The following is a 54766-nucleotide window of genomic DNA, read 5'->3' on the forward strand; positions in this document are numbered from 1 at the left end:
GGGATTGAGTCACATCCGAGCGAGCACGATCACCCACACCACGAGTTTCTAACCACGAGTTGCTAAGAGTGACTGTCACTGTGATGGCATGAAAGGCTTGTCCTGCATTCCTGAAACCCTGTAATCCATCAGGCGCAGCAGGGCACCGATGCGACGCAGATCAGCCAGGCGCTGACAGTCCTTGGGGGCATTCAGTTGCGCGAGCTGGTGCTGCTCGAATTGATCAATCCAACCGGCAACCGTGTCAGAAGCGACCGGGCAAGGTCGCTGTTGCTCGCCTTGCTGCCAATGGTTACCGTCGGTCGCAAAGAGCGACTGGTAACGGGTGCTGCGCGAGATCAGATGGAGTTGGGCATCGAGTCGAATCGAACCCATGCCGAGCGGTTTGCCCATGCCCAACTGATGGCGGTATTCCTTACCCTGATGGCCCCGGGGATGCAGCGCCCAGCAGAGCGCTCCCAGTTCGATGTCGGAGAGGTTGTCGAAACGCACCCGAAACACAAACGATTTGGTCGGCGCGATGGGCCGCATCCGGGTGTGTTGCTTAGAGTCTAATTTGAGCTTGCTAGGGTGCTCGGCAAGCTGCGCGGTCGTGCGCGGCCCCTGATGCCAGTAGCGCTTGGTGCCGCGTAACACCGTACGCTGGCCGCACTCCCGTTCGTTCATATCCCGACTGGGCGAATCGTAATGACTGAGATTGACCTTTTCGAGCGCCTCGCGGCTGGCTCGGATCGCATCTTCAGGGGTGCGTACATGTTTTGATGCATCTGCCCCCTGCACCAGATAATGTTGAAAGGTCGTCGGCTTGGGTGTGCCAAGAATGCGCGGCGTCAGTGGTTCCAAAAACAGATCATCCGTATTTTCATCCGGTGCCAACTGGGCATCCGACACTGACAGCCGCCCTGCATAAGCCCAAGCCTTGTCGCCCTGTCGAGGACGTTCAAGGTTAGCCTCCTCAAAATCGGTGTTGGAGCGGATATAGCCGAAGAGGGCATCGGCGAGGTCAATATCGAGGGGCTGACGCAAAGGGGCCGGGATTAAATCTTTGGGTGTTCGCTTGTAAGGCAGACGAAACATCATGGTCGGGCCAAAAAACGCCAGCTTCCCCTTGGCATCAACTAGATAAAACAGAGGATCGCCGTCGCCTGCAAGCAGTTCTTTATCTTTGCCCAAGGGGCGCGATGCGCGCTCATCAGAACCCCTCGTCAGGTCACGATCATCGGTGTAGTGCTCCCACATGTCATGTGGAATCGGGATAGCCTTAGCATTTTGGTCAGGGGCAAAAATAGCATATTGCGCCTTCTTACCACTGAGTACGCCTGATTCGATCAGCCAGGCGGAGAGTTTGCCATCTTTGTTATCAGATCGATCTTGCGGGTCGCGATGCTCAATGGATGCTGGGGTTTCAGTCATCGTGAGTACCAGACCGCCGTTACCGCGCGGATGATCCTCGCGTCGAGCAGGCTTTACCCAGATCGGGTGAACCTTGTGATTACCCCGGCTTGCGGATCGCAGTTGCCCAAGTTGTTCGAAAGGAACCCGAATGATCGACTCATCAAACGTTGCCGCGTCGCGGCGCGCTGGCCGAATAGCCCAATCGCCCTGATAGCGGCACAGGTAGCCGCCCTGGAGATGGGACGAGGGATAATCGAAATGCAGCGTCGCGGCTAGCTTCTTGTTTGGACCCAAGGTCTGGTCCCGATAGGCGCCGCCAAGCGAACTGGTGTCGCCTACCGCCCGATAGATCATCCCACGCTCGGTCACCTGGGTGAGCTTGCCGTAGCCAATGACCTCGATCAGCGAGCGCAGCATTCCGCGCAGACTGCTGCCGGGGATGACAGGCTCAGTGATCTCGCCGCGATGGAAAAAGTTGGGGGTATTCTTGGTGCGCTTGGTGTAATCCGGGTTGTTCTCATCCGGCTTGGCAAACTGTTGTGAGCGCAGCGGCGCACGAATGAACAGCGGTGTTTCTGTAGTCAGACGCACCTCGAACCAGCCACTATGCGGATAGCCTTCAGGGGAAAAGCGATCGTGATCCGGCAGCTCCCCGGCCTCATCGACCGCGCGCACCACGCGCTCGGGCAGGGGGACGAAGTTATATGGCGCGCGTGATACGCGGTCATCTTCGGTGGGATTTCCTTGTTGCGGCAGGTGTTTGACAAAGGCCGATGCACTCATGAGCGCTCTCCTCCAGCTGAAAGCTCACACAGACGACTGGTATCAATGCGGGCGAAGCCGCTGCTGTTCAGGTAATGACGCACACGCAAACGTGGCGGGTCAATCTCGCCGCTCAACGCCAGCGGTGGGGTATGAAGCAGGCCCTGTTGGCCTTGCTCCAGCAGGCTGAAACCTTGCACGAGGGGATGGGCATAATCACCCCACAGCAGTTGAGATTCATCGAAACCTTCCTGCCAGATCGGGGTTTCGCCTTCCTTGGTGTCCCGCATCAAACGCGCTTTGAGGCTGTTCGTGTCATCGCGCCACACCAATACTTCCGCATGCGGTGCGAACAGCCGCGCCTGTTGCAGCGTCAGGGCACGGAGTGGTGGACTGCAGGACCGAGCACGCTCGTGTCCTTCAGCGGCCTCATGGGAGGTAATCAGGCGACCCTCGTCGAACCGGCCCCAGAGCACCCCATCGTCCAGATGCGCTAGCAACCAATGCAGTTGGTAGGTTTCAGCCTGAGCTTCGAGATAGGCACGCAGCGAATCATCTTCAGAGGGTGGATCATCCACGATCAGCTGCGCTAGAGCGGGACAGTGATGCAGTGTGCGCTGGCTCATACTGACGCTCCTTCAACGCTGTTCTCGGTCTGTTGCGGTCTATCCTGTGGACCTTCCCTGAGCCATTGGTGCAGATGCTGACTGACATAGGCCTCCAGCGCCTCGCGCTCGCCTTCGATGGCAAGCTCCCCAGAGGCTGGCTCGGCGACCAGCCGCCAATGCTGATCCGTCTCTGGTGACGTGAGGCCGAGCTGTGCTTCGCGCCCCGTCAGTCGCCCGCGTCCGCTGCCGATCTCGGCACCCAGCGGCAGATCGCCCAGCCACAGATCTTTCAGCAATAGCAGTAGCAGGCCGATCTGGTGCGGCTGTGGTTGTCGCAGTTCAAGATGCAACGCTAACTGGCCACCGCTCATCGGCTGCGCATTAAAGAGCGCGCCCGGCAACACCCCGCCGGTCCAGCGATCCAGGCGAATGCGACATTGCACCCAGTCATCACTGCCGCCCTCGATCACGGCTTCCGCGACACGCAAGGGCGAGGCGTAGGCCGCCTTGCCGGCACCGATGTCTTTGGGGCCGAAGACCTCCTCCACCAGCGCGTTGGCTGCTTGGTCATCCGCGGCCAACGTCTGCGCGATGGCGCGGGCGCGGGCGCGCAGCGCACCTGCCAATCCGGTGCCTGGCGCCACCGGTACCTCACCGCGTCCCGGACGCAAACTATGCGCCTGCTGCTTGTCCGGCCCGATCGCCGCATCGGTCCCAGCCATGAGCAGCGAGCCATCAAGATCAAACATTGCCGTCAAGCGGAAGCGCCGCCGCTGATCGGCTAGCGGCTCGGCCACATCCAATAGTGAGTGAATGTCTGCACCAACTGCCACGCCCGCCACGCCAGAAGCCAGCTCAGCATCGCCCTGCTCGATCCAGGCGATCAGATCCTCGCACCGAGCGAAATCGAAAGCACGCACCCGCCACTCGGTCACCCGACATGCGCCATAGCCACGCCGCTTGCGCGCGCCGAGAAAAATCTCGCCGGCTTCCAGCCCGTGCAGCGCGGTGGCGAGCGACTGGAGCAGTCGGGCCTCATCGTCCTCGGCGCCCACCACCAATTCCAGGCGCAGCGGAAAACGGGTTCCAGCCGTCCAGAGTTCGCGATTGAACAAGCGGTCTTGGGCACTGGTGCGGGACTGGGGATCAAGGCCCACTTCCTGGCGCATCTCCAACTGATGCTCTTTGCCCAAGGCCTCGTCGATGATGAGCGCGCTCTGTCTTCCGTCTTTGTCCGCGCGCTGTCCACCGAACAGATGCGACCCGGTTTCCTGCTGATCGGCGGATGCACCATAGCCACACTCGCAATCATGCAGATAGGCGCGCAGCGCACCCGCCAGGGAGGCACCGGTCAGCAGCGGCGTGCGGCCATCGAGCGGATCGACGAGCAGCGGCATATCCACCTGACTATCGCCATCACCCGCACCTAAACAAGCCGGGGTCTCCAGAAGTAAATCGGCTTCAATCACCACACGCTTGCGAATCTGACGCGAAGCCTCACCAGACCAAAAAGGATGCTTCATGGGGCAGACTCCCTCCGCTGAGCTTTCGATGCCCTAGCCAACACGGCATCGACCAACTGCAACAAGACACGCCGTGCCCTGACGGCATTCCATTCGGGTTGCACAGTGCCGATGCCGGTCAGTTGGGTGCTGTTCAGCCCAAGCATCTGCAAGGCTTGATCCGGCTGATTTTCCAGGTCTGCGATCTGCCTTAGCCAGTCATCGAACGGCTGTTGCCCGATGCGTGTGCGTTGCAGATGCTTCTCGGCCGGCTTGGCCAGAGCAGACAGGTACTCGGTCAAAACAGCCAGGGTCGGTGTTTCTTGGAGTAGGGCGTTTTGCACCACGGCACGCAGACGGGCCAGTTGCGACACCGGCGGCGGCGGGGTCAAGGCCAATCGCGGCGTCGGGCCGAGTGCGGATCGCAAAATGGCGCCCTCGAGAACACGCTCACCGAGATGATTGGCCATACGCTGGGCCAAGCGTTGACCGGCAGCAGAGGTGATCGCAGGGACCAGTGCGGGAGCGCCGCGCGGCTCAAGCCGCGTCCAGTGTGCCCGCTCGCCTGACCAATTGCTCAGCAGCCGCCCGAACCCCTCGGCACGCCAGTCGCCCAGACCGTCCCACTCCAATTGGCGCAGGCCCTCCTCATCCGGGTGCTGATCACCGGTGAAGCTCAGCACCACCACCGATCCCATTGTCAACACCGGTTCCTGCGGCAGCGGCAGCCCCCAGGTGCGGTTAAAGCCAGTTCGCAGTCCAGTGCTCAAAAAGGCTTGCTCCACACGGGGCGGCGGATCGAGCCCCCAAAACCGCCCTAGGGTGGCGGCCAGGGTCTGGGCATCGGGGCGCGCCTGCCCTAGGGTATCGCGGACCAGAAGATCACTGATCAGGGTGAGATGCAGGCGATCCCCGTCACCGGCTAGTGCATCCTCCTGTGCTGGTTCGGCGGATGATGTTTCGCGCCAGTCGTCAAGCGCCTGGGTGCTCAGCAGATCAATCTCTACCGCGCCATAGGTGTTGGTCGCCCGGCCAAGACGATGCGAACCCTGGAGCAGGGCGGCCAGTGTTTTGCTGTCCCCGTCCTCACAGAGCACGGCCCCGATCAACTGCTGCTCCGGAGCCAGGCAGTCGTAATTGAAAATATCGCCGGCGTCCTCGGTGGCGCGGCCGGCGAGGCGATCACGCTGAGTATGCAGGTTGATTTCGCGCTCGGGCGTGAGCAGCATGACCTCGGTACCGTCTTCCTCGTCAGCGGCCAGCATGAAAGGTGCCCCGACTCGCTGCCATTGGGTCATGTCCTGTGGCGGCGGCGGCTCGAGCGCGAAGTCCTGAATGCGGTTGGCATCATCCTTGGGCCGGCGCCAAGACAAGGGGGTTGGCAGTGACCGCTTCCCATCCTGTTCAGGATAGGCATTGAGAAAGCGGGCGGCACCCGTGAAAAACAGCCGCCGAAAATCGGCGTCGGTGGCATCGCAGCGCCTAGCTTGGCCTTGGCTCTGCGCATAGCGCCCGATCAACGCCCCGCGCAGGGTGCTGCCGGGAAGATAGTCCAGACTACGCACCGTGTTGGGATCGCCCGTGCGACCCGCCACCAGCAGTGGTTGGCGCAACCGCACCCGATAGGTCACCACCTTCATGCTCCGGCCTCCAAGATGAATGGTTTCAGACCTTGCCAATACCGCTCGGTGACCTCGGTATCATTCTCGTACAAGGCGGATCGCAGGCGCCCGAGACCGCGATTGCGTTGCCCCCCTGCACGGCGCAGACAGGCGACGCAAGCCGCGAGTAGTCCGAGTTGTTCCGCCGTAGGCGCTCGGCCGAAGGTCAGCTCAGCATGCAGTTCCGTGGCACGTAAGAGCACCCGTTGAGAACGCAAACTGCCCGTTTCTGGAGCACCTTGGGGCGTCATCGCCGTCTGCCGGCGAATACCGCTCAGAGCGTCGAGCACGGCGTTCGGCGTCAGGCGTCCACTATCGACTTCGACGCGCACTGCTGCGCGTAAATCCGCCGGCAATTGGGCATCGCCGAGACTTAGCTGGCCTTGACCTTCAGCCGCCGCGCCCGACACACCAAACAGTGCGCGCGCGGCGGCTTGTAAGGACGTCAACGCCTGTTCATGGTGCCGCAAGGTCAGGGCGCTGAGCAGATTGGCGCACTCCTCGACCAGCAGCCCTTTGAGTGATCGACCGCGCAGATAGGGCAGCCCCCAGCGGTCATGCTGCAATTCCAAGTCCAGCAGCCCGGCTAGGCCCTCACCGGCGGCAAAGCTGGCATCGCTGCGCAGGGTTAGGCGCAATTCCCAGCGGTTTTCCATCACATATCCTCCTCTCGGCGAGCATCCTGCGGTTGCGTCAGCGACAGGAAACGATCGAAGATCTCCACCGCGTCGAAATAGCCGCAGAGATCCGCATCCCAGCCAGTGCGTGGCCAATGCTCGCGGCCATCTTCCACCGCGGGCAGCTCGCCGCCATCGAGAAACTGGTTGCGAAATAGCTCCACCGCATCTGAGCCACCGCGCAGGGCATCGCGCAATGCCTTGGTCTTATTGCGCCGACCCAGCCAGTCCGCCCCCTGAAACGCCTTGATCCCCGAGCGCACTGCCGTCCAAGAGCGACCGCGCAAGCCAGGCTCTGCCACCAGTGCCACTGGGCGCAGCAGCAGCGAGCGTTCGCGTCCCTGCAGGCGCAGCCCATACTCACGCTGACGCAGACGCTCCAGCCCATCGTCGGTTGCGGTGGCGCCGAAATGCCAGTCCAGCATCGCGCCCGCCACATGATGCTCGCGGCGCGCGTGCTTGGCGTTCTGACACAGCGCTTCGGACAGTGCATACGCGGAAGAAAAGGGCCGAGTGACCTTGCCGATCGCCACTCCAGCACAGGCGCTAGCCGCGCCCTGATCATCGGGAAGCCCCGCGCTGTGTCGGGCAAAGGCCTGTAGCAAGGCTACCGTTGCCTCAAGGCCGATACGGCCATCGGTGATAAACGCAAGATCATCACCGCCAAATACCAGAGGGCGCAGCGGCAGGTACCAGCGCCCGGTCCATGTCGGCGGCTGGCCGTGCCGATCGGATTTCATCTCAGGACTGAGTGTGATCTCCAGACCGCGCAGCCGCTCATCCGCGACACCGATCTTAGCCTGGCCATGCGTCAGTGTGACCGCCTGTTTGATGGTGGTGACCATCTCCCGCAGTGCCACCTGCGCTGCCTCGGTCACGCCTGCGGAAAGCGCGCGCAGGGCGCGGATACAGGCACGAGAATCCTCGGCGTGTTGCACCAGCACCCGCTGAAAGCGACCGCTCATGTCGTTGCCATCAGCATGCACTACCGCTAGATAGCTGTTGCGACCATGGCTAGCGCCGAGTTCCGAGAGGTCAGTCGGGAAAACGAATTGATCCGTCTCCGCAAGCCCGGTTACCTGGCGCAGCCGCGCTTCTACTGGCCCGTGGCGGGCGGCCGCCAGCTTGGCGAGGATCTCCGCCGAGGCCGGTCGCGCTTGGCCGAAGCTGCGATCCAGCCCCACCGCCGGCAGCCCGGTGGAACGACACAGCCGGGTCACGCCCATCCCGGCCAGAGGCAGCGAGACTGGGCGAGCCTCCTTGGCACGGGCCAAGGTGCCGAGCAACTGCTGATAGACTGCCGCGAAAGGTGCCCCGGTCCAATCGAAGGACTCGCGCGCCATCACCAGATTCAACCCCGGTGCATCGGTCAACACCCGCAGGGACAAGGCTCGCTCGAAGCGTTCCGCGAGTTCTGCCGAGCCGAACAAACCGAGAAAATTACCGCCGCCGCTATAAATCACCTCGGCAGCAAGAGCGCTGGAGCCTGGATCAAGACACCAGGATGGATCGATCTCGCGCTCGGCGGTGAGATTGCACTGCCCGGCGGTCAGTTCCCGCACCAAGTCAAGCGCCCACACTCGAGTCGCCTGTTCCACTAAAAACGAGGCCCCGATGTTCTCTCGCAGCCGGTTGCTGCCGAAGATATAAGTCTGGATGCCGCTCGTGTCGGCAATGAGCAATTCCATGGTGGCTGTTCCGCTGCTGATGGTGAGCTAATGGGGCAAATCTGCTCAGGATCACTGAATCCAATCGGCCAGATGCTCCCCAAGCGTCGCCAAATGCGCTTGGCCAAACACCCGGATTTTGTTCTTGAGGTCGAACTCGCTTTCCAACTCTCGCTGCACGGCGTCGGGGTTCTTCGTGCAGCAGACCAACGCCGTACGGGCCTCATCCCCGCCCATCTGGCGCGCACGGATCGAGGCCTCAAACAGCTTCTGCTTGATTGACCCCTTTGGCTGATCGCCCGTGGTACAGGAGAAACCGAACAGTCGGTACCCGCGAATGGCGATGACGTCAAACTCGATCTTTGCCGGCTTTATCAGGTTTAGATTCATCAAGACCTGATGCAGCTTTAAGGCCTCCTGATGGTTCAGCAAGGCCTGCAACACGGCGGACTCAAGCCACTGGCCTTCCAGCCACCTAGCCAAGTCCTTAGCCGAGGACAGACCAAGCGCCGCCGCACAGTCGCCGAGCGGTTGCTGCGTGATCGAATGCTTGGCCAGTTCATCGGTGAACGCCGCGCAAGCGGGGCTATCGGGCCAGGGCAGGATGACATCTTTGAGCTTACCGCCAAGAAAATCGCCTTTGGGGAGTTCCGCAGGCTGCCAAGCCGTCGTCTCGCCGGCCAAGCGCGCTGGCACATCTGAGCGCTTCGGCTTGCGTACTCGAGGCATTAACTCAGAGCCAACCCATCGATCCCAGGCCTCGGCACCTTCTCGGGCGTGATCGTGGCACAGCGCCATGGCCAGATCCGCCGCCTGCGGTTCAGAGACTGGCTGCTCACCGGGTTTGGTCGCCAGAGACCAGCCGTGAAGAGTCAGGAAATCTTCCATCTTCAGCACGTTATCGGCTAAAGGGACGAAACTGTCATCGTCGAACATCAGGCACAAGCCGTCAGGATCGAGATAGGACGCAGAGAATTCATTCACTGCGTCGTGCCTGTCGCTGGCGCGCCGCAGGCTGTCATAGGCATGCACCGTCATCGCCTTGGTGCCGCCGGTGTAGTGCAGATGGACGGTGCGCGGAGCCCCTGGCAACCAAAAGTCAGCCTGGGACCAGCGGGAATCGAGATGCCGGTTGAGGGTCGCACGAATCGCTGCGGGTCGGTATTCATCGCCCGGATGATCAAGCGCCACCAGCGCGATTTGGTCAGCTGACAGGGCGCAGTGCTCGCGCAGCCAGCACTCCAGGCGCTCAGCGACCAGACGGGACTCGCTCGAGTGGAGCAGGCTGACTCGGGTGAGTGGTCCGGCCAGCCGTCGAGCAGCCACGGCGTTGGGTACCGGGTTACTCCCGATCAGCAGAAGCAGATGGCCGGGGGGGCGGGGGTCAGTTGGGCTGAGCGTCATGCTGGTGGTTCCTTGGCCTTAGTTCGACTAGACCTGGCTTCGCCGCGTCTTCAGCGTGCGGCTGAGTGGCGCTGGCAGGATGTCTTCGATCATAGCCAAGTGAACACGAACTTTTCAAACCACTTTCTCGCGCTCCAGGCGAGGACAGGGACAAGAGCGGCTAGACAACGGCCGCTGTACAACAGCTTCTCAAGTATTAAGAACACAAACGTATCGGACTGTTTTTGTACTGAGATAGTGAGCGTTTCATCGCATCTGACTAGGCTCAATGCAGCTGACGCGATGTTTCTAACCCTCGGGTTGGAATCAACGAGTTTCATCGCCTCTGATTCGGCTCGATGCAGCTGACCGTGTGCTTTATCCTTCCTGGTTTGCTTATATTGTTTCATCGCCTCTGATTCGGCTCGATGCAGCTGACAGATGATGAATCTCCCCCTCAACCCCAGTGGACCGTTTCATCGCCTCTGATTCGGCTCGATGCAGCTGACCCATGTCGAATGTTTCGGTGATAATGCATCTTACGTTTCATCGCCTCTGATTCGGCTCGATGCAGCTGACCAGGTTGTCTGGAGGCAATGCCTGAAAGACCAAGTTTCATCGCCTCTGATTCGGCTCGATGCAGCTGACACTAATTACCCAGGAGGGTAACAAATGAACTGTGGTTTCATCGCCTCTGATTCGGCTCGATGCAGCTGACTTTATTGAACGTACTATGAATATTAACCCATATGTTTCATCGCCTCTGATTCGGCTCGATGCAGCTGACCCCTGGTATACTAGTAAAGGAACCAAGAGTAATAGTTTCATCGCCTCTGATTCGGCTCGATGCAGCTGACGCGTCCACATGATGCGCTCCCAAGTCGAAAAATCCGTTTCATCGCCTCTGATTCGGCTCGATGCAGCTGACATGCAGTCATGCGCGGGTTCAACACCGCGAATAAGTTTCATCGCCTCTGATTCGGCTCGATGCAGCTGACTTCAACACCGCGAATAAGCAGGAAGAAACAACCGTTTCATCGCCTCTGATTCGGCTCGATGCAGCTGACCTACGAGCTGCGTTTGCTATGCTAAAGATGGCCGTTTCATCGCCTCTGATTCGGCTCGATGCAGCTGACCTAGACCGAATAACTGAGAAATCAGTTTCCTTCCTGTTTCATCGCCTCTGATTCGGCTCGATGCAGCTGACCATTGTACCATTAGTCCGGCTTTTGGCAATGGTTTCATCGCCTCTGATTCGGCTCGATGCAGCTGACTAACATTTTTGGTCAGACCAAAGCGACATTTAAAAGTTTCATCGCCTCTGATTCGGCTCGATGCAGCTGACATCCAAGAAAAGATCAAAGAAAATAAACAAAGAAAGTTTCATCGCCTCTGATTCGGCTCGATGCAGCTGACTCGTGGAATCACGGCGGCGGAAAACACCAAAAAAAGTTTCATCGCCTCTGATTCGGCTCGATGCAGCTGACTCTATCCGTAATCCAGTTCGTAGATTCCGTGTTGGTTTCATCGCCTCTGATTCGGCTCGATGCAGCTGACTCTCCTCTAGAATTCGACTGAGGACAAACCCGAATGTTTCATCGCCTCTGATTCGGCTCGATGCAGCTGACACGGTGATGCAACGTAGCACTGGAGGCGCTGGAGTTTCATCGCCTCTGATTCGGCTCGATGCAGCTGACTTGGAGGCGTCATCAATGCCATTAATTTGGCGTGTTTCATCGCCTCTGATTCGGCTCGATGCAGCTGACTAGCAGCCAATACCTTGAAAATTGTATTGATCCGTTTCATCGCCTCTGATTCGGCTCGATGCAGCTGACCATGGGTATAGTCGATGTACGCGGGTTTTAAGGGTTTCATCGCCTCTGATTCGGCTCGATGCAGCTGACCTCATTTAAACTTTCCTGGGATTGGATTCGGCCAGTTTCATCGCCTCTGATTCGGCTCGATGCAGCTGACATGAGATCTTGGTAAGAGGCTGTATGGAAGGTTGGTTTCATCGCCTCTGATTCGGCTCGATGCAGCTGACAAGGCGATACTATGAGCCAAAGAGAGAAGATCTGGTTTCATCGCCTCTGATCCGGCTCGATGCAGCTGACGTATAGTTTTAATCAACTATGTCCTTCTGTTAAAGTTTCATCGCCTCTGATTCGGCTCGATGCAGCTGACGAGCGAGAAATGATGGATTTACCGCTCAATCCCGCGTTTCATCGCCTCTGATTCGGCTCGATGCAGCTGACGGCAACTTATCCTGTTACAATTGACAGACCTGGTTTCATCGCCTCTGATTCGGCTCGATGCAGCTGACTATTAAATTAGGACCAGCGATGAAAAAAACATAATGGTTTCATCGCCTCTGATTCGGCTCGATGCAGCTGACCTGTTTGGTTGCACAGTTCATCTTAACCCTCCAAAGTTTCATCGCCTCTGATTCGGCTCGATGCAGCTGACCATTATGGAGTGGAAGCTGTCTTCAAGGCAGGGGGTTTCATCGCCTCTGATTCGGCTCGATGCAGCTGACGAGTTCCTAAGATTAGGACTCCGAAAATAAAACGTTTCATCGCCTCTGATTCGGCTCGATGCAGCTGACCTCAATCTATGAACCCAAAAGGGTTTTACGGACATGTTTCATCGCCTCTGATTCGGCTCGATGCAGCTGACCAGGATGGTCGGTGAAGTAGACAGCTTCCGCTCCGTTTCATCGCCTCTGATTCGGCTCGATGCAGCTGACGAGAAGTGGCAGCGTGATGTAGAGCCTCAGCTAGTTTCATCGCCTCTGATTCGGCTCGATGCAGCTGACTCAAAGATTTCGAAAAAAATCAAGGAAAGAAAAGTTTCATCGCCTCTGATTCGGCTCGATGCAGCTGACTGTTCCAAAAAAGTTTAGAAACCAAGGTGTTGCTGTTTCATCGCCTCTGATTCGGCTCGATGCAGCTGACACGGAGAAAAATGGTTCAGCGAACACAAAGGAAGTTTCATCGCCTCTGATTCGGCTCGATGCAGCTGACCAGTAAAACTAACGGAAGGAGAATAATCAGATAGTTTCATCGCCTCTGATTCGGCTCGATGCAGCTGACTTAAGCGCCAGGTTTCTGACAAGGCTAAGAAAGGTTTCATCGCCTCTGATTCGGCTCGATGCAGCTGACCCAGACAAGACCGCGCTCGTAGAGAGCGTTAACACGTTTCATCGCCTCTGATTCGGCTCGATGCAGCTGACCTAGATGCTGCTAAAGAGATTGCAATGGCCAATCGTTTCATCGCCTCTGATTCGGCTCGATGCAGCTGACTTAGAAACTCACAGAACAAATGAGGTTCCTGTAAGGTTTCATCGCCTCTGATTCGGCTCGATGCAGCTGACGAGCTTCAAGGTTGGACACCTTGAAGGAGATTGTTTCATCGCCTCTGATTCGGCTCGATGCAGCTGACACGATGGTATTCCATTTTAAAATATAAATAAAGTTTCATCGCCTCTGATTCGGCTCGATGCAGCTGACTACTTGGAGTCATCAAAATAATGGAGCAATCTAGTTTCATCGCCTCTGATTCGGCTCGATGCAGCTGACGGGAGACGGATGTCTTTGAGTTTTCAAAGTACTCGTTTCATCGCCTCTGATTCGGCTCGATGCAGCTGACTGTTGAAACAAAGTTTATCTAAAAAGATTAATTGTTTCATCGCCTCTGATTCGGCTCGATGCAGCTGACGGGTTACGCCGTCACTCGCGGCATCAATGCCGCGTTTCATCGCCTCTGATTCGGCTCGATGCAGCTGACCAAATTTAAAGCCCAAGCTATTGTAGAAGAATAGTTTCATCGCCTCTGATTCGGCTCGATGCAGCTGACTGCGGCAACCGCTTGGATCGTTGGATACTTTGTAGTTTCATCGCCTCTGATTCGGCTCGATGCAGCTGACGTTCATTTCTGAACCTCCAGTTATGGGATATGTGTTTCATCGCCTCTGATTCGGCTCGATGCAGCTGACGCTAAAGTTGCCGCGCCTTATGCGGCGACAGCGGGTTTCATCGCCTCTGATTCGGCTCGATGCAGCTGACCATTGGGGAAGGTGTCACCGGAATGCGACTCGTGAGTTTCATCGCCTCTGATTCGGCTCGATGCAGCTGACCATCAGGCGGGTCTGGTGATTCTTGAACGTCTTAGTTTCATCGCCTCTGATTCGGCTCGATGCAGCTGACGGTTTGGCAAGACCAGGTGATTCGTCCATTAACAGTTTCATCGCCTCTGATTCGGCTCGATGCAGCTGACGAGGTCGCCCGTAAAAAGGCGGCTTGAACCCTTGTTTCATCGCCTCTGATTCGGCTCGATGCAGCTGACATGGATGGTCTATTTGCTTTGCTCAATGGGCAAACGTTTCATCGCCTCTGATTCGGCTCGATGCAGCTGACTTTTCAGACGGAACTGAATCGGAACCCCAGGAGGGTTTCATCGCCTCTGATTCGGCTCGATGCAGCTGACAGCTAAAAGTTACAGCACCATACGTGTCTGTAGGTTTCATCGCCTCTGATTCGGCTCGATGCAGCTGACTGAATTTAAACTATTCGACGCCATACATTCAGGTTTCATCGCCTCTGATTCGGCTCGATGCAGCTGACTCTTCAGAGAAACCCGTCCTTGTTCACGCCAATTGTTTCATCGCCTCTGATTCGGCTCGATGCAGCTGACCTACAACTTCAATTGTTTGTGCAGGACGAGTTCGTTTCATCGCCTCTGATTCGGCTCGATGCAGCTGACATGAATTATCCCAATCTCCAGCTTCAACTAGTGTTTCATCGCCTCTGATTCGGCTCGATGCAGCTGACCGTTACGAAGAGTTTGTAGAGATCAATGCCCAAAGTTTCATCGCCTCTGATTCGGCTCGATGCAGCTGACTTAGGAGTATAATATGCTAGGCGTATTATTCCGTTTCATCGCCTCTGATTCGGCTCGATGCAGCTGACCTCGGCTCATAACCGAGCGGCGAAAGCCCATCGTTTCATCGCCTCTGATTCGGCTCGATGCAGCTGACGATATCAATGAATTCTATGAGAATGACCCGAGTTTCATCGCCTCTGATTCGGCTCGATGCAGCTGACGATTTAGACTCGACGAAGAGTTCTATAAATAGAAGTTTCATCGCCTCTGATTCGGCTCGATGCAGCTGACCCCGATGCTCGCAGCAATGCGAGAACAGGGAATGGTTTCATCGCCTCTGATTCGGCTCGATGCAGCTGACCATTCAATGCAACTAAGGAAACTCAGCGTTCGGCGTTTCATCGCCTCTGATTCGGCTCGATGCAGCTGACCATGACTTCTGTAAGTATGGTAGAGAACCCCATAGTTTCATCGCCTCTGATTCGGCTCGATGCAGCTGACCGCGTGCTGGAAGCCGAGCGTGGGCTGGGTCTCGTTTCATCGCCTCTGATTCGGCTCGATGCAGCTGACCTGCTGAGATCGTTGAAGATTCAGCTCGTCTGGTTTCATCGCCTCTGATTCGGCTCGATGCAGCTGACTACCACTTGGGACGGTTCGCCATATCAAGGGCGAGTTTCATCGCCTCTGATTCGGCTCGATGCAGCTGACCTGGAAACGGTTTTGTTGAATAAAACTGCCCCTGTTTCATCGCCTCTGATTCGGCTCGATGCAGCTGACACTCTTTCAACAAACAAAAGGCAAATTTCTAAAAAGTTTCATCGCCTCTGATTCGGCTCGATGCAGCTGACCTTAATAATATACAAACCAGCTTTGATTAATAAGTTTCATCGCCTCTGATTCGGCTCGATGCAGCTGACGATCATTAACTGGGTTGCGAACATCGTTCGTGAGTTTCATCGCCTCTGATTCGGCTCGATGCAGCTGACAATACAAATATATCAATCTCCGAAGTTCCAAAAGTTTCATCGCCTCTGATTCGGCTCGATGCAGCTGACGGGGTACGCGGTGATGAAAGGTTTCAACACTGGTTTCATCGCCTCTGATTCGGCTCGATGCAGCTGACCCGGAAACGGGCAAGGAGATCATGACCCGAAAGGTTTCATCGCCTCTGATTCGGCTCGATGCAGCTGACCAATGGAAATCATTGGCGTGCCTTTCTTCCCAATTGTTTCATCGCCTCTGATTCGGCTCGATGCAGCTGACGCCCACAGATGCGGGTCTTTGGCTAAAAGTAGAAGTTTCATCGCCTCTGATTCGGCTCGATGCAGCTGACCCGATATGGGTGTTTTTCTTAACGCCACTGAAACGTTTCATCGCCTCTGATTCGGCTCGATGCAGCTGACATGTATCAGGGAAAATATGGCAATATCCTGCAGGGTTTCATCGCCTCTGATTCGGCTCGATGCAGCTGACAAGAACGCAGAAGGAGAGGTGACTAAAATTTCTAGTTTCATCGCCTCTGATTCGGCTCGATGCAGCTGACAACGATATTGGATTTTGTGATAGTTCGTCTGAGGTTTCATCGCCTCTGATTCGGCTCGATGCAGCTGACTCGTTTTGATCACAATTATAATCATAAATCATTGTTTCATCGCCTCTGATTCGGCTCGATGCAGCTGACACACTAGGGCTGTCAAGAAGTGATCAAGGAAAGGGTTTCATCGCCTCTGATTCGGCTCGATGCAGCTGACCATAAAGGCGAAGAAAATTATTTACTTAATATTAGTTTCATCGCCTCTGATTCGGCTCGATGCAGCTGACCAGACCGATAAGGAAATCATGACTCGCAAAGTGTTTCATCGCCTCTGATTCGGCTCGATGCAGCTGACGATTATTAGTCTTCGTTTACCCACCAAACTTGGAGTTTCATCGCCTCTGATTCGGCTCGATGCAGCTGACCTATAATAGTTGAACTCCACCCGGCGAAATATCTGGTTTCATCGCCTCTGATTCGGCTCGATGCAGCTGACTTTCAGACTCGGATTTGAGGTTCTTCGTAAAATGTTTCATCGCCTCTGATTCGGCTCGATGCAGCTGACCCTTTTGGAGAAGTCAATGAACACCACAAAAAAAGTTTCATCGCCTCTGATTCGGCTCGATGCAGCTGACGATCAACAAAGAGTATGAGGTATATTTTGCAGTTGTTTCATCGCCTCTGATTCGGCTCGATGCAGCTGACCGGCAAGGGTGGTGTTCAGCTATCTCTACGAAGTTTCATCGCCTCTGATTCGGCTCGATGCAGCTGACGCGCGAGTTGTCGATCCGATTACTGAAAAAGAAGTTTCATCGCCTCTGATTCGGCTCGATGCAGCTGACCAGGGATTCTTCCCTGTTCGATTTGATAACCCGTTTCATCGCCTCTGATTCGGCTCGATGCAGCTGACGAGAATTGAGATGGATAACATTCATTACAATGGTTTCATCGCCTCTGATTCGGCTCGATGCAGCTGACCCACCTGTGGATAACCGAGATAAACGCTTACATAACAGTTGTTTAATCGGCCATGGACGCATGCTTGCGTGACCTCTCTCGGTCAGGGGGTGATGGAAGTATGGCACAGAGTTCTAGGCGACGCTAGCCAACAGGCAGGTTTGCAGATTTATAAGACTATGATTCTTATGCTATTTCCTTACCGGCGGAACCTCTACTCTGTGAGAAGTAGTGAAAATCGCTCGTTTACGTGCGTTGTAACGGATTGATACCTTTGAATCGCGCGTTTCGGGCGGAGCACGAGCCTATATAGCTTGGGAGAACGACGATGGGGCAGATGATTGAGCGCATGGTAAGTCCGGAGGTACTCAATACAGCTTGGCGTGCAGTGCACAATGACCGTTCGCGCTGGACATCGGATCTCACGATGGAGGACATGGCGCGAGATTTGCCTCTGCACGTTGGGCGCATTGTCGATGAGTTGGTTACTGGACGGTACCGACCTCAGCCGGTTCGCTGCTTTGATGTACCTAAGGCTGATGGCAAAAAACGGCGGATTTGCGCCCCCATGGTTCGAGATAAATTTATTCAACGGGCGATTTTGACTGTGCTCGAACCCTTGGGGGAGGCTGTGTTCCATTCCCGTAGCTATGGTTATCGTCCTTTGTGTACTGTGGATATGGCCGTTGCGATGGCACGGGAGTTCGTGCGCATGGGTGACCGTTGGCTGGGGGATGCTGACATTGCGGAGTGTTTTGATACGATTGCACATGAACCAGTTTTGGAGTTTCTGACCGGACTCTGTTATGACGATGAATTAGTGCTCCTGGTTGCGCGTTTCCTGCAAAGCGTTCCACCTCCAATGCAGGGTGAACGAGGGGTCGGTTTGTCGCAGGGTTCGGTGTTGTCTCCCTTCTTATGTAACTTGTATCTGCACGACATGGATATGGATTTTGAGGAAGCAGGTATTCGGTTCGTGCGCTACGCTGATGATTTTATTGTGTTTGGACATGAACGCTCGGAGGCTCATTACGCGCTGGACGTGGCCGGGAGCAGTCTGCAACGCCTAGGTTTGAGGTTGCACCCCGAGAAAACGCAGTTGGTCGAATCATCACGGGCTGTGCGTTTTCTCGGGAAGGCGCTGCCAACTCCGACTGCAACCTTGCTGTGGTCATGAGTAGCGGTTATTGAAAATAAACTTTCCGGGGCGATAGGGGAAGTCAGATGTCACTGTTGGAAAGAGCATCCGGATTTGAGCGGTCAGGATTTGAGCGGGCGATGTTTGTTTTCAGTTATGACATCTCGTCGCCCAAAAATGCGCGCGCTGTGCGTCGTGTGCTGAAGCGGTGGCGACTCGATGGTCAACTCTCGGTTCATGAGGCGATTGTGACGCCCGGTCAGGCGGAAGCTTTGGGGGTAGAGTTGGCTGAGCAGGTTGATCCAGAGACCGACAGTTTGATTGTGTTTAGGCTATCACGGCGTGGCCATGGTCCAGTGATGGTCCTGTCGGCGCCAACCGCACCCAGTTTTGCGCGGCTCCCTGAGGGCGTGCCGCGCTTCCCGGCGGATGGCATTTATGTGCTGGCCTACGATGTTCGCCATCCTAAACGATTACGGCGGGTGCAGCAGGCAACCCGCAGTGTGGGAATCTTTGTTCAGCGATCGGTCTATGTGTATCAAGGATCGGGTGCGTCGCTGGCGGCACTAGTCAATCGGCTACGAGACTTGCTGAATATGCAAGAGGATGACTGTCGCGTTTATGTACTCTCAGGTGCCGATGATCTGTGGTTTTTCGCGGGATCTCCGCCACCACTGGCCGGCCTCGGTGTAAATGAGATGGGTAAGACCGAACTGGCGAGCGTGGAGGGTTGACGCTGATGGAAAAAGCAACGCTGATCGTTGACGAGGCCAAGGCACACCTGCGCTTGCAATCGGATGTGGTGATCTTGGAACAGCCAGATCAGCGGGTCCAGCGGATTGGTATCGGAGCGCTTAAACAGATCGTCCTATGCGAGGACGTCTGGTTGTCGAGTTGGTTTTTGAATAAGATGCTGGCAGCAGGTGTTAGCTTGGTGATTTTACCGAAGCGCGCACGGGATGGCGCCCGGCATCTGCTGCCGCAGCCGGAGGGTGCCTTGGCGCTGCGCATTGCGCAGTATGGGCGATTTCTCGATTCGGGGCAGCGCTTGGCAATTGCCCAAGCGATTGTCATCGCCAAGATCGAGGCGCAGGAGGAGTGTCTGCTCAATCATGGATTGGCAGTGCCGCTGGAGCGCTTCGTACACAGTGCGCGTCAGAGCCGCGATATCGCAACACTGATGGGCGTTGAGGGTGCGGCTACCGCGCGGTATTTCAAAGCCTGGGGTGGTTTGCTTGATGCGAGTTGGGGGTTTCAAGGGCGCAATCGACGCCCGCCGCGCGATCCAGTCAATTCGCTGATGTCCTTGAGTTACACGATGGCTGGTCATGCCCTGGGACGTTTGGCGGCGCGAGCGGGATTTGAGACAACGCTCGGGTTCTTGCATGCGCCGGCATCCGGACGGACGAGTCTGGCGCTGGATCTGATTGAGCCACTGCGGCCTTGGGTGGATGAGTTTGTGCTGACACTTTGTTCGGGTGAAACACTGAAGATAGATGATTTTAATCAAGATGAGGTCAATGGCTGCCGCTTAAGCAAAGCTGGATCGCGGGTGTTTTTTCATCGCTGGTTCTCGCAGGCAGAAACCTGGTTCGAGCAGCAGGGGCGACTAAAACTGGAGCAATTGCGCGCAGCGCTTGGCGTGACCGAACTGGTGGCGTAACAACGGGCCTTTGCGGGCCTATTTGCCTTACCTTAGCCGATATTGGCCAAGCCCAATGGTGCTTGATGCGCCGAGGTGCAGCCACTGTCCGAGCCACAGCCAGGGCCAGATGCGTTCGAGCACCGGCCCTTGGAGCCGTAAGGTGCCAGTGATGCCGCCGAGTTTCATGGCTTCGCGCTGGCGATTGGAATAGTGGCTGGTGTCGCGCCAGGCCAGTTGCGCTTGGGTGATCAGGCTATCGGCCTCGGCGAGCCAGTGCTCGGGCGCAGGTGGTCGCGGCAGGGACTCCAGTAGGGTGGCGCAGGCCTCCATGCGGCGCGCTAGGGTGATGAGCAGATCGCGGGCGCCAAAGGCGTCGGCCTTCACTAGGCGGCCGCGAAATTTAAGCCGCAGCGGGGTGATGAAATCAAGCACCGCACTCGATGGTGGCGCAGGGATGGCGATGGGCGCGAGCGTCAGTGGTGGGTAGCAGGATTCCAGGCTTCCAAAGCGAAGCTGCTCAAAGCCGGTCAGGGCGTGCCAGCGATCATGATGTGCGTCGGTCTGCGCGCGCACCTCGACCAGCCGCAGCCGGGCGCGTTGAGTTTGACCCAATCCCTGAGTTGCTAACGCCTGGAAGCTGTCAAGTAGCAGCGGCAACCATTGGTTGAGCCAGCCAAACACCACCATGTCAAGCGATAGCGGTACGCCGGGCGGGAAGTAACCGCTGCTGGCGTGCGGCTCGAAGACAAAGGGGCGTACGGCGGCGGCTTCGTCCTCAGCGTCGAAGAGGGGGGGGTAGGGGCAGCCGGGACGGTCGGTGCAGGCGTTACACTGGCCATGGGCCTGAGTGCAGGCGCTTGCTTTGAGGGCATGGCCAAAGGCACCACGCCAAGCCGAGCCTGGATAGTCGGGCAGGCTCAGGGGATCGAGGGTTTCGAAGATCAGGCGGTAGCGGATGAGTTCGATGGGCAGCGCGGTGATCATGAACTTCACAGTGGAAGCAGTCCAGCATCAATCAGCTGTTTCGGCGTGACGGCTTGGCCAAGCGGAAGCACTGATTGCTCGAATGCCGCGCGGTCTTTGATCAGTTGCGACCAGTCCTTTAGCTCACCATCACCCAGCCAGTCAGGGAAGCGAAGCGGCGTCTCTGTCGTGCGTTGTGCCTGGACGCGCCGGAGCATGTTGGCGGCTTCAGAGGATCTTCCTAGCAGGGCATTGAGGGCGGTCAACTCCAAAAAATACCGCTCCTTCTCCAAGGCGACGACAACCGTGTCCCACGAGGGCAGCGAATCTGGCAGGTCAATCCCGTCGCGACGGCTGAGATGCAAGAAGGCGAGGATGAAGCCCGGCGGTCCGGGGTCGCCCATGATGAACTGTTTGTGCAACAGTTCCACAAATCCGAAGAGAAAATCGCACGCCTCCTGGCTGCCTGCTCGCCATGCCCAGGCGGCGTAGGCTCGCATCAGATAGATCTGGTCTTCGTTGCCGGGGCCAAAACCCTGTTGCAGGATGTTCGCGTTCACAAGCAAGTCGCGCACCTCGGCCGCGAGGGGGAGCGATGCTTCAGGGTCATGCCAAGCACCAATATAGAGCAGCCACGCCAGTTCACGATGTCCATTCTCTTGCAGTCGTCGGCTTTCCTCGCGCTTGATGTGGTAGATGGCCTCTGCGCGTTGCGGCTTGCCTTGCCGCAGGGCAATACGCGCCGCGCGATCCCGGAGTTTGTGTTGTTCCGCCTGCGCTTCTTCGTCAACGCGTTGCGCTAGGCAGTCCTCCAACTGTTGCACCAAGATCGCCGCCGGGTCGGGCAGGTTAACATCCACGAGCAATCCGATGAGGTGCCCAATGAGTCCGGCGGCGCGGGTACACAAACTCTCCGGCCTGAGCGCCGACAGCCCTTTGGCGATGTCTTGCAGAGAGAGGGCGTAACGTCCATGACGGTAGGCGAGTTTGGCCCAGTAGTGATAGGCTGGGGCTGGCATGTCGACCTGAGCGCGTTCGAGGGTGCGGCGAGCCTGTTCGAGTCTCTGGATCTGGCGGTGATCGTAAGCCTCGGCAAAATGAGCCTCCAAGGCTTTCACCCAGACCTGTGACAGTAACCAGCAACGGTCGCTCTGGCGTTGCAATTGAGCGAATAGCCATCGTTCGGCCTGCTCGTCTAAGTAGCCGACGTTGAGGCGTTCCCGAAGCGCTTTTTCAGCCTTGTCTAGGGGATGGTCGGCCTGAAAACAGCGCAGTGTCAGCCGATTCAGCAAGACGCGTAGGGCTTCCTCGTCGTGATCGCGCGAGGCGTTCGCCAAGGTTTGGTCATCGCATTCCTCAAGCCGAGGGGTATCAGCCATGCGCAAGTCGGCGCGACCCATCAACTGCATCAGGCGCGCACCGCGACCGGAAGTGGTCTCCGCCGCGCTTTGCAGGTCGAGCAGAACGGCGCCGATTTGCTCGCCAGCCTGCCATGCGGGTAAGAGCGCAGCGAGAAAACGACCGGCTGCTTCAGGACAGGGACGGCCCAAGGGTGCTAAGCAGGTTTGTGCACCGGCAGAGAGCAGCCTGGGCGCATCCCAGACTAGGTTGCCCTCGTCGTTGCCGCAGGCGAGCAGGATGACCAAGGGGGGTAAGCCGCGGTGCGTCGGCAGTGTCCAACTTCTGCCATCGGGCAAGCGGAAGGGCTGTTGTGTCAACGACTCGGTGCCGTGCGAGACGACAACCAAGGCGCCCAGTTCGGCGACATCGGCTTTTTCAAGGAAATAACGGACCGCCGTGTATCCGTCGATGATTTGCGCGATGCCTTGAGGCAGAGACTGCGTGGGTTGAATCGGCTCATCAGCCGATAGCAGGTTCAGCACGACGATCGACCGGCTTGGATGGATCGGTGGCCGTGGTTGCGTCTCCTTAGCCGCATAACGTTCCACCAAGAGGGTGCCGAACAGCGGGTTGCCGCCAGCGTGCATCCTTTCGTAAGGACATTGCTGCCAGAGAACGTCCAGCGCTTCGCTGAGATGCAAACGCAGTGGATGCCCCTGACTGAGCAAGTCAGCCAGACGCTCGCCGAGCGGTTCGGCGAGCGCATACCGGAGGTTCGAACACTTGCGATGATCACGCAGGGCGCGAACGCTCTCGGTGCTGTGCGATGCGAAGGGGCCAGTCAGGTTGAGGAATTCGGTGTGGTTGGGCGTCCACCAGCGCACACCGTCGGCTTCTGGCCAGATCCAGGCCTCTTCGATCAGGTTGTTATTGGGGAGCACGGACACGACTCAACTCGACAAAAAAGAGGACTTGATCGTTGTCATCGCGAATGAAAAACGTCCAGTCTTGGTCGGCACCGACAAACAAATCGACCTCTGGGTGATCCGCGTTCAGCAAGGTCTGCTGTCTCACCTGGTCACCCCGTGCAATGCCAACGCTCAGGGGTTCCTCTTGCACGCGTGTCAGGTGGATCTGAACCGCGTCTCCTTCATTCGAGGTAAGCAGGCGAAACTCGACCAGATCGCCAAGGCGCTGCGCCTGTTCGCTGGCAACGTCTCTGCCGTTGTCTGATGGCGCTTGATCGCTGAGCGCTGCCACGGGAACCGGCATCAGCGACAGGTCGGCGGCCTGCGCGGCGGCCTTGAACGCATTCAGCAGGGTTTCCCACCAAGGCTGGGCTTGGGATGCGGCGCGTTGCTCAAGGGCGTTCTGTGCCATGGCGCGCAGAAAACCGGCGGCCTCAAAGTAGAGTTCCTGATAGCGCCATCGCGGATCGGTCGCGTCACCCAAAGGGCTGCCCGTCAACACGAGATGACCCGCCGAGGTGGTGCGTTGCACCAAGGTTCCCGGCGCCGCCTTGCTGAGGTCTGGCTGCTCACCGCCAAGATCGTTGGCTAGTGCCCGCACAGCCGCCAGTCGGTCCGGCGAGAGCTGACCCAGTGCGGCACTGATGGCCGGCACATAGAGGTGAACCGGATTCCAGGTCTGAACCATGGCCGCAAGCGGTTCATAGGGCTGATCGCTATCCTCGAGCAGCAGATCCCAGTGTCCCGCATAGTCCATTTCGCTTGCCATCAGCCAGCCATACCAAATGTCCCTGTGCTCGGTCGGTTCCGATAGCAACGCAAAGAATGGGCGTGACATATCCCAATCCAAAGGGCCATGCGGCCCCATCGCTTGATCGATCCGCACGATCAATCCAGGTTGGGGCGTGGTGGGCAAGCGGAGGTTTTGTGCGTCGATGCGATGCTGTACTAGTTCAGCAAGCCGAGGCGGTAACGGAACTGGTGCGATCACCTCGGGCGCCTGATCGGCCTCGGATGCCTGATCTGAGGTCTGCATCTCCTGCAGCGCTTGCTGATAGCGTTGTACGCCGGCGTCCGTTGCCAGCGCTTCGCGCTGCTCAGGGGGCAGCGAAAGATCATCATCAAGGTAGCGTTGTACCAGGGCCTCAGAGGGATCAAACAGGTTTGCTTCGATCGTGGTGAGAGACGGTGAGAGCCCGCGCATGTGATGTACTCCTCGCGCCTTGCGCCGAAGACGCCTCATGGGTGCCGGCACTGGGCGTGTATCAGTTTTATTGATCGAACGACATTCGATCATGTTGTAAAAACAGCCAAGGCTGATGCGCGATCCGTGCAAGACGCGATCAGCATGGCTCCTGACTGTTCAACGCAACCAGGCAGAGAATTTTCAACGCCAGGGACATTTCTTCCAGATGCTCGGGGTCGACTGGAATGCCGAGAGTCTGCAGCCACTGGCCCCGATAACTGGCGCGGAAGGCGTCGAGCGCGGCATCTTGGGTTTTTGGGACGGTGATGCCGATCTTGATCGCGCGGTTGTGATAAGAGCGGATGCCGTGCTTGCGCGCGAGGGCGCTCAGAGGGATCGCATCCGCTGGGTCGGGACACTGGTGACAGCGCAAGTAGAGCCGAATCCAGGTGCTTTCTTCAGCGAGTGCTGACCAAGTTCCCTGTCCGTTAAGGAAGTCTTGGGCCTCGCGCGTGATGTCCGCAAGCTCGACCCCGAGGAGTTGTGCGACATGGTCGCGTATCTGCGTGGCTTGTGCGCCCGCATCTTCGTTTGATAGTAGGGAACCAAGCTGATCCTCAACCAATTCATGGAGACCCTGGGTGAGTGGGTTGCCATCGATTGAGTCTTGGCCTGCGGATTGACTCAGAACTTTTTGATGGAGCTCGGCGAGCGTTTCACTTGGGTTTTCATCCTCGCTGGTTGGATGCACGCGATGCTTCAGGTATCCATCCCGCTTTCGGCTCAGGAGGTAATTTGTGTAGAACGTAGACAAGGCACCCGCGTGATCAACACTGGTCTGACGATCCGAGAGCGCGAAGACCTTGTCTTGGAAGAAGTCCTGGACCGCCTCATCGGGGGTCATGGCCAGCGTTGCGACGATATTGCGACACTTTGGCCTTAGGGCGTGGCAGATGATTGAGTAAAGCGTTTCCCATTCAGTTGCCGACAGGGTTGCGCGTCGGTTCCATAGGTCACTGAGTTGGCGGTCGACTGTATCGTTATGAGGCGTGTTCGCGGTCACGAGCATCCCTCCTGGGCGCGCTTCCAGTTAGCAATGGCGAGGCGAGTGGGGTGATCAAGGATGCCGAGCTCTATCAATGCGTCCTGAGAGACCGCCTCAACGCGCGGGCAAAGGTAGCTGTCGCGTTCATCCTGATGGGGCCGTTTGAGGAAACATTTTCCGTGAGGGATGCAGAAAAAATCCGCATGCCGCTTCGTTGTCGCAGGAAACAGATAGGTGCGTGAACCGAGCCTTGCCCACGAAATCGCTACGCGCCATTCCGATGGGGTGCGCCGATTGCGACCGAAGACCAACGCTGATTGCTGAACGAGATAGCAGGTTCCTTGCGCGAAATCTGCTTGTGGGGTGTGCGCCTGAGGTCTTGGGCGCCGCTGGTACAGATGCATCGATAGCGTCTCCTTCTGTCTCGCCAGGGCGATCGTGCCTGGCCACCCTGCGTAGGTGTTGGGATTCTAGCACCTCCGAGTGCCGAATCAGGAGCGCGGCAACGCAACGCTGAAAATCCCTCCGAAGGGTGCGTTGACACTGGCAGAGACCAGATTCGCGCCACCGCCCCCGGAGGATTTCCCATGACCGCAAGCACTCAGCCTTCCGCCCGTGCCATTCGTCCCGTTCACGCTCTTCCGTTTGTCGCGGTGCTCGCCAGTGCCAGTGCGCTGTGCTGTGTCAGCGCCAGTGCGGAGGCAGGCGGGTTCCGGAGTCATCGAGCTGACGCCGCACTCGAAGCCGCTCAGCTCATCGCGCCCCCATCAGCTGCTGCTGCGCTTGAGGTGGTTGACACCGTTAGGGACACGGCCGCAACGGCGGCGGGTGCGACCACGGCGGCCTCGGTGGCGGGTGGTTCTGGCCCGGTCATTCTGAGCAAGCTTGCCGCAGCCGGTGGGCCTGTCACTGCGGGTGCGCTTTCCGGGTTCGGTGTTGCTGGTCTGCAGAACAAGTATCTCTATTCGGACTGCGACAACGTTGATGCCTGCGATGCGGCGGCGATTGCCGGCTATGCAGGAGCAGGTGCGGGTGTTGCCGGGGCGGCGGCTCTGGGGGCGACCTATGGGGTCGGGGCCTCTGGATTGGCCGCCATTGGCGGCATGGTCGGTGGCGGGATGGCTGTGGGAGCTGCGGGTCTGATTGCGCTGCCGGCATTGGGTGCGGTGGCGATCGGCGCCGGCGTCTATGGCATTGCTTCGCTGTTCAGCGACTGAGAGGTTTTCGATGCTCGAAGTTCCATCGCGGAGGAGGCTTGCCATGACCCGTCCAACATCATCCCTGCTGGTCCCGGTCGCTGTACTTGCGGTCGGTCTTTCACTGTTTCCTGAGACCGGTGAAGCCCGTTCAGTGCTTGGGCGGCTGTGGGATCGTTTTGCCGAGCCATCAGTGGAGATCCTGGCGAAGGCCGTACCGCCGAAAACCGCCGCAGCGATGCGTTGGCCTCAATCCCGGTCGGCAGCGAACGGCCGGGTGATCGCCTTTGTCAGCTCGCATCAGAAGGGTACGCTTGGCGACCGGCTCACGGCCTTGCGGCTGACCGGGCAAGGCTATGAGAAGCTACCCAGCAAATACAATAGCCTGCATGGCATTGATGGGGTCTTTGTGCGGCGCACCCCAAAGGGAGATATCGCTGAGATCCGACTGGTTGAGAACAAGGTCGATTCGGCGATGCTCAACCCCGGCCCGCCGGCGCAGATGAGTGATGCCTGGATTCGGCAATCGTGCCAGAAGATGCTGAACACCGGCGATGCCGGGGCGGCGGACACCGCGCGCTTGGTGCTTGCGCATCTGGACAGCCCAAGACTGCGGCGCGAGCTGTGGCATCATGACCTGTCAACCGGCAAGACGACCGTGCGCAGCGTCGATCATAGCGGTCAGCCACAGAATATCAACCAGCGCTGGGGGGATCGGCTGGTGGCGAATGAGCTGAATCGCCAGTGCGAAGCGGCGCGGTTGGTGTGTCAGACGCCGTAGCCGCCTGAGCACAAGCTCACGGCCTCACGGCCGGATGCTCGGCTGCATGCTAACCATCGTTCATTACGTAATCGCTATAGGTTTCTGCTAGAGGATGATTGCAATGACGGATACCAAGACCAACACTCAGCCCAATGGTCCCTTTTTCAACGCGGATCTCGCCGACGAGACGCGTCGGGAGGAGATTGCGCGGCAACTCGAGGGGGTGCAGTGGCGGATGACGATCGATAGCAATCAGCCGTCCGATCGTGTGTTTGGATTCCTTGCTCATGCCGCATTTCCGGATGGTGTGTTCTTTTCTACACGAAACCTCGGGCCATGGGCTGAAAACGGAAAGCTGAGGCCATTTACGACGGTTGACGTTGAGGTCAAGCCAAAATTTGATGATGGAAAAGAGCGCTGGGGCTTCGCGGTCGCCAAAGCCGACTGCGTTGAGATTCTGACGGATTTGGAGTTCGCGCTCCAGAAGCTGCGTCACTATGTGTCTTCGTGGAAGGATGATGGCGGTGCGGAGCTGCCATCATTGCAGTCCGCTTGCCTAGAGATTGATCCAGACTGCCAGTCTCAGATTGATAAGGTGATGAAGTTAGGTCGGGGGGACGAGAATCTGCTCAACGCTTTCTACAATCTCGGGAGGCGGCTTGGCAAGTCCTTCGTCACAGATCCAGTGTTTCTTGAAAAATTACAGCAACTCAATGACCGCCGACCTGATCTGACGGGTAATGCCTGGTTTAATGTCAGAAAAGGGGCGACCGCCGCTAAGCGCGGAGCGGATGCTGGAAAACGCAGACGACAGGGCCAGCCGGTGTCCAAGATACGGGCGCCTCAGCAAGTCAGCGCGCCATCCCCCAAGGCCCTGCCGGCGCTGGAAAAGACTGATCTACCTTTAGCGCAACCAACCGCGTTGCATCCGCGTGACCTTCGTGCGCTGAATCCCCAGCCAGTCTGGCAACTCCTGATTGATGAAACAGGCACTGCCTTCGGTCTGGAAGCGGGCGGTTTAAGTGCCGATGATCGCACCCTGGGACGATTTGTTGGTCTGTTACTTCCCGCCGAACAACAGGGGCTCGCGCCTCTGCCGGTCGGCTGGCATGCCGTGGACCAAGGCATCGACGAGATCGATCGGGTCGTGCAGGGCATTCTGGATGCACCTGTCGGCGTCATCGGCATCACCGTACAGCAGCTCCCGCAAGCGCCGGGTGAACGCTGGGCGTTCGGCGTGATTCGTTTGATCGATCTGGTTTTGCGGTTGATGCCGCTCGATGAACTGACTCGGCTCGAGGTGCTGATCGAACAGCGCGGGCGGGTCTTCAAAGGCGGCACCCAATGGCCCGCCGTGGCCGAACAGGCGCGCTTGCGTCTGGCGGAAGGCTATCCCGAGCGGGCGCAACAGGTGGAATTGACGATTCGCACCATTACCAAGCAGGACTCTCCCTATAACGGCTACGTCGATGCGCTGGCGTTCATCGCCTCCGGCAGTTCCGAGCATTCCCGTGCCTGTCTTGCTGCTTCCGGGCTCTCAGGCACTTGCCTGTTGGGTGGTGATGCCGAGTTCCTCGGTCGCATGCTGGAATGGATGGACCGGGGCCGCACGCTCGAAGGTATCGACTGGACAGCACTGCTGGCCACGCCGGAGTCTGAACAGCCGGGGAGCTTGGTCGCAACCCTGCTGGAGCGTCTCGGTACTGCCGCCGCGCGTGATACTAGCCTATGGCGCCGCTATCTCGATCACCTGTCGGGGCATTTGGATAGTCGGAATCTCAATCTGCCCTTGCTCGGACGTCAAGTCATTTGGCTGGATCGCTGGAAGCCTGTTGATCAGGCGCTGCCGCAGCCCATGCGGTTGCTATGGCTGACGGCGCAATTGGCGCGGGCCAATCATCTGGGCCAAACCGAACAGCCCTGGATTGAGGAGATGCGCGCGCTCGCTGACCAACTGTTCAGGGAGGACGCCAAGCTGGTCTGTCGTGCCGAGCTGAATCTCGCGGTGACCGCTACGAACCAGTTTGATTTCGAGCAGGCTGGTCAAGCTCTAAAACGCTGGAACCCCACGACGGTCGAGGCGCCTGGGGGGCTGCGCGGGCTGATGCAGAAATTGCTCGGGATGCAACCGCCACCGGTCGGAACGCAGGCCGATCCCGCGGCCACTGCCGGGCTGCGTTACTGGGGACAGCTGCGCTCCAGTCTTGGACAGCACGCGGCTTTTCTTGGCGATCTTGATGCTGCGGTGCGCTATTTCGATGAGGCGCTGGCGTGTTTCGATCAGTTGTCCGACCCGGAAATGGCGCGCAAGGAAAAGGGTCAGACCAATACCTATCGTGCGATCGCACTGATGGATGATCCGGCTCAAGATGAGACGAAGGTCCGTCAAGCGGTTGAAACCGTGATCGGCGCTTTGCCGCAAGCCTTGGACAGGCTCGCCGGATCGGTGTCGAACCATGACAAATATGCCCATCATCTGGCCTTGCGTTGGCTGGTGCATCGGCCCGATGCCACCTTGGCCGAGCAGTATCTGGCGCGGCGAGAGGACTGGGATACGGCAGAAGGGCATCCCTGGCCCCTGATCCAGCTCTACCGGGGGCTGCTGCTGTATCCTCAGGATGCCGAAGCCGCACGGGAACTGGCGCTCGATGGCGCGGGCGTTGCCTTTGCTGATGACAGCGGGCCTGTGGTGCGCCTGATTGGCGCCTGCTGCCGCACGATTGCGGCGGGATGGGGTGAGCCTTGGGAGCAGGCAGCGTCAGTGCTCAATCAGCTTGATCAATCGCTGCCGTTGGCTGTGCCACGGATTAATCGGCTGCGTCACGCCCAACACACTCCGATGGAACCGCTCGCGCTGCTGCGATTCGTGCTGCCGTTCAATTTTCGTTGACAGCGACCACTCGAAAACCAGCCGGGTCGTGAGTGTGTCGCCTCAGGGTTACGCCTAAGTTGACGCGCTAGACCCCATACACATCCGGTTTGCCATGAGATGGGGCAACTTCAGGACGGAGTAACCCTAAACGGGTCTATTCGACCCGCATCTGGACTTTCAGTCCGTAATTCCAGCCCTTTTAAGGTGGCGAAATTCGTCTGACTGCAAGCCCCTGATTTTTCGTCAAGGTGCTTGCGGCGGATAGCGTGGTTCGGTGACTGCCAGATTCGCCCGGCATCGTAAACCACTGATCTTAAATGTTGTTTTTATGCACCTTAAAAGGGCTGGTCCGTAATTCCAACCCGCTAGCTTTAGCTGTTGGTTGTTGAGTAAGCTCTCTCTGCAACTCTATCCAGTACATCAAGAACGGCAAAACTTACCATATAAGCTTGGTTTTTACTTGGAATCGGAGCTTGTTCTTTGGCATGAACACCTATTATTCTTTGCTGATTGATAATATTCCACATGTTTTTGATTGCAGGATCAAAATATGTATCTGAGTCTTCGATTTCACGTAGTAATTTGCCGACCATCCAATCCTTTTCTACTTCTCTGCCTATAATAACCAATTGCATCTTGAGGCAAAGCTCAAGAATTCTTCCGGCAATTGCAAGCGTTGCTCTATAAGCCTTTATATTAAGACAGGAGTTTAATTCTGCAAGGTCATTTCTTAGATCTGGATAGTGAATAGTGTTAGAGAGGTGAGTTTCAATTTTATTGGATGTTTCCTGGAGCGACTCTAATAGTCCTTCAAGACTTATTTTGTCATCGGTTACAGTATTTTCATCGGCAATTGTTTCTGCTAGTTGAGGTGTTATAGGGAGATATCCTTCGTCCTCAGTTTCTTCCCAATGTCCACGTTCATAACGATCATACGTGTAGAACAAATAGTAATCGTTTTTTTCATTATGTTTGCATAAGTAAAATGTATACTCATAAATCGGGCCTGGCCATTGATACGCATCTTTTGTATTCCAAGCGCAATGGTATGATCCTGGTATTGTCTTGCGAACTATACATTCACTAAATTTAATGTTTTGCATATTTATCTCGAAGCCTAATACTACTTTGCTAGATTAATTCCGAGCCCCTGGCTCAACCAGTATCATTCGCGCTGTCGGGATCATTTTCTCTCAACGGTGTCCGCTTCCCCCTCACAGGTACGCCATCAACAATGGCCGCAGCTGCGTCTCATAGAGCTGTGGCGAGGCCGGCTTGAGAAACGCGAGTTTAAAGAAGCGTAACACCTGGCGGCTCAGTTTCGACGTATAGCGATACAGCGGCGCACTCCAAGCCGGGCGCTCCGTACCGACCGCCCGATCGGCGAGCCCCTGTTGGCGCCGATCCTGCTTACGCAACACCTTCTCATCGCGAGCGGGCTCGCCCTGCAGGCAGCGCGCGAGCATCAGGTGCACCAGCAGGGTGGTGATGATCGCCAGATCGGCCTGATTGGCGATCGCCACCGATGACTTGCCCCACGCCTTGGCCACCGCGAAGTCATTCTTCCAGTTGTCATGCGTCTTCTCCTGTTCCCAGCGCCGGCCATACAGGAAGGCGACCACACCTGGCAGCAGGGTGAAATCGTTGCTTAACAACTCCAGCTCCTTGCCTCCTGGCGTGCGGTAGCGGATCAGACGCCACTCCTGCTGCGAGCTGGTCAGCCGGATGCGCAGGTCCGAGAGGACCCCCGCGTTGCAGGGATGCTCAGCGATCGGTAAGCCTTCGGTTGAATCCACGCAGAGGTTCTTCTTCATGCGGGTGATCACCGTCGCCCTGAGCGCCCGCTTCTTGGCATCCCAAAACGGTGCATTGACAAAGCCCCGATCCACCACCCAGAGGGTCCGGCGCTCTTGGGTCAAGGCGTCGCTGCGTTGATCATACGCGCGCAACACCCGCATCTCATGGTGGCTGCGCGTCTCGCTCAGCACATCGTCAATGACCCCGATGCGCATGTTCTGGAAGGCCAGCAAGGCATGCCCCTTGGGATTGTCCTCACCACCCTGTTTGGGTGTGCAGCGGGGATAGTGGGCGCTCTCCTGCTGGTAGGTCCCGTCCAGCGCCCGCACCGGGCGTCCAGCCAGCCCAGGAATCTCGGCCAAGCGATCCGGCAAGGCAGCCGCCGCCTCGGCGCGCAGTTCCGCCACCACCGCCCGCAACACCGCTTGGCGCTCCGTGGAGGCCAACGCATCCGCCCAGGTCGAGCGCGCCAAGGGCGGGCGCTCAACAGCATTCACATCCAGATGCAGCAGCTGCTGAATCTGCTCGCGCAGCGCCGAGGTACCCTGCAGATGGCGCAGCACACCAAGACTGATGAAGGCCTCGCTGCTCAGCACCCGCCCGGGCGCCTTGGGCGGGCGCACGCGAGACAAGGCGCGCTGCAGAGGCGCGAGCACGTCGCCAAAGACGGTGTGATCCGTGAGCGTTTGCATTAGGCTGGTTAATCGGGTTTTATCACACATGGTCGCGTTCTCGATAGGATGGGCCTATGAAAACGCTTTTCGTCGCCGGCTCTCTTGTCAAGCGTTTTTATTGATACGATTGCGGCAGATCAATAAAAAGGCGACCGCTCACAGCGGGCTGGGCGGGTCTGCGGGCCGCCCTCAACGGGCGAATCAAAACACAAACTTGCCTGCCTTCGGATGCCATCGACAGCCTCTGGTGGCCGGTTAAACTCGATCAGGCTGTGGCTCATTGGTTTGGGAGCCGGTCACCGTTGATTTTCTCTATAATATCGCTCAATGTCTTTACGTCGTTGTGCATGCCGAATATCCATCTGTGCGATGCGCCGATCAACCGCATCAGGATCATTGAGGAGCATGGCGATGATGAGCAAACGGATGTCACGCGCACTCAACAGTGGGCAGGACGCTGTTTGCTAAATACGCTCCTTCACCAAGAACGACAAGGACAGCATGACCAGTGCAGCCCTGACGCACGACTTCCGAGGCGTCAGCAGATTGGCTGGAAAAGTGGTGATATTCCCATCCAACCCCAGCGCGAAGCGAGCCTGAGCGCCATCCTGGCGGCAAAAAACCGACCCCGATCGAGGCTGAAGCCCCCTGAGGCAACAGGCCCCCGCCGCCTGCGGTGAGCAAGCGGTCACCCTCACGCCGGCGTCGGCCTCAGCGCAAGCGCAATCGAAACGGACGGTTCAGGCGCTGCTCAATCTCCACGGGATCGAGCCAAGGACCGGTGAGGGTCGTGCGGATCAAGCCGATCGCCGCCTGCACCCCAAGCTGAGCGAACAGCCCAGCGAGCTCCTTGGAGAAGCGGGCCAAGGTATTGATCAGGTGCGCCAAGCGCATCAGGAAGTGGTACCCCTTCATCGCATTCCACTGCTTAGCGAACGCATGCTCATAGGCATAGCCCTGGTGCTTTTCGACCAAAAACGCCCCCTCGATGCCCCAGCGATAGCGCGCCCCCAGGTTACAGCGGGTATGCACATTGAGCCGACTTAAAGGGCGCGAGGACAGCCACACATGTCGGCTCTCCTGGGTGACAATCTCCGCGGTTTGGGGATCAACCACCTGCCAGTGCTCGCGGCACGTCACCACATGGACCTCGAGCGACTTCTTGGCATTGGGTCCATACGCATAATGAATCGCATTCACCCACTGGAAATCCTGCTCGCGTTCGCCCCAGCGCTGCTGTAGGCGGTTGTCCGGCTGTTCGTGGCCCAGGCTTCGGACCTCCTCCCATACGCTGGGCAGCGAACCGTCCTTGAGCACGATCATGAAATCCCAGTGGTAGGAGCGGCAGCGCTCCATGATCGGCCCATTGGCATAGAGGCCATCGAGCAGCAGCATCACTGGCAGGCGTGGGAAGGCCGTCTTGATGCGGGCCGCGAGGCGGTGAAAGGCCTTGGTCTCGCAGTCCTGCTTACGCTGTTCGCCATCACCGGGCGCGTACTCGAGAAACTCGCTCATCAAGGGGATGACCATGCCGTTGCGAAAGCACAGGCTGGCCTCGAGGACATAGACATAATACTGATACTGTTGCTCATCCTCGCTGTCGGGATCGACCTTGGGACCGATACGCCGCTGTAGCAAATGCTCACCCCACAACATTGAGAAGGCGATCTTCTGGGTGCCATCAATGCCAACGGGATAGGCGTTGTTGATCAGGTAGCGGGCAAACGTCTTGTTGCGAATCAGCTGCTTGACCAGCTCAAGATGCGCCTGCTCGATGGCACTGACATCGATGCGCGCGAGCACGCGAAACAGGGTATCGGCATGCGGGAGGCGCTCGAGCTGCGGAAACAACAGCCGCAGGTTCTGCTCGAACATCGGTCGGGTGAGCTCGGCATTGGCCGCCCGTCGGGAACCGTACTGAAACACAAACGCCAACAGTCCATAGAGCATCAGGACGGTGAGCTTGTGTTTGGTTTTCTTGGGGTTGCGCGGATCGGGGATCTTGCTCAAACGCTTGAGCAGCACGGGTAGCATCCGGCGCATGATCAGGATCAGCGCCGAGACCGCCTCGGTGCGCGCCGTGCGTTCTTCGTCGACGCTCTGAAAGGGGGAGGTGCGATTGGACGCCGTCGGCGCCGACGGCGGGTTCAGTCCGGCTTCACGCTGTTGCTGGCGTAAGCGGTCGTGCTGGCGTTTTTTTTCTCGCCTGTGCTTTGATCGCTTCGCGTCCCGGTCGTCGGCTTGGGTGGCTCATGGTTGACCTCTGAGTGAGCTGGAGCACAAGCGTGCCCGAAAGTCCGCCTGCAACGGCTTGGCGAACAGCAGTTTGGGGTGGGTGTGATAGTGCTTTCCCGGGCGCACCAGGCCTGCACCGCTGGTGCGCCCCAACAGTTCCCAGCCGGCGCCACGGTAACAACTGCCGCGATACTGGCGCGGGTCGACGAAGGTCTCCAGCAGCAGCGGGCGATAGCCCCAGCGTGCCTGCCAGTCGTCGCCGACCTGGCGCGCCAGCTGTCCCAGCACGTGGCTGGCCAGATTCGGCACCATGACACCGGGGAACAGGAGGAAGCGGCTGTTATTGAGCACCCAGGGCAGGTTCGCGAGGCGTTGCCGGTCACTCCAGCCAATCCAGCGCTCGCGTGCGCTCAAGGCTTTGGCCGCACCGCTGAGCAGGACACAGCCGAGCCAGTGCTCGGCGGATTCGATGAGGTAGCGCGCCCAGTAGCCGAAGGGTTGTTTGTAGCCGAGGGGATGATGGCGCGCGAGGGCGTCATTGCAGCGCTGTTCATCGCGCGCCTCGCGGGCCAGGCGCAGACGCACGCCGCCGAGCGCGCAGAGCGGGCCGGCGAGTGTCGGCAGCGGATCGGGCAGCGGATCGGGCAGCGGGCTGGTCGCGAGCGCGGCGCGCACGCGCGGGCCGGGATGGCTTTTCTCTTGCCGCAGCGCCGGGCGGCGCAGTTGCCCGGCCGCTTCCAGGCGGGTCAGCAGCTTGGTGCAGGCGTCAATCTTTGGCCGGCCTGCTGGCGTGAGCCAGTCGAGGTGCTCGCAGAGCGTGGCGGTGAGCTCCGAGCGTGCTAATCCGGGAAAGCGTGCAGTGAAGGCGCGGATGTAGGCGAGATCCTCGGGCGTGATCTCTCGATCCCCTTGCCACCAGGTCGTGCGGTCTTGATCGTGCATGCAAGGCGCATCCGGTCTGCAGAATGATTCAGGCTCAATCGTCTCACGACGCCGACGTCGTGATCTACCCGCTTTTGCGAACACTTTTTTCGCCTTCCCCGCAGGCCTTACTGGGGTTAGGCTCTGGAGATCGTGCGTCAGGGCTGTGGGCATGGAGCATCTGCGCTGCAAGACGCCCGCGATGGCCCGCAAGGAGCTGTGGGTCTACCTGCTCGCCTACAATCTGATCCGCCTGCTCATGGCTCAATCCGCGCTGCTCGCCGACCAGCTCCCGCGTCAGCTAAGCTTCAAGCACAGCGTTCAGATCTGGTTGGCATAGCAGCAGCGCAGTGGTGACAGCGAGGAGGGCGTCACCCTCAATGCCCTGCTGATCCTCATCGCCGGACCCCGTGTCGGACAGCGTCCCGGCCGCATCGAGCCCCGCGCGCTAAAGCGTCGACCCAAACCGTTCCCCCTCTTGATGCAGCCACGAGAGGCGGCCCAGCAGCATGTGCGCGAGCATGGTCATCCGAAGAAGAAGAATTAGCGCTAAAGCCTAGCGTATGAAGGCCGCCTGTAAGTTACTGTTTTAAAAAAGATAGTCTGCTTAAGTAAGTGCGATTCCAACCCGACCCCTTTGCTCAGCACCCATTACAGGCACGTCAACGCTCGTACGGGTCGGTCCGTCCTCGAACCCTGCATTGGTACTCTGTGCCTTGCTTTTCTTCGCTTGGCAGGCTCCCTTGGCATCAGGGTCCGAGTTCCCGCAGTTCCACCGAAGCGCCTGAATCGAGCTCGCGCCCTCTCTATGCCGGACACCACCCACCCAGTACACAGGTTCCCGATGGGCTCGTCCCAGAGATCATTGTGGCCTCTGGTTTTGATGTCTGCTGTTCAGTTTCGACACCTCAACGAGGGTTCGTGGTCACTCGCCTTCTCGATTCTTACCTGACGCATCACATGGATGCGCCTTCTCCCCCGACGCTCACGACCACGGTCTTCAGCCAAGGCCGCTCGGGGGTGGTTTGGAGCCGGCCCCTGCAGGCAGACTCCGGCGGGTCGGTTCCGCCATCGCTTCGGCAGCTTCTCATGCTGCCCGGTCAGCTCCTTGCCGACCAAAGCCGCATTGCTGCGGCACACACAACTACCTTGACATTCACCGCTCGTGCTGGGTCCAAACCTTCCGCCAAATTTCGTCGCAGTTCCCGCTTCAGATCAGCTCGGTTCGGTCTGCTGCGGTGGGGGCCGCCGCGTAGGCGTGGCAAGGCTTTGGCGACCGGGTTACGCCGCTGCGGCGGTTGGTGCTTGATGTTCTTCATGCTGGCTCCTGTTCGCTCAGATGTTGATAAGGACTCGGGTTATCTGCTTGTGTGTGAATAGCAACCTTCTTGCCGGTAAAAAAGCTTGGATTAAGCACAGTGAAAGCACTCTTTGGTTCGCTGTTCGAGACTGTCATGATCCGCATAGATGCAGGGTTCCAGGTTATTCTCATAGACTTGGATCGGACGATGCGCCTGACGGCCGGTGAATTGGTTGAGCAGGGTATCGACGGCGAGCGTTGCGAGCATGCTGTTGAGCGTCTTAACCGCCGGTTCCTTGACGTCTTGGCCGTTGACATAGCCTCGTTGTGCGAAGACTTCGCCCAGCCCAGGGATGGTTTCAGCGGCGATTTGGGTGGGTGCGATGCGCCCGAGGCAATTTAGACACAAGCGGTCGCCCCATCGCGCCGTGATGACCTCGCCACTCATATCGGTGATGCGGCCATCGTTCACGCTGATATTGACGCCAGCAGCGATGAGTGGAATGCCGAACTGCAGCGCAATCGCTTGGGCGCGGTAACGGCTCGCGTGGCTATCGGTTGCGAGCATGATCCAGTCGCAGGTGGCGAGTGCTGGGAGCAGGTCCGGCTCCTCGATGCCACAGGCATGGGCGGTGATGGTCGCCTCGGGATTGATGCGCAGCAGGTGATCGCGCACGGCATCGACTTTAAGCCGTCCGTTTTGCGCATCCTGCAGGCCTGCACCCACGATGCGATTAAGGTTGGTGGTCTCAACCCGGTCGTGATCAATCAGGTGGAGATGATGAAAACCATTGTGGATCAAGTGCTCAGCGATGATCGATCCCAGCCCGCCGACGCCGACGACCGCGATGGTTTGGTCATGAACGATCTGGCGCAGCACGTCTAGGCCGAGCGCAAGTACGCCCCGTGCGAGAAAGCCGTTATCTGGGTCCAAGGCCGTGGCATGGTCGTCTCGCATCTGCCGGGCCTGATCGGCGCTCGGCCAGTGTTCTAGGGCCGTCTGCGTGCAAACCTGTGCGGGACATGGCGTTGAGAGGCCATCGTGGCGCTCCCAGAGGCGCGCCGAGTAATCGGAGCGGCTCAGGACGAGACTGGCGTAATGCATATCCAGGGTCTCGGTGAGCCAGTCGTGAAAGGCCCGTTCATCGGCATCATCATGCGCGGAGAACGCCACCCCATCGGCACAGAACGGATGGGTATGGACGTCGATCAGGGTGTCGGCGTCGCCTTTCTCCTGCATCTCGACCAGGCGGTCATAGATGTATTCTCGGCGCAGGCGTAGGTGGGCAACGCTGCGGCTCTCGTAATCTGCTGGCATGGGAAAGTGGCTGGCAATCACGCGGATGATACGGGTGTCGCCCGCGTCCTCGCGTTGGCCAAGCAGCAAGCCGAAGGCCTCCTGGCTGGGGTCGGCTAGCAGGCGCTGACGCAGGCGCGCGAAGTCTCCCTGAGGAAAGCGGATGCGGATGGATGCCATGATTTCAGTTCCCCAAGACTTCCTTGACCAGATGGATATAGGTGTAGAGGTTGTCGCCATCACGCCAATTGCGCGCGGGTTGCCATGCGCCATTGTGGATATAGGTGCAATACCACTTCCAGCCGTTGCGAATCGGCTCGTCCCAGGCCCCATGCCCAACGCCATCGAAGAAATGCCCGTCCGGCGAGCAAGGGATGTCCGCCATCAGGTAAAAGCCGACAGGTGGCAGGGCCGGATACTCGTTAGGGAATGCGATCATCAGCGGCGAACGCTCGGCGATCCTGTGCCAACGCTGGGGCAGCCGGAAGTTAGGTACCACCATCCAGTGCGCATCGTCTTCGTCGAAGTCGATGCCCTGCTTGAACAGATGCTCGGCGACATCGATCACCTGCTCGGTAATGATGCCTTTGGACTTCGCCGAGCGCCGCCCGCCAAAGCTGTGGCCTTTTGAGCGATCCGGCATGGTGGTGATCTTCGCACCCCGACCGTACTTGTCCACTAACTCCCGGGGCTGGTAAGTCTTACCCTGCTGAATGGTCTCCACGCGTCCATTGGACTCCATGATGGCGCGACGGCCTTGGCCCGGTTTGGCGTAACGAGCCAGATCGCTGCCTTTGACGCCACTGCCAATGCTGCGCGGATCGATGCGTCTGCCGTTGATGATGGCCATGGTGCGTTCTCCTTCAGGCTGGTTGGGGATCAAAATCGTCCGAGGCTTACTGACACCAACGCGCGCTGTTGTGCCATTTTCAGTCGTCGCGAGCTGAATCGCTGGTGGTCGTCTAAGTTGGACGACTCCTTAGATGCGCAAGGCATGACGCGCGAACAGGATGGCGGCTAAGAGGAGCAGTGCGAAGAAAATCCCCCATCCACCCCACAGCAGGTAGATCACGCCGGCGACTCCGGCGCCGATCAGCGCTCGCTTCACACCTGGGCTGAGCGCACGCTGATGGCGCTGGTGATGAGCTTGGCGATGGTTTGGCTGATGGCGAGAGCGGCCGGTGCGACGCGGTGGGCGTGCGCGATCCGGCGGAAGACGGTCACGGTAGTTGCCGGCGTTGGGGATTCTGGACATGTCAGGACTCCTCTTTGATGGTAAGGGACTGGTGCTCGTGATTTGCATAGCTGCCGTGGGCAGCGAGAAGCACCGTCTCTGGCCAGCATCCGGTCAAAGGCTGCGCGCTCATTCTGATCAACGCCACGCGGGCAGTGATTTTGAGTCGTTGTGGTTTTATTTAGTCACTGTCGATGGCCCCCTTCAGGAGCCCGGGGCTTGTTAGCGACCAGTTCAAGGAAGAAGCAAGCTCAACAACCCGGGGACCGGGGACTGATGCTCAACCAGAGGCCATACTGTGATTGCTCGACAGGCAGATCGATGTGGTGGTCAGGAAGCGGCTTAAGCCTGACATGCCAAGGATTGTGACGATTTTTGAAAATCGCTGAAGTGCCAGCGTTATCTCTTCTGACAGCGTCTTTTACCAATGGCCTTTTAGGAGAATGACCATGACTACACAGAAGCGCTCCATCGTTGACATGAACACCAATGGACTGATCGAGAGCTTGACCGTGCTGCCCGCCCGTCAAATGGCTCGGAGATGGATTCGAACCAAGGGCGCTAAGGTGGTTGCGCAGTATGCTGGTAAATCGGTGGGCAAGACGGTAGCGCGTACTGCGGCTTCGCCTTATCTGTTGCTAGCCGATGCTGCTGAATTTGCAACACGGGAATTTATGGATCGTAGTCAAGAAGACACTCAGTTGACTCAGCGTGTCTCCAAAGGCGTCGGTTTTGGTGCCAGCGTCGGCATTGGCGCTGCCGTGGGCGGTCCGATTGGCGCCGGGGTTGGTGTGACTGTTTGGGCGCTGGGTGAGGTCATTGAGGCTGCATGGGAAAGAACAGCCACCTGATGTCGCGGCCCTCCTCGCTTTGACCTGAAGAATTACCTCGGCCAAGTTAATTGTCACCGAACACTGGAGAGACCCTGTTCGGCTACAGAGTGCAACAAGCGGGTGGACGATTGACCCAGACAGAGAGTTGCGAGACGCGCTTGACCAGACTCGAAGACCTCTAGCCGAGGGATTTCGCCACACTAGTGCGCAGATAGCGGTTGGCATTGCCACCGCTCACGCCGCAACGCTTATACGATGGCTTGGTCGCGGAGATCGCCCTGAAGGAGCCAGAGCGGACCCCAAGGCCGATTGGGTTTGCCGCCAAATTCTGAGGTGATCGCTCGGACATGAACCCGCTTCTGCGCGAGGGTGCCTTAGCGCAACCCGTCGCGCAGCGGCACGAAGCTGCCATCCAGAGTCGCGTTGAACCGGCTGCCCAGCTGCAGCAGCCAGGTCTCATGCTGGGCGTTGAGCGCGTCCTTGAGGGCCTGCTTCTCACCGTTCAGAACCTCCAGGATGTCGGCACGCATGTCTTCGCGCGAGAGGCTCTCATCGATCTCGACGAACGCTTTATCGGCCGCGAGCCAGGTGACAACGGCTGCGCCGACGCCGCAGGCAATCGCGCCCGGGCCAGCAGGGGAGCAGATTGCGGCCCCACCCAGGGCAGCGACGCCGGCGGACGCGCCTTTCTTGGCCGCCGTCTTGGCCAGAAGTGACGCCCCCAGCTGGAAGCTCTTCTTGGCGGCAACCTTGCCGATGACTTTGGCCGCGACTGTCTTCGACAGCAGTTTCGTGGCGATAACCGTCCCGGCCGTCGCCCCCGTGCCCGCAGCGCTCAAGGCCCGGAGGCCATCACGGTTCAGGCTGGCAACGTCCTCCAAGCTCAGCAGGTCGGGTCGACAGGCAGAGACCGATTGCCACTGTGACAGCTGCTCTTCGAGCCCACGGGAGAAACCGGCGAGCTGAGTCTCGGCCAGTTCGAGCGCCTGCTTAGACGTCGCCTCCAGCCCAGCCTGAAAGCCGGTGTCCACGAAGACGCGTTGCTCGAGTTGCTCGGTCATGAGCGCGGAGAGATCGCCGACGATCACCGCGCCGAGGCGCTGGTATTCACCGGCGACGGTGAAGTACCAGTCCAGATAGGTATCCACGCCGCCCTCAAGCTTGGCGAACAGGGCGTCGACTTCGTCATCCACGTGACTCGCCATCTGCTGATCGATGGCCTTGAGCTCAGCGGCCACCTCGGCATCGAGTTCGGCGCGCAGCTCAGCACGGGCCTGTGCATCGGGATGGCAAGGATCAAGGCGCTCGGCGAGCGGCTCGGGCAAGGTCTGGAATGCCTCTAGGTCGAGATCCCGCAGTTTGATGCTGGCATAGAGGCTTGGCAGGGCCAGGATCAGGAGGGTGATCAGAAAGGTCTTGGCCAGGGCGCCACCACCGACGACGGCATCGACCGGTCGGCTGCGACGTTCGACGAGCACGATCAGGCCGGTCAGGTACAGCGTGAAGGTCAGCGCGATCAGTCCAAAACGCAGCAGGAAGACCAACCAAGCGCCGATCTGAAGAGGCAGATCGGCCAATTGCGGGATGATGACCTGCGCCCAGTGCCAGCTGAACTGATCGAGGGCGGCAAAGAGGCCAATCAGCCAACCGAGCGCCGGGCAGGTCGCCTGCGCGCTGTGTGTGACGAAGGTCTGCTCGATGAGCGCACGCCAGTCGGCGAGCCGGGTATCAGCCGTGCCGGTGATCGCGAAGTCGATGATGAAGAAGGCGAGCGCGATGAGGGCCATGTTCGCCCAGAACAGAGACCAGCCGCGGGTGACGATGTCGAGCACCTCTGGGCGCACCTCTGATTGCAGGCGCCGACGAACACCCTGGTAGATCCAGGGCAGCAGCAGGAGGTTGGCCAACAGCACCCCCCACTGGATGGCGCTCAGCAGCGTGCCCAAGGCCAACAGTGACGCACTGAATGCGATGGCGACGACGAGCAGAACGCCGCTGGTGAGATGCCCCTGCCATAAGAGGCTGCGTAAGCGACTCTCAGCGCTGGTCGAGCCGTGCAACAGGGCGCGGCGGCTGAACAGTGCCGACTCACGCAGAGCCAGCCAGATCGGTACGGCTATGAGGATCGGCAGCACCAGGGCGAGCCAACAGGGCGCAACAGCAACGCCCTCCACGGCGGCGAACAGGGCAAAGCCGCCCAGCAGCAGGCCAATGGTCATGGCCGCGATGCTGGCACCTTGCGGGGCTGCTTGCGGATGCGGTTCAGGATGGTGCATGTTGAAGGTTCCTTGAGATCAACCGTTCGGTTTTGGAAAAACCGGATTCATCCTCTCACTGTTGAAAAAGTTGCGGTGTTCACCGTAACGCTGGTCAGACGGCCTCCTCATCAGCGGGATTGCGTCGGCGCCGCCCGCGTTGCTGCCAACGGCGCACCGAAGGATAACCAAGGCGAGGGCAATGAACACAATTCGCCGTCAGCGTTCAGAATGCGTTCTGTGCACGATCCAACGTCGCCTTTGGGGCGGAACAGCGGTCGATTGACCGTATCAAGAGTTAAGTGAGCCATCCTGATGACGCTAAGACAGCGTGACGCGCTTTCCAGTCTACAAGACGAACTGTTTCAACTAGACCATGCGTGTCGGCGCCTAAGCCGCAAGGCTAAGGCACTGGGTGAACTCCTCGAGCCGGCTGCAGCGGATGAGGACGCGTTCACCCCGGAGGAGGTTGAACGCCTGGTCCAGCTGAATGAGCGCTTGGCGTTCCTTGCGCGCCATCTGCAGGAGGTTGGTCAGACCCTATGCCCCCAGATGGAAGCGCGTGTCGCTGATCCCGATGATCCAATGGTGGACTTCGAGATCGAGGCGATCCTGCATTTCATGTTCCCTGAGGATGATCCGGACTATGACGAGGACAGTGATCCGTTTCTGACCAAACGCAGCTTCAACCTGAAAGTCGATCACAACGAAGGACGCGAGGGTGTGGATTACCGCGAATCCGTCCATCGCTTTCCAGGGCGGCTCAATCAGATCGCGCATTGTTGGCTGTTCCATGATCTCTATGATCACAGCTATGGGCTGGAGCAGCCGGCGTTGAGCCTCGTGGACTGTCTGCGCATCGACAAGATCTGGGTGACTGTCGCCGTCGAACATCAGGCGACACTCGATATTGAAACGGGCGCTTGGCTACCTGACACAATTTGAGCTTCGCGGTGTCCTTGGCAGCACAAGATACAGGTGTCTGGCGCTGTGACGGCCCCAAATTTCTTTCCCTACTTGTAGCGACCTGCAAACATCGGCGCCCCGACCTGCAAACATCGCGATTTTTGGCCCAGATTAACTGCCAATATCCGGCACCCCAAACCCACATTGTTTTGCCAACAGCCCACATTAGCTGACAACAGCCTGCAAACATCTGGGCCAACCCAAATTATGTGCAAACGGCTCTCGGGCTTCGGCGGGACTGGCGCGTAGCGAATTCTGGATACCCCATCCAGTGGTCGTCTCGGTTCGTCTCACCCGTTAGAAGTTTGAAGGTCAGCGCTTGCAGCCGTTCATCGATCGTAGGTCGATCAGTGCCGTGGAGCGTAGAACCTATTTGATCGGAAAACCATCTGGAACCGTTCATTTAAGCGTTGGTTGATGTCTCGGCCCCAAAGACATACTGCCGTGCTAGCCGTTCCCGATGCCGCTTGGCCTGTTGGCCAGAGCCTTTTCCCAGCACATCCACCAGTGCTAACAGATTCACTGCGCGCAGGATGACGCGCGCCTTGGGGGCGCCAACCAGGGTATCGTTGAAGAGTACGATCTGATCGCCGACGGCGCCCAGCGTCGGATAGAGCAAGATGGCGCTTGGCAGGGACCCAGCCTGGGTCAGGGCGTAGATCGCCAGTTGGTAGAGCATGTAGGACGGTAGGGGTTTCACCGAGAGGTCGCGATACTTGGCGTCCAGGACGACTTGCTTGTGGTCGTGATTGCGCACCATGAAGTCCGGGCGCGGCACCGGTCCCTTATTGCCTATTGGGTTGTGCTGCGAGTCGTAAGTAAAAATGCCATGCAAGCGGTGCTCGCCGACGACCTCGCAGCCCGGCAGATGCTCACGCAGAAAACGTCCGAGCAGTGCCTGGAAAAAGGCATTCATATCGAACAAAAACCCCGACAGGGTGACTCCCGCCGGCGGATCATCCAACGACACCGCCGAGCCTTGAAGGAGCAGGGCAATCAGGGCAAGCGACGGTTGGTAATGCGCGGTGCGCCGATCCAGTGCGTTGAGTGCACCGTTGATCATCGCGGGATCAAGCGCGGGCGGCACATCGTCGAGATCCATTCGCCGCACGAGATCGCGCAGTTGCACACGAAGCTCGAGATCACCCGCTCTGGCAACACCGAATGCCAGCCCGGCGGCAAGGACAAGGTTCAGCGTGATCTCAGGGTGACGCGGATAGTCGATACACGGTAAGGACGCGCGCGTCAGCGGCCCATCCCCGGCAAGGCGGGCAAAGTCGATCTGACCGCGTGGCGACTGCCGATGCGCTGCCGTTCTTCGATAATCGCGCTGCAGTCCGCGCGCAAGCAAGGCCGTGGCTTCGGCGCGCAGTTGCTCCAACAGCAAGTCTTGGAAGCGGGTTGTGGTGGTGGCATAGGCTGTGGCGTTGTGCAGAGACAGCTCATTGAGACGATAGGCGTAGCGCAGCAAGCCGAGCAGAGGGAGGCCGGTGATCTTCGGCGAGAGGGTGATGGTCAGGTCGCCGAGCGTCACCCGGCCGACCCAGGATCGGGCCTCAATGCTCAGACCATCGTGCAGATCCTGCACGATCAAGCGCTGACCCTTCGAGAGCGCGGCGGCTTGAGCCCGCTCCTGATCGCCGCTCAGATGGCGCCCTTTGAGCGCCCCACAGGTCTCTGGTGTGAGCCGGGTCCATTCCTGGAGGCTGAGGTGATCAGCCATCAGGCGACCGGTTCTGCGGCGTCTGTTTCAGGACTGTCGTCGGCATCGCCGTCGCTGTCATCAGCGCTACCAGCGGTTGCTTCCTTCGACGTTGTCAGCTCTGGTGTCGGTGCCAGGATGGCTTGGATAAACGCATCCTTATTGGTCGCCTGAAACAGCCCGCGCTCGATTCGGCGCCGTTGCAGGTCGACGAAGTCTTTGCCGATGATCTTCGCCAGGGTCTCATAGTCTTCGTAGCAGTACTCCTCCAGCAACGGCAGGATGTCTTCGGACAGAATGCGCCGAAAGCGAGGAAGATCGGTGACCGGTTTCGGCCCTTCTTGAGTCCGCTGTAGGAAGTAGGCGTGGCCGATCTGTAGGTTGCGCGCATCGCGACCGACATGCTCCAAGATGCGCCGGTTCAGGGCATCAAGCCACAGGTGTAGAGGAATCTTGTCGGCGATCAAAGGCCCCTTCAGCAGCTCCATGTCGGGCATGAGCTCGAGGAACCCAAAGCGACGCCTCAGCGCGGTATCGAGCAACGCGATCGAGCGATCGGCGGTGTTCATCGTGCCGATCACATAGAGATTCGCAGGCACACTGAACGGCTCGTTAGAGAGCGGCAGATGGACCGATTGGCCGCGTTTATCGTACTCGAGCAGTGTGAGCAATTCGCCAAAGATGCGTGGGATATCGCCGCGATTGATCTCATCGATGATCAGATAAAACCGCTTCTCGGGCTTGGCGGCTGCCTCTTCACAGCAGCGTTTGAACAATCCAGGGCGCAGTTCAAAGCCAAGTTGGTCGGTCAAGCCGGTCTTGGGCCGGTAACCTTCGATGAAGTCCTCGTAGCCGTAGCCCGGGTGAAACGTACAGACACGAACGAGGGCCGGGTGCGCCTTCGAGCCAAAGACGAGCGCCTGGTCATCGTCACTAAGGTCGGCCCAGGCTTTTCCAAACCCGTGCATGGTCGCCAAATCGCACGCAACGCGGCGCGCCTGCCAGGTTTTTCCAGTGCCGGGTGGGCCGTAGAGGATGACCTGACGTTTTCGCTCCAGGATGCGCTGAATGTCTCCGCCGACGCCATCGAGTGCGCTCGATATCGAAGGCGCTGAGAGGGCAGCTGTGCCATGCGCATCTAGCAGGTGCCGTTCGATCGCGATCAGGAGATCGACGTGCGCGTCGGATAAGCGTTTGACGCCTAAGGTTGTCGCTGTCGGTATCGCGTGATCCCACTCGGTCAGCGCTTGCCACTGAATGGCGCGCTGATGCGGCGCGTCCGCTGATGCTCTTGCGTCGAACTGGTAGCCATCGGCGAGGATTTCGCCAATGCCGCGCACCGTTTGCCCATCGACGGCGAGCACCAGGTCACGCTCTTCCATCCCGCAGGCAAAATCCCGGATCGCGCGCGCTGTCGCCGAGAGCGTCTCACCGCTGGGGGTGATATCAACCTCGGTGAGTTTCTGCTTAAGCCGAGCAAGCGCCCCGCTGGAGCCATCCAGCCAGTCGAGGGCAGAGAGCTGTGCAGGACCCCTGGCGATGAAGCCCTGGCGCTGCATCCGTGACCACAAGTCCGCGTCCGTGAGGCTTGTATTGAACAGCCAAACCTGATGCGGTTCACCATCACGCGCATTGAGCACTTTGGTGAGATGATTGACCGGCCAGCCGAGGCTGTTGGCGATCTGCAGGAAGAGGTACGCATCGAGATAACGTTGCTCCTTAACGCTGAGCGGTTTTTCGCTGAGCGGTTTTTGCAGCAGCTTGATCAGGTGAAAGCGTGCGTATACAGGAGCGTGGTAGTCATCCAGAACGTGCGGGTAAAGCAGGCTAAAGTATTTGTGGCCCCACGCCAGCCGACTGACGGTGGGTGCCCGCTCATCCATGGCCTGCTGCAACGCCTCGTAGTCGGCTTGCGTCGGTTGCTGCGGAAATGCTTCCAGGATGGATGCCCCGGCCATGAGTTCGTCGCGATGCTGGCGTGCCCGTGCAACGGCTTGCGCAAGGGTCATGACGACCGGCTGCTTCGGTGATCCGGTCATCCACTCACCGGTTTCCTTGCGTCGGTAGAGCCCGAACTTCAGAGCGCTACCGCCGGAAATGCTGCCGAACTGTGCCGGAAACTCGTCGTCGTTCTTGAATTCGAGCCAGTACACCAGGCTATCTTGATTACCATGCAGGTGCATCAGGTCGAGCAACTGCTCACCATCCAGGTTGGCGAGCACCGCTGGTCCGAAGCGCTCTCGGAAAAGGGCGTAGCAGGCATCCAAGCGTTCTTGGCTTAACAACGCGCCCTTGTCAGATAAGTCCTCGTGTCTGCGCTCGAGATCGGAACGGAGGCGTGGATCAAGCATGCGGTTCTGTCCTTTTCGCTGAATCAACGTGTGAAAGGGCTAGGGTGCTTGACGGCGGAGGCTGCCTGCACGCTGACCCAGGTACATCGGGGGTTGCGGCGATGGCGACCGCCGTCGCGGCCGCTCATCACCGTGGTGGGATCAGGGAATCAAGCGCGCTTCTATCCACGGCCCATGGATCACGGCAGCCCTCTGCGGGACGTCCGGCAGCGGGTCCATCGGCTCAACGTTAAGCAGGCGCGCCCAGCGTTCAGTCTGCTGATCGATGATGGCTGCAATGTGCTCGGTAGGGTGTCGCAGCGCAGCGTTGTCGATTGGCTCCGCAGACTCGCTGGCCTCCGAAAGTGGATCATCGAGCGCCGCGATCCGTTCGTCCGTGGTGCGCAGATAGGCTGCCAAAACCTTGCGCAGCGCCAGACGGTCGTGCCCCTCAATGCCAAGGGTCTCGGCCATAAACGCGACCTTCGGTCCCTTGGGTTCAAGCAGCGAATCCCAGACCCTGGCGGTGAACGTCATGAGCGCGGCGTCTTTTCGGTGGTAGAACGCGGTCAGCGCCTGCACCCGCTCCGCATGCTCGTAGAGACTGCAGTGCCCGAGATCGAACGCGTCGTCGGATGGCAACGTCCCTGAAGGACTGTCGGCAACCTCGCGCCGCATCGCCTCGGTCGCAGCCGCTCGATAGCCGCGCCTGGCCAGTTCGGCGACCCCATGCAGACACTCGGGCAGCACATCCAGGCGCCTGACCCACGCCATCGGCAGGGCGTCGAGACCCTTCCAAGCGCCCCAAAGCTGGCCGGCAATCGCCGCGGTGGAGTCGCTATCGCCGCCATGATTGGCCGCCCGTTGCACCGCATCCTCAAAGCTGTCGGCGCTGAGCACGGCATACAGCGCAATGGCCAGCGCCTCTTCACCGACCCAGCCCAGGCCGATGGCCTCAATCGCACGCGTCGGTTCATCAGGCTGCTGAACGGCCAGCCGCTCAGCATGGGCAACAACGCCAAGTAGATCGGCCCTGACCCCCTGCTGCGTCATCACCGCCTCGGTGACGGTCTTGGCCGTCTCGATCGCCGCGCGTAACCCCTGCCCGGAGAAGAGCGCCTGCATCACGACCGCCAGCATGCCAGCGCTCAGCCATCCGTCGGGATGACCGTGGGTCAGCGCCGCAGCGCGTGCGGCCTGGTCAAAGCAGGTCCGCGGTTTAATGCTGGACGCCCAACCAATCGGGGCAACCCGCATCACGCCGCCACAGCTTTTCGAGGCATTGATTGGCCGCTCTGGTGTCCCTTGCCCGCCAGCGCCCAGCGCAGAGAGGCAGGTATTGCCCGGCGCCCGCACCTGTTGCATCGCCGGGCGCTTGGCCAGTGTTCCACGCAGCGCCGAATGACGAGCGCCAGGACGCTGGGTGTTGAGCCAGTCAAGATAAGCCTGACGAAGACGATCGATGACGACGGTGTCCGCGCTCCGATCAGGCACCTGCGCCAAACCCTCCAGGGTGAACAGTGTCATCTGGGTATCATCGCTGACGCGCAATCTGTCCTCATGGAACACGGGATGACGTAGCCCTTCGGGTCCGAAGCGCTGCTGGATGCGGTTGAGGCTGTCGAACTCAACAGCGTAGCCAAATCCATCACCGGCGGCCCCACCGAGCAAGCAGCCAAGCGCGCGATCGACAAAGGCCTCATCCTGCTCAGGGGCCTTGCAGTGCTGCACATGATGCCGCTGAGCCCGGGTTTCGATGGTGCCAGGCCGGGCACGACGCACGGCTGCGATGGCGGCCTCCGGCGTCATGCCCAACTCCACCAGCAGACGCGCTGCCACCGTACCGGAACGCCCAAGCCCGCCGCGGCAGTGGATCAAGACCCGGCCGCCCCGGCGCAGGATGCGCCGCAGCCGCAGTCCATAGAGTACCCAGCGGTTCTCAAAGCGCTGCCCGGGCGGCTGCACATCGCGGATCGGCAGGTGATACCAGTCCAGACCGAGGGCTTCCACGGCTGACCCCATGTGCGCAACGCCCACCCAGGCCAACTCCTTAGGCTCCATCAGCGTGACCACCGCCGCCGCGCCCCAGTCGGCGATGACGCGCAGATCGGTCCCAAGGTCTCGATACCAATCGCCCGACACCGAGCCTGACTGCTGCTTGCCGGGACAGAGCGTCATCCCGATCAGACCACCGGTTGGCGTGTCGACGGCATCGATGCGCAGCGGATGGGTCTCACTGGTCAACCTGGCCATGATCACGATCTCCTGGGCTAGAGCCCGATCTTCTGCAGCCAGTCGCGCAGATCGTCGGGGCTTTCGGTGACGTAGTTGACCCCGGCGTCCAGAGCCAGCGCCTTGATCTGCGGCGACTTGTCGAGTGTGAAGAGCACCATGGGCACATCGGAGCGCTCACGAACCGCCTGAGCCAGCACCATGCCGGCACGCTTGTTCAGTGCGCCGGCCTCGACGCGGGCCAAATCGGAGATGACCACATGCACCCGCGCCCGATCGAGCAGGCTCAGCGCCTGGGCCGTGGAATAGGCGCGCAACACCGCAACACCGCGCTCGGCAAGCCAGGCATAGAGCCCGAGGTCAGCTCCGGGGTCATCGTTCACGGCCAACGCCAAACGACGTGTCTCTGGGAAGCGGGCGCGACCATCGCTTGCCACAGAAACCGGCGTGACCGGCGACCCCTGGTCGATGACGTCGAGCAGCGCGCGCTCATCGGCGCTGCGGTTCCAATCGGCGATCTTGGCGAGCGGCCAGCCATCGCGCACCAGGGTGCGTGCAGCAACCAGTTCGAGCAGCTGGCGATAGCCGAACACGGCCTCGCGACCGGAGCGCTGCGGGCGCGTGAGCAGGCCGCTCTGAACGTAGTAGCGGACCAAGCGCTCGTTGAGCCGCTCATCGTCCGCCCCATCGGGTAGCAGGTCTGCTGCAGCCGCAGCAAGCTCTGATGTGCTGCCCTGCCAGGATTGGTAGCCTTGAATCACGTCATATTGCCATCTTTAACTGTCATTGACAGTGATAAGCTAGACAGTGAACGAACGGCTGTCAAGATGGGATGCTGAAGATCCCGATGTTTCTCGATCCTTATCCAGGCAGCCGAAAACGGCACGCTCCGCATTTCCGCACCGCAGCGCCTTCACGAAGCAGATAGCGAGTGATGACAATCCGATCCACGATGCCACGCATCCGCGCATGTGTATCCCAGGCGATGTGCTCTTTGCGCAGCTGGTCCTGGCTCGCTGTGGTCTTTCGCTTCACTGGAATAGTCGCCGAGGAGGCCGCGTTGGCCGACTGGTCCCCTCAGTCGGACGAAGACCTCGATTCCATCCGCATCGATCTCTCGGAGGGCTCGTATCTGCTGCTGAGACGCCGTCTATCAAGGCGAGGTCATCGCCGTGACGCCGGCGATCTACCGCCTATTCGGTGACGACGTCTGGCATGTCGATGTCGTCGTCGCCAGACCCGAGGATCGCGAGTTCATGCTGCCGATCTACGTTACCGAGCAGGCCTTTCAGGACGGCTGGCGACCAACGCTCGGGGAGTATGTCAACGGCTTGGCCTGGGTGCAGGGCTGGATGGTCACTGGCTGACTGGACAGCCACTTAGGCATGACCTTTAGCCGCCGTGATCTGTTGCACCACGTCATCAAATTGCGCGGCTGGCACCTCAAGCTGCAGAGCTCTCCCGGCTGCACCGACGTTGCCTCGAAAATCTTCGAAGACAACGCGGTTACCGTCTCGACGCACGCGACAGCGTGAATGTCCGCAGCCGGGTTCCCCGCACTCGCAGACCGTGATGATGAAAATGTCGGAAGCTGCCCCTGGCGCTATCGAACTCCATCGCGGGAGTTCGTCCTTAACCAGGTAAAGCGGAATGCCATCATTACCATCCTTCAACCACTCAGCCATCGGTTTACCGTCGATGAGCAGTTCGAACATCTTTAGCGCGTAACCTTCTGTGATCTCCAGCGTGTAGAAGTTCACGGATAGCACATGCATTGGCTGAATCCTTGGTATTAACTTGATCATGCTCGTCATCGGCTATGCGATCAATCTGGCCGCGATCCGCAAACAGACCAGCACCCCTGAACGCATCGGCCTTGAACGTCATCCTGATCGATTACGAAATCATCCAGCCGACAGACCTTGCGGGTTTGCAGGACGAGGATGTGCGTATCGTAATATTCGTCGGCGTCCAGCAGAACCGCATCCCCTTCGACTTTTCCCCAGCGATGCAGCAGCTCGGCGAGCAAGCCCGCTATGTCAAGATCGGTGACACCGGTCGCAACGCGCTCGATTTCCATTTAGCCTGCCAGGTCCCAGTCGATAGAGGACACAACGATGCGAAAGCTGAACCCATCCATCCGTTGGCCGATGCTGCTGGCGGTGACGATCATCGCCATCGTCGCAGCGCCAGCAGCGGCATTCGCCAACGCCTGCACGAAGTTGGACAAAGCGGCCTGCGATCGACAGGCGACCTGTACCTGGGTAGCCGCCTACAAGCGGATGGACGGGGTCAAGGTCAGCGGCTTTTGTCATCCACGAGACCGGCGTGATAAGCCCCAGCAATGACTGAGGATCAGCGTTGTTGGTCAAGCCCACCGATGATGCTGCTGTGCCCCCAGTATCCGAGCCACCCATAATCATCAGCCCCCTCGGGAGTGTCGCAACTGCTCAGCCCACCCGAGAGCACCCCGATCAGCTCACCCGTCGAGACCAGAAATAGCCCCGCACCGCTACTGCCGGACTTGGTGACCCCCGCCGTCCAGGCGACGCTTAGGTAGTGGATACCGTCGGGGTCTGCATCCTCGCCACAATACGCGGCATCCTCGCAATGCAGGTAGTCCTTGAGCCTGCCTTTGGTGAGCTTCTGCGGCTTGCCGTGCGGATGATGGATGCTTAAGACGGGTTCGCCCTCGAGTGGGAGTGCCGTTGACCAGCGCGCGAAGGCGCTACCCTCCGGCGAGGGTTGTCTCAGACGCAGCAGGCTACTGTCCGCGGATCTCACAGTCGCCATCAGATCAGCACCGCCCCGGACCCACAGATGCGTCTCAGCGGGTCCATCGCATTCGCGCGCCCGATACCGCCAGAGGCTCTCGATGCTCGAGGCCTTCGGCTGATCAGCGACACAGTGATGCGCGGTCAGCAGATAAGGAATATCGGTGGCTGGATCAACATCAGCAAGCAAGGAACCCGTGCAAGTACCCGTCTCGCCGTCGGCATCAGTGAACAGGATCAACGCTGTCGCCCGGCTGATTCTTTCAGCGCCCTTGTCACAGCTAACATCGCGATAACAATCCGTCTCCGTGTGGATCTCGGTTTGCAGCCAGGGCAGCCGGAATAGATGCGAGACCTGCGGTACGGAGACTTGGACCTGCTCAGGATCGACGCCCACCGGAAGCTCGATTTCGAGGACGAGCGCCTCACCCACGAACACCGGAGACCAGTAGAGGAGACCGGAGGCCCCGGCCACCTGATCGGCTGCCAGGCTAGCGTTGACATCCACACCCGAGACAACCGCCCGTGGGGTGCCGTCGGGACTGATGAACCGGAGTGTGGCCTGTACCGGAAGCCGATCGACGCGCACTCCCAGCCGGAGGCCGACAGCACCGGGGGAGCGCACGCGTAGAGCGCATGAGGCAAGCCCGGACGGGAGCACCTGGCATGGGACGGCATCGACTCGCGTCTCCTCCCCTGATGTGGGCATGGCGCGCCCGAATCCGATCAGGAATTGACCGTGACCCGCTACGAGCCGTTGCTGCCGACTGGTCTCCTGAGCTGACAGGGGTGGAAAGCTGAGATCCAGTCGGTGCGGTGATGCGGGTCGATCCGCATGTGCACAGGAGAGCGATAGGGCGAGCAGCACCATGACCCCACTCCTGAGGCGTCCCCACGCGGTTTCCTGTGCCATCGACGAACTCTCTCCGCTCAGTCTCGACGCTCGAGCCCTGGTCGGATTGGCTGTCTAACCTGGTCCAAGACTCGCGAAGCTGTCAGATGCACGTTTGCTAAGACTCCAGAGGGTCATACCAGTAAAGAAGTGGGGTTGGAAGCGTCAGGCCCGGAACAGGCCGTCGCACGGTTGGAACGCATGATCGAGTTTTTCGGTCTCGCGGGACGAAACCTTGCTCGGCGATCGTGCTTTTAGCATACTCACGCGCAAGCAGCGTTTCCTCGTCGTGTTTCCGGTCGTTCCTCTCTTCCCGATGTGTCGTAGACCCTTCCGAAATGCTCGTCAGTCGCCTGCGTTAACATTGGTTCGATGTCACACAAGAGGACGCCTTCATGGCTACAGGTACCGTTAAGTGGTTTAGTGACGAAAAGGGTTTTGGCTTTATTGCCCCGTCCGACGGCAGCAAAGACGTCTTCGTCCATCACAGCGCCGTTCAAGGCGGCGGCTTCAAGTCCCTCGCCGAGGGACAAACCGTTTCCTATGAGGTTGAGCAGGGTCCGAAAGGCCCGAGTGCAGCTCAGGTCGTGCCCCAGTAAGTCCGGTTTCCAGCGAGCCGAAACCTGGTTGAAAAGCCTCTTCTGTGAAGGGGCTTTTGCGTTTTTAGGCCGTTGAGCGATGGCAAAGCCCGAGATCATGTCTGAGCCAACCGACTTACGAACCTACATGCAGATCGCCGACGAGCTGATCGCGCGGACCTCCAAGGAGGAGCTCGCCGACGTCGCCAGACTCCTGGCGATCAACCTCGGCTACTACTACGAGCGCTACGGCGAAGTGCCCCAGAACACGCTGATGGAGATGGTCAGGGCCGAGACCCTAAGTCAGGAACAGAGCGGCGTATCCATCGCTGGCATGAAGAACTTGATCGCCGCGGTGATGGAAGTCACCGGGCTTCACTACAGCCTCGATGACGGGCCGGCCGCTTGAGACCGAACGCCTAATCCATCGGGATCGCCTTCTTGATCAGGCCTAACGCGACGGCCTCATACTCTTGAGACGACCTGTGCACGCGCAGCAATACGCTGCAAGGCTCGGCGACAGACAGGCCGATAGAGCGGCGCCCAGGACGGGATCAGAAAGCGCACCTGACAGCGTCCTGCATCAAGCGGCAGCACCTCAT

At 59.0% G+C, this 54766-nt stretch carries 40 protein-coding genes, 2 pseudogenes and 1 CRISPR repeat array; of the genes and pseudogenes, 15 read left to right on the forward strand and 27 right to left on the reverse strand.

The features are described from left to right. Nucleotides 1-75: 75 nt before the first annotated feature. From CKO42_RS17190 to CKO42_RS17220, 7 genes are read right to left on the reverse strand one after another with little or no spacing between them, the layout of a single operon-like run. Nucleotides 76-2178, reverse strand: a complete 2103-nt coding sequence (locus tag CKO42_RS17190) for a TIGR03986 family type III CRISPR-associated RAMP protein (RefSeq protein WP_200246689.1) — start codon at nt 2176-2178, stop codon at nt 76-78. Beyond that, on the reverse strand, nt 2175-2783 hold the full coding sequence (gene csx19, locus CKO42_RS17195; protein WP_200246691.1) for a type III-D CRISPR-associated protein Csx19: 609 nt from the start codon (nt 2781-2783) through the stop codon (nt 2175-2177). The genes CKO42_RS17190 and csx19 overlap by 4 nt, the downstream gene beginning before the upstream one ends. After that, a complete protein-coding gene (locus tag CKO42_RS17200; RefSeq protein ID WP_200246693.1) occupies nt 2780-4288 on the reverse strand; it encodes an RAMP superfamily CRISPR-associated protein in 1509 nt (502 codons plus the stop codon). Before CKO42_RS17200 ends, csx19 begins: the two co-directional genes overlap by 4 nt. Further along, nucleotides 4285-5907, reverse strand: coding sequence for a hypothetical protein (locus CKO42_RS17205; RefSeq protein WP_200246695.1), 1623 nt, complete (start codon nt 5905-5907; stop codon nt 4285-4287). Before CKO42_RS17205 ends, CKO42_RS17200 begins: the two co-directional genes overlap by 4 nt. Further along, nucleotides 5904-6584, reverse strand: a complete 681-nt coding sequence (locus CKO42_RS17210) for an RAMP superfamily CRISPR-associated protein (RefSeq protein WP_200246697.1) — start codon at nt 6582-6584, stop codon at nt 5904-5906. Before CKO42_RS17210 ends, CKO42_RS17205 begins: the two co-directional genes overlap by 4 nt. Next, entirely contained in the window at nt 6584-8293 is a 1710-nt protein-coding gene (locus tag CKO42_RS17215; RefSeq protein WP_200246699.1) for a hypothetical protein, read from the reverse strand. Before CKO42_RS17215 ends, CKO42_RS17210 begins: the two co-directional genes overlap by 1 nt. A 51-nt stretch (nt 8294-8344) precedes the next feature. Next, nucleotides 8345-9676, reverse strand: a complete 1332-nt coding sequence (locus CKO42_RS17220) for a Card1-like endonuclease domain-containing protein (protein ID WP_200246701.1) — start codon at nt 9674-9676, stop codon at nt 8345-8347. 243 nt (nt 9677-9919) lie between these two features. Then, nucleotides 9920-17048: direct repeats of the CRISPR family, unit length 36 nt; unit sequence GTTTCATCGCCTCTGATTCGGCTCGATGCAGCTGAC. Between the two features lie 316 nt (nt 17049-17364). On the opposite strand from CKO42_RS17220, the gene CKO42_RS17225 reads away from it, so the two are divergent. The 3 genes from CKO42_RS17225 to cas1 are packed head-to-tail and all read left to right on the forward strand — an operon-like array spanning nt 17365 to nt 19828. After that, nucleotides 17365-18204 carry a reverse transcriptase domain-containing protein gene (locus tag CKO42_RS17225; RefSeq protein ID WP_200246703.1) on the forward strand — a complete coding sequence of 280 codons (840 nt, stop codon included), beginning with the start codon at nt 17365-17367 and terminating at the stop codon, nt 18202-18204. Between the two features lie 47 nt (nt 18205-18251). Continuing rightward, on the forward strand, nt 18252-18899 hold the full coding sequence (cas2, locus tag CKO42_RS17230) for a CRISPR-associated endonuclease Cas2 (protein WP_200246705.1): 648 nt from the start codon (nt 18252-18254) through the stop codon (nt 18897-18899). Between the two features lie 5 nt (nt 18900-18904). Further along, nucleotides 18905-19828, forward strand: coding sequence for a CRISPR-associated endonuclease Cas1 (cas1, locus tag CKO42_RS17235; RefSeq protein ID WP_200246708.1), 924 nt, complete (start codon nt 18905-18907; stop codon nt 19826-19828). A 27-nt stretch (nt 19829-19855) separates the two neighbouring features. Here cas1 and cas6 read toward each other — a convergent pair whose 3' ends face one another. The 5 genes from cas6 to CKO42_RS17260 form a co-directional block, all read right to left on the reverse strand. After that, nucleotides 19856-20794 (reverse strand): CRISPR system precrRNA processing endoribonuclease RAMP protein Cas6, encoded by a 939-nt coding sequence (cas6, locus tag CKO42_RS17240; protein WP_242479479.1) that lies wholly within the window; start codon nt 20792-20794, stop codon nt 19856-19858. Between the two features lie 5 nt (nt 20795-20799). Next, nucleotides 20800-23061, reverse strand: coding sequence for a hypothetical protein (locus CKO42_RS17245; RefSeq protein ID WP_200246712.1), 2262 nt, complete (start codon nt 23059-23061; stop codon nt 20800-20802). Further along, the gene (locus CKO42_RS17250; RefSeq protein ID WP_200246714.1) at nt 23042-24286 is read right to left on the reverse strand and encodes a hypothetical protein; all 1245 of its coding nucleotides are present in this window, start codon (nt 24284-24286) and stop codon (nt 23042-23044) included. Before CKO42_RS17250 ends, CKO42_RS17245 begins: the two co-directional genes overlap by 20 nt. Before the next feature lie 139 nt (nt 24287-24425). Then, nucleotides 24426-25331, reverse strand: coding sequence for a hypothetical protein (locus tag CKO42_RS17255; RefSeq protein WP_200246716.1), 906 nt, complete (start codon nt 25329-25331; stop codon nt 24426-24428). Next, complete coding sequence (locus CKO42_RS17260; protein ID WP_200246718.1) at nt 25328-25717, reverse strand: hypothetical protein; 390 nt, start codon at nt 25715-25717, stop codon at nt 25328-25330. The genes CKO42_RS17255 and CKO42_RS17260 overlap by 4 nt, the downstream gene beginning before the upstream one ends. 183 nt (nt 25718-25900) lie before the next feature. On the opposite strand from CKO42_RS17260, the gene CKO42_RS17265 reads away from it, so the two are divergent. Further along, the gene (locus tag CKO42_RS17265) at nt 25901-26530 is read left to right on the forward strand and encodes a hypothetical protein (protein ID WP_200246720.1); all 630 of its coding nucleotides are present in this window, start codon (nt 25901-25903) and stop codon (nt 26528-26530) included. A gap of 43 nt (nt 26531-26573) precedes the next feature. Then, on the forward strand, nt 26574-27290 hold the full coding sequence (locus tag CKO42_RS17270) for a hypothetical protein (protein ID WP_200246722.1): 717 nt from the start codon (nt 26574-26576) through the stop codon (nt 27288-27290). Nucleotides 27291-27339: 49 nt separating this feature from the next. Here CKO42_RS17270 and CKO42_RS17275 read toward each other — a convergent pair whose 3' ends face one another. After that, on the reverse strand, nt 27340-27768 hold the full coding sequence (locus CKO42_RS17275; protein WP_200246724.1) for a hypothetical protein: 429 nt from the start codon (nt 27766-27768) through the stop codon (nt 27340-27342). Nucleotides 27769-27870: 102 nt separating this feature from the next. On the opposite strand from CKO42_RS17275, the gene CKO42_RS17280 reads away from it, so the two are divergent. Then, on the forward strand, nt 27871-30162 hold the full coding sequence (locus tag CKO42_RS17280) for a hypothetical protein (protein ID WP_200246726.1): 2292 nt from the start codon (nt 27871-27873) through the stop codon (nt 30160-30162). Nucleotides 30163-30515: 353 nt separating this feature from the next. Here CKO42_RS17280 and CKO42_RS17285 read toward each other — a convergent pair whose 3' ends face one another. The 4 genes from CKO42_RS17285 to CKO42_RS17300 form a co-directional block, all read right to left on the reverse strand. Continuing rightward, nucleotides 30516-31247: a hypothetical protein gene (locus tag CKO42_RS17285; RefSeq protein WP_200246728.1), complete on the reverse strand. Its 732-nt coding sequence runs from the start codon at nt 31245-31247 to the stop codon at nt 30516-30518. 111 nt (nt 31248-31358) lie between these two features. Continuing rightward, nucleotides 31359-32633 (reverse strand): hypothetical protein, encoded by a 1275-nt coding sequence (locus CKO42_RS17290; RefSeq protein WP_200246730.1) that lies wholly within the window; start codon nt 32631-32633, stop codon nt 31359-31361. A gap of 693 nt (nt 32634-33326) precedes the next feature. Next, complete coding sequence (locus CKO42_RS17295; RefSeq protein WP_200246732.1) at nt 33327-34658, reverse strand: transposase family protein; 1332 nt, start codon at nt 34656-34658, stop codon at nt 33327-33329. A gap of 207 nt (nt 34659-34865) precedes the next feature. Then, on the reverse strand, nt 34866-35792 hold the full coding sequence (locus CKO42_RS17300; protein ID WP_200246734.1) for a Druantia anti-phage system protein DruA: 927 nt from the start codon (nt 35790-35792) through the stop codon (nt 34866-34868). 157 nt (nt 35793-35949) lie between these two features. Here CKO42_RS17300 and CKO42_RS27435 point away from each other — a divergent pair. After that, nucleotides 35950-36318: pseudogene (locus CKO42_RS27435) on the forward strand (IS4 family transposase); the annotation flags it as partial. 862 nt (nt 36319-37180) lie between these two features. Here the strand turns inward: CKO42_RS27435 and CKO42_RS17310 are convergent. From CKO42_RS17310 to CKO42_RS17320, 3 genes are all read right to left on the reverse strand, one after another. Next, nucleotides 37181-38548 (reverse strand): ThiF family adenylyltransferase, encoded by a 1368-nt coding sequence (locus CKO42_RS17310; protein ID WP_200246739.1) that lies wholly within the window; start codon nt 38546-38548, stop codon nt 37181-37183. A gap of 4 nt (nt 38549-38552) precedes the next feature. Then, the gene (locus CKO42_RS17315) at nt 38553-39218 is read right to left on the reverse strand and encodes a hypothetical protein (protein WP_200246741.1); all 666 of its coding nucleotides are present in this window, start codon (nt 39216-39218) and stop codon (nt 38553-38555) included. Nucleotides 39219-39347: 129 nt separating this feature from the next. Beyond that, the gene (locus CKO42_RS17320) at nt 39348-39623 is read right to left on the reverse strand and encodes a hypothetical protein (protein ID WP_200246744.1); all 276 of its coding nucleotides are present in this window, start codon (nt 39621-39623) and stop codon (nt 39348-39350) included. Nucleotides 39624-40051: 428 nt separating this feature from the next. Between CKO42_RS17320 and CKO42_RS17325 the strand changes: the two genes are divergently transcribed. Beyond that, entirely contained in the window at nt 40052-40453 is a 402-nt protein-coding gene (locus CKO42_RS17325) for a hypothetical protein (RefSeq protein WP_200246748.1), read from the forward strand. 356 nt (nt 40454-40809) lie between these two features. On the opposite strand, the gene CKO42_RS17330 is transcribed toward CKO42_RS17325, so the two are convergent. Further along, on the reverse strand, nt 40810-42711 hold the full coding sequence (locus tag CKO42_RS17330) for a hypothetical protein (RefSeq protein WP_200246752.1): 1902 nt from the start codon (nt 42709-42711) through the stop codon (nt 40810-40812). Between the two features lie 294 nt (nt 42712-43005). Here CKO42_RS17330 and CKO42_RS17335 point away from each other — a divergent pair, with 294 nt between their 5' ends. Then, complete coding sequence (locus tag CKO42_RS17335) at nt 43006-43635, forward strand: hypothetical protein (RefSeq protein ID WP_200246755.1); 630 nt, start codon at nt 43006-43008, stop codon at nt 43633-43635. 424 nt (nt 43636-44059) lie between these two features. Here CKO42_RS17335 and CKO42_RS17340 read toward each other — a convergent pair whose 3' ends face one another. The 4 genes from CKO42_RS17340 to CKO42_RS17355 form a co-directional block, all read right to left on the reverse strand. Beyond that, nucleotides 44060-45379, reverse strand: a complete 1320-nt coding sequence (locus CKO42_RS17340; protein WP_200246758.1) for an McrC family protein — start codon at nt 45377-45379, stop codon at nt 44060-44062. Continuing rightward, complete coding sequence (locus CKO42_RS17345; protein WP_200246760.1) at nt 45379-47709, reverse strand: AAA family ATPase; 2331 nt, start codon at nt 47707-47709, stop codon at nt 45379-45381. The genes CKO42_RS17340 and CKO42_RS17345 overlap by 1 nt, the downstream gene beginning before the upstream one ends. Nucleotides 47710-47850: 141 nt before the next feature. Continuing rightward, nucleotides 47851-49941 carry an ADP-ribosylglycohydrolase family protein gene (locus CKO42_RS17350; RefSeq protein WP_200246763.1) on the reverse strand — a complete coding sequence of 697 codons (2091 nt, stop codon included), beginning with the start codon at nt 49939-49941 and terminating at the stop codon, nt 47851-47853. Between the two features lie 17 nt (nt 49942-49958). After that, nucleotides 49959-50681: a MerR family transcriptional regulator gene (locus CKO42_RS17355; RefSeq protein WP_200246767.1), complete on the reverse strand. Its 723-nt coding sequence runs from the start codon at nt 50679-50681 to the stop codon at nt 49959-49961. A gap of 46 nt (nt 50682-50727) precedes the next feature. Here CKO42_RS17355 and CKO42_RS28580 point away from each other — a divergent pair, with 46 nt between their 5' ends. Together CKO42_RS28580 and CKO42_RS17365 are read left to right on the forward strand one after the other, a co-directional pair. After that, nucleotides 50728-51096, forward strand: a complete 369-nt coding sequence (locus CKO42_RS28580; RefSeq protein ID WP_420844328.1) for a DUF3581 family protein — start codon at nt 50728-50730, stop codon at nt 51094-51096. Further along, nucleotides 51093-51287: a hypothetical protein gene (locus CKO42_RS17365; RefSeq protein ID WP_200246769.1), complete on the forward strand. Its 195-nt coding sequence runs from the start codon at nt 51093-51095 to the stop codon at nt 51285-51287. Before CKO42_RS28580 ends, CKO42_RS17365 begins: the two co-directional genes overlap by 4 nt. Nucleotides 51288-51299: 12 nt before the next feature. Here CKO42_RS17365 and CKO42_RS17370 read toward each other — a convergent pair whose 3' ends face one another. Beyond that, nucleotides 51300-51680: a hypothetical protein gene (locus tag CKO42_RS17370; RefSeq protein ID WP_200246771.1), complete on the reverse strand. Its 381-nt coding sequence runs from the start codon at nt 51678-51680 to the stop codon at nt 51300-51302. Nucleotides 51681-51739: 59 nt separating this feature from the next. Here CKO42_RS17370 and CKO42_RS28585 point away from each other — a divergent pair. Both CKO42_RS28585 and CKO42_RS27450 read left to right on the forward strand, forming a co-directional pair. Next, nucleotides 51740-51946, forward strand: a pseudogene (locus CKO42_RS28585) (hypothetical protein); the annotation flags it as partial. 91 nt (nt 51947-52037) lie between these two features. Continuing rightward, complete coding sequence (locus CKO42_RS27450) at nt 52038-52268, forward strand: hypothetical protein (RefSeq protein ID WP_242479478.1); 231 nt, start codon at nt 52038-52040, stop codon at nt 52266-52268. Between the two features lie 7 nt (nt 52269-52275). On the opposite strand, the gene CKO42_RS17380 is transcribed toward CKO42_RS27450, so the two are convergent. Continuing rightward, nucleotides 52276-53319, reverse strand: coding sequence for a trypsin-like peptidase domain-containing protein (locus tag CKO42_RS17380; protein ID WP_200246775.1), 1044 nt, complete (start codon nt 53317-53319; stop codon nt 52276-52278). A gap of 662 nt (nt 53320-53981) precedes the next feature. On the opposite strand from CKO42_RS17380, the gene CKO42_RS17385 reads away from it, so the two are divergent. Together CKO42_RS17385 and CKO42_RS17390 are read left to right on the forward strand one after the other, a co-directional pair. Further along, nucleotides 53982-54185 carry a cold-shock protein gene (locus tag CKO42_RS17385; RefSeq protein ID WP_200246777.1) on the forward strand — a complete coding sequence of 68 codons (204 nt, stop codon included), beginning with the start codon at nt 53982-53984 and terminating at the stop codon, nt 54183-54185. Nucleotides 54186-54312: 127 nt separating this feature from the next. Then, the gene (locus CKO42_RS17390) at nt 54313-54573 is read left to right on the forward strand and encodes a hypothetical protein (protein ID WP_207148766.1); all 261 of its coding nucleotides are present in this window, start codon (nt 54313-54315) and stop codon (nt 54571-54573) included. The last annotated feature ends 193 nt before the right edge of the window (nt 54574-54766 follow it).

The sequence above is a fragment of the Lamprobacter modestohalophilus genome (genome assembly GCF_016583905.1).
In the GTDB taxonomy this organism is placed as follows: Bacteria; Pseudomonadota; Gammaproteobacteria; order Chromatiales; family Chromatiaceae; genus Lamprobacter; species Lamprobacter modestohalophilus.

Excerpts from the sequence above, each read along its gene's own strand:
- CKO42_RS17345 (WP_200246760.1), bottom strand. The coding sequence starts at position 47,709 with ATGCTTGATCCACGCCTCCGTTCCGATCTCGAGCGCAGACACGAGGAC.
- CKO42_RS17210 (WP_200246697.1), bottom strand. The coding sequence starts at position 6,584 with ATGGAAAACCGCTGGGAATTGCGCCTAACCCTGCGCAGCGATGCCAGC.
- CKO42_RS17335 (WP_200246755.1), top strand. The coding sequence starts at position 43,006 with ATGACGCTAAGACAGCGTGACGCGCTTTCCAGTCTACAAGACGAACTG.
- CKO42_RS17200 (WP_200246693.1), bottom strand. The coding sequence starts at position 4,288 with ATGAAGCATCCTTTTTGGTCTGGTGAGGCTTCGCGTCAGATTCGCAAG.
- CKO42_RS17340 (WP_200246758.1), bottom strand. The coding sequence starts at position 45,379 with ATGGCTGATCACCTCAGCCTCCAGGAATGGACCCGGCTCACACCAGAG.
- CKO42_RS17225 (WP_200246703.1), top strand. The coding sequence starts at position 17,365 with ATGATTGAGCGCATGGTAAGTCCGGAGGTACTCAATACAGCTTGGCGT.
- cas2 (WP_200246705.1), top strand. The coding sequence starts at position 18,252 with ATGTCACTGTTGGAAAGAGCATCCGGATTTGAGCGGTCAGGATTTGAG.
- CKO42_RS17270 (WP_200246722.1), top strand. The coding sequence starts at position 26,574 with ATGACCCGTCCAACATCATCCCTGCTGGTCCCGGTCGCTGTACTTGCG.
- CKO42_RS27450 (WP_242479478.1), top strand. The coding sequence starts at position 52,038 with ATGCGAAAGCTGAACCCATCCATCCGTTGGCCGATGCTGCTGGCGGTG.
- CKO42_RS17350 (WP_200246763.1), bottom strand. The coding sequence starts at position 49,941 with ATGGCCAGGTTGACCAGTGAGACCCATCCGCTGCGCATCGATGCCGTC.
- CKO42_RS17290 (WP_200246730.1), bottom strand. The coding sequence starts at position 32,633 with ATGCAAACGCTCACGGATCACACCGTCTTTGGCGACGTGCTCGCGCCT.
- CKO42_RS17325 (WP_200246748.1), top strand. The coding sequence starts at position 40,052 with ATGACTACACAGAAGCGCTCCATCGTTGACATGAACACCAATGGACTG.
- cas1 (WP_200246708.1), top strand. The coding sequence starts at position 18,905 with ATGGAAAAAGCAACGCTGATCGTTGACGAGGCCAAGGCACACCTGCGC.
- CKO42_RS17300 (WP_200246734.1), bottom strand. The coding sequence starts at position 35,792 with ATGCACGATCAAGACCGCACGACCTGGTGGCAAGGGGATCGAGAGATC.
- CKO42_RS17260 (WP_200246718.1), bottom strand. The coding sequence starts at position 25,717 with ATGCATCTGTACCAGCGGCGCCCAAGACCTCAGGCGCACACCCCACAA.
- csx19 (WP_200246691.1), bottom strand. The coding sequence starts at position 2,783 with ATGAGCCAGCGCACACTGCATCACTGTCCCGCTCTAGCGCAGCTGATC.
- CKO42_RS17220 (WP_200246701.1), bottom strand. The coding sequence starts at position 9,676 with ATGACGCTCAGCCCAACTGACCCCCGCCCCCCCGGCCATCTGCTTCTG.
- CKO42_RS17190 (WP_200246689.1), bottom strand. The coding sequence starts at position 2,178 with ATGAGTGCATCGGCCTTTGTCAAACACCTGCCGCAACAAGGAAATCCC.
- CKO42_RS17385 (WP_200246777.1), top strand. The coding sequence starts at position 53,982 with ATGGCTACAGGTACCGTTAAGTGGTTTAGTGACGAAAAGGGTTTTGGC.
- CKO42_RS17320 (WP_200246744.1), bottom strand. The coding sequence starts at position 39,623 with ATGTCCAGAATCCCCAACGCCGGCAACTACCGTGACCGTCTTCCGCCG.
- CKO42_RS17295 (WP_200246732.1), bottom strand. The coding sequence starts at position 34,658 with ATGCGCCGGATGCTACCCGTGCTGCTCAAGCGTTTGAGCAAGATCCCC.
- CKO42_RS17390 (WP_207148766.1), top strand. The coding sequence starts at position 54,313 with ATGCAGATCGCCGACGAGCTGATCGCGCGGACCTCCAAGGAGGAGCTC.
- CKO42_RS17205 (WP_200246695.1), bottom strand. The coding sequence starts at position 5,907 with ATGAAGGTGGTGACCTATCGGGTGCGGTTGCGCCAACCACTGCTGGTG.
- CKO42_RS17250 (WP_200246714.1), bottom strand. The coding sequence starts at position 24,286 with ATGCGCGGGCTCTCACCGTCTCTCACCACGATCGAAGCAAACCTGTTT.
- cas6 (WP_242479479.1), bottom strand. The coding sequence starts at position 20,794 with ATGATCACCGCGCTGCCCATCGAACTCATCCGCTACCGCCTGATCTTC.
- CKO42_RS17330 (WP_200246752.1), bottom strand. The coding sequence starts at position 42,711 with ATGCACCATCCTGAACCGCATCCGCAAGCAGCCCCGCAAGGTGCCAGC.
- CKO42_RS17285 (WP_200246728.1), bottom strand. The coding sequence starts at position 31,247 with ATGCAAAACATTAAATTTAGTGAATGTATAGTTCGCAAGACAATACCA.
- CKO42_RS17215 (WP_200246699.1), bottom strand. The coding sequence starts at position 8,293 with ATGGAATTGCTCATTGCCGACACGAGCGGCATCCAGACTTATATCTTC.
- CKO42_RS17315 (WP_200246741.1), bottom strand. The coding sequence starts at position 39,218 with ATGGCCATCATCAACGGCAGACGCATCGATCCGCGCAGCATTGGCAGT.
- CKO42_RS17310 (WP_200246739.1), bottom strand. The coding sequence starts at position 38,548 with ATGGCATCCATCCGCATCCGCTTTCCTCAGGGAGACTTCGCGCGCCTG.
- CKO42_RS17280 (WP_200246726.1), top strand. The coding sequence starts at position 27,871 with ATGAAGTTAGGTCGGGGGGACGAGAATCTGCTCAACGCTTTCTACAAT.
- CKO42_RS17265 (WP_200246720.1), top strand. The coding sequence starts at position 25,901 with ATGACCGCAAGCACTCAGCCTTCCGCCCGTGCCATTCGTCCCGTTCAC.